The organism is Amycolatopsis panacis (assembly GCF_003600245.1).
Classification (GTDB): domain Bacteria; phylum Actinomycetota; class Actinomycetes; order Mycobacteriales; family Pseudonocardiaceae; genus Amycolatopsis; species Amycolatopsis sulphurea.
This window is the reverse complement of record NZ_QZFV01000120.1, coordinates 1-56,924: the sequence shown is the minus strand read 5'-3', so window position 1 is coordinate 56,924 and position 56,924 is coordinate 1. Positions and strand designations below refer to the sequence as shown.

Below are 56,924 nucleotides of genomic sequence, written 5' to 3'. Positions count from 1 at the left end.
CAGCAGCTTGAGGTGCTTCATCACGCCGAACCGCGTCATGTCCACTTCGGACTCCAGCTCGGTGAGCGTGCGGCCGTCGCGGGCGAAGAGCAGATCGAGCAGGAACCGGCGGGTCGGATCCGCCAGTGCCTTGAACACCGGATCGTCGTCGGGCACCCGCCGAGAATAGGTGACCAAAAGGTCACCTGTCAATGAGCCGCCGTCCTCCGCCTATGGCCGGCTCCCGCTCCGCCGTGAAGGGCACCTTCACGGCGTCTGAGTCCGTGAAGGTGCCCTTCACGGCGCGCTCGCAACCCGATCAGCGCGGCCATCAAAGAGCGGTCAGCGCGGCGGCCACCAGGTCGGCGGGGCGCCGCGCGAGGTCGAAGGCCCGGCCCGGTTCGTCCGGCTGCAGGGGTTCGAGATCGGCGAGCTGCGAGTCGAGCAGGGACACCGGCATGAAGTGCCCGCTGCGCGTCTTCATCCGCTCGGCGAGCAGTTCGCGGGCGCCGTGCAGGTGCAGAAACCACACGGGACCGCCGCTGCGCAGCACGTCGCGATAGGACCGCTTGAGCGCCGACGAGCTGACCACGCCGCCGGTCTCGGCGTGCTCGGCGATCCACTTCGCGATCGCGGCCAGCCAAGGTGCGCGATCGGCGTCGGTCAGTGGGTGTCCGGCGGTCATCTTCGCGATGTTGGCGGGGGGATGGAAGGTGTCCGCCTCGGCGTAGTCGACCCCGAGCCGCCCGGCGACCGCGGTGCCGATCGTCGTCTTGCCCGCGCCCGATACGCCCATCACCACGATGACCGTCATCAGTACCTCCCACGTCCTTGTGCTCCGGAGAGTCCACCCCAAAGTACTACTTAATCAAGAAGAAGTAGTACTTAATCGAATCAGCGAACTAGGGTGACCCGGTGGGCAGTGATCGGCACGAGCAGATGCTCGGCGAACTCGGCGCCGCCATCGCGAACGGCGAGCTGGCGCCGGGCGAGGTGCTGCGGTCGGACGAGTTGCAGCAGCGCTACGGCACCTCGCGCACGGTGGCGCGCGAGGTCGTCCGGGTGCTGGAGACGATGGGGCTGACCAGCAGCCGCCGCCGGGTCGGCGTCACGGTGCGCGAGCCGCACGAGTGGAACCACTACGACCCGCGGCTGCTTCGCTGGCAGCTCGACGGGGCGAACCGGGAGTTCGCGCTGCGGACGCTGACCGAGCTGCGCTCCGCTGTCGAGCCCTGTGCCGCCCGGTTCGCCGCGGTGCGGGCCACGCCCGAGGAGCGGGGCCGCATCCGCGCGCTGGCCGTGCATTTGCAGACGGCGGCGCGGGCGCGGGATCTGGAAACATTCCTGGGGCACGACGTCGCATTCCACGACCTTTTGCTGTCTGCGTCGCGAAATCCGATGTTCGCCCAGTTGTCCTCGGTGGTCGCGGAGGTGCTCGCCGGGCGGACCGGTCACGGTCTGATGCCCGCCGAACCGCAGCCCGAAGCAGTGCGCTGGCACCTCGAAGTGGCCGAGGCGATCGACGGTGGCGAAGCCGACCGCGCGGAGCGGGCAATGCGGGACATTGTGGAACAGGCACGCGACGAAATCGCCGTCGCGGTATCGAGTAATCTCAGCGGCTGAAATCTTTCCCCGTTCCCGGAGGGCTTACTGGTGAGCGCGGCACGCGCAATCGGCCTGGTGCTCGGCTTGGCCGCCGAAGGGGCATTTGGTGACCCGCGGCGCCGGTCGCCGGTCACCGCGTTCCGGCGGATCGCGTCCGGTCCGGCGGGGCTCGGCGTCGCCGGTGCGGCGGTCGCCGCCGGCGTACTGACCGAGCGGGCGGCCCGCGGGCGCCCGGTCCTGCAGGCGGCCACGACCGCCGCCGTCACCTGGGTGGTGGTCGGCGCGACCGGGCTGGTCGGCCAGGGCACCGAGCTGGCCCGCGACCTCGAAGAGGGCCTGCTGGCCCCGGCTCGCGGCACACTGTCCGAACTGGACCCCCGGGTGTCCGACGGGCTGGGCATGGTCGGGCTTTCCCGTGCGTCTGTGGAAACTCTGGCGGAGAACACGTCCGAAGTGGTCGTCGCGCCGTTGCTGTGGGGCGCGCTCGCCGGCGCACCCGGGCTGCTCGCTTCACGCGCGCTCGGCGTGCTCCGCCGGGCGGCCCCTGGCAACTGGGCGGTGGCCCGGCTCGACGAACTCGTCCACCTGCTCCCCACGCGCGCCGCCGCCGCGTTGACCGTGGTGGCGGCCCCGGTGGTCGGCGGCTCCGCCGGCGGCGCATGGCGGGCCTGGCGGCGGGACACGATCGCACACCCGAGCCCCAACGCGGGCCGGGTGGAGGCGGCGTTCGCCGGCGCACTGGAGATCCGCGTCGGCGGCCGGACGGAGTACCCGGAGGGCGTCGTGGAGCTGCCGGTCCTGGGCGTCGGGCGCAATCCCGACGCCGGACACGTGACGCGGGCGGTCGAGCTGTCACGCGTCGTCGGATGGCTGGCCGCCGGGACGTCGGTGGTGCTCGCCTTCGCCGCCGGGCTACGCCGCCGCTGAGGCGCGGATGTCTGTGAAGGGACCCTTCACAGCCTCAGAGTCCGTGAAGGGTCCCTTCACTTCGCGTCATGAGCGGTCCTTTCGCTGCGCGAACCTGGCACGAAAGTCACTCTCGCTCCGCGGGGCAGAGGCGAAAGTCACTCTCGCTCCGTGGGGTGGAGCGAAAGTCGCTCTCGCTACGCGAACCTGACGCGAAAGTCGCTCTCACCCCGCGGGTGGGGCGAAAGTCGTTCTCGCTCCGCGGAGACGGGGGCGAAAGTGACTTTCGCTCCGCGGGGGCGGGGCGAGAGTCGTTCTCGCTCCACGGCGACGGGGGCGAAAGTGACTTTCGCTACGCGAATCTGGCGCGAGAGTCGCACTCGCCCCGCGGGTGGGGGGCGAAAGTCGCCCTCGCTCCGGGCGTGGAGCGAAAGTCGCCCTCGCTCCGGGCGTGGAGCGAAAGTCGCCCTCGCTCCGGGGCGGGGCGAGAGTCACTCTCGCTCAGCGGGTCGGGCGTGAAGTTCCCGTTCATGACGAGGGATGCAATGAAGGTCCCCTTCACCACGCACTTCGCGTAGTGAAGGTGCCCTTCACGGACTCAGGGGCCGTGAAGGGCACCTTCACGGACTTTCCCGGCGGCGATCCGCCGGCGCTCCGGCGGCGCTCCGGCGGCTATGGGGCAGTCGGGGTGTACTCGTCCTCATCTTCGGCGAGCATCTCCGCCACGGACTTGCGCCGCGTGCGATCCGGGCGCTCGGTGGTCAGTGCGCCGCCCGGGCGCAGCTCGCGGATGGTGAAGTACAGCCAGCCCAGCAACGCCATGGACCCGAAGGCCAGCCATTGCAGCGCGTACGAGAAGTACGGTCCGGAGTCCAGCTGTGGGAGCGGCAGCGCGCCGAGCACGCCCGGCTGCTTCTGGTCGAGCTGGAAGTAGCCCGGACGGATGGTCAGGCCGGACGACTTCGCCACCACCCGGGAGTCGACGGTGTAGCTCTGGAGCTTGCCGTTCGTGGAGGCGTCCGAGAACGCGTCACGGTGCTTCGGGTCGTTCTCGTCGCTGCGTACGCGGGCCACGAGGGAGACCTGTCCGCCAGGCGCCGCTGCGTACGGCAGCACGCCGGACTTGTCGTCGAGGCGTACGTAGCCGCGGTCGATCAGATACACCGTGCCGTCAGTGGCGCGAAGCGGGGTGAGGACCTCGTACGCGCCTTCGCCCTGAACCGTGCGCAACCGTGCGACAACCTCTGCCGAAGGCAGGTACGTCCCGGTGATCGACACGAGGTGCCACTCGGTGTTCTGGTCCGGAGCTGCGTGCTGTGGCAGCAGCTCCGCCGCCGACTTCGGCTTCGCCGTGAACGACGTGGTCAAGGCGTTGTTCTGCGCGACCTGTTCCCCGTCGCGACGGAACTGCCACGGCGACAGCAGCGTGTAGCAGCAGACGGCGAAGGTGAACACCACCACCGTCAACGCCAGCCACCCGGGCCGGAGCAGAAACCGCAAGCGCACGCCTCCACGGTAAGCCGTCACCGTCCGAGACCGCGCGGCGACCTCAGCAGGAGTGACGCAGGTCTGGACATACCGGCGTCAACACATACCGGCGTCAACCGTGCGTGCGTACCCAGTCCAGCAAGCCCGGCATCGCACGCTCGACCATGGCTAGCACGTCCTCGAATCCGTCGTCGCCGCCGTAGTACGGGTCCGGTACCTCGGCGCCTTCCGGAGCAGACGGATCGAACTCGCGAAGCAGCCGTACGCGGGACGGATCGTCGACGCGGGAGCGCAGGAACGTCAGGTGTCCTTCGGAAGCCGCCAGCAAGAGGTCGGCCCGCAGATGCTCCCCGTCGACCTCGGCCGCGACGTGGTCGGTCGGGTAGCCGTGCGCCTTCAGTGTGGCGCGCGCTCGCTGGTCGGCGGGCTCCCCCACGTGCCACGGCCCGGTCCCGGCACTGGCGACGGTCACCGTCTCGGCCAGCCCCGCTTCGGCCAGCTTCGCCCGGAAGACGAGCGCGGCCATCGGTGATCGGCAGATGTTCCCGGAGCACACGAAGACGACATAGGTCACTGCATCGAGTCTGCCAAAGGCTCGTGGGAAGATCGTCCGGTGCCCGCTTTAGCCGAGATCCTCGCCGTACTCGAACACAGCTACCCCTCCGCGCTCGCGGAGAGCTGGGATGCGGTCGGGCTCGTCTGCGGGGATCCGGCGGAGGAGGTCCGGCGGGTGCTGTTCTGCGTGGACACGGTCGAAGAGACGATCGCAGAGGCTGAAGAGATCAGCGCCCAGCTCATCGTCGCGCACCATCCACTGTTGCTCCGCGGCGTACACGGCGTGCCCGCCGACACCGCGAAAGGCGCTCTCGTACACCGCATGATCCGTGGTGGCACCGCGCTCTACTGTGCGCACACGAACGCAGACTCGGCCCTGCCCGGAGTCTCCGACGCGCTCGCGGCGGCCATCGGGCTCGAAGTAGACCGTCCGCTCGACCCGCACGAACCTGGCGCGCGTACCGGGATCGGCCGGATCGGGCACCTGTCGGCGGCGGAGCCGTTCGAGGCCTTCGTACGTCGCGTCGCCGCCGCATTGCCGGCCACTGTGCCCGGGGTACTCGGCGCGGGCGATCCACAGCGGCCGATCCGCACCGTCGCGGTCGCTGGCGGGGCCGGTGACTCCTACCTGGCGAAGGCGGCTGCTGAGGGCGTCGACGCGTACGTGACCGCGGACCTGCGTCACCACCCGGCCGGCGAGCACCTCGCGAACACCAGGACCGTCCCCGCACTGGTCGGGCTCACCCACTGGGCCAGCGAATGGCCCTGGTGCGGGCAGGCCTCGGCCCTTGTCGACGCGGCCTTTGGGGGTACCGTCGACACCCACGTCTCCACGCGGTGTACCGACCCGTGGACCGTGCGCGCAACCCGTCCCGCAGCAGTGAACCAGGGAGCACAGTGAAGGCCGACCCCGCCGTACAGCGTCAGCTGCTCGAACTCGCGAAGGTGGACGCCGAGCTTTCGCGCGTCGCGCACCGCCGCCGTACCTTGCCCGAGATCGCCGAGATCGACGCAGGGGAGAAGACCGTCCGCGAGAAGCGTGACGCGCTCGTGTCCGTGGAGACTGCCGCCTCCGATCTCGACCGGGAGATCGCGCGGCAGGAGAAGGAGATCGAGTCGGTACGGGCGCGTGAGGACCGCGACCGCAAGCTGCTGGAGTCCGGTTCGGTGGGCGCCAAGCAGATGACCGACATCGAGCACGAGCTGCAGACGCTCGCCCGGCGGCGGACCGCGCTCGAAGACGATCTGCTCGAACTGATGGAACGGCGCGAGGCGCTCGATCTCGACGCACAGCGCACCGGGGCCGAGGTGGACAAGGCCACCGCCGAGGTGGCCGCCGCGACCGGCCGCCGCGACGAAGCGGTCAAAGACCTCGACACCACGCAAGCCCGCCGTGACGAGGACCGCGGGAAGCTGGTCCCACGTTTTCCCGAGCCGCTGCTCAAGCTCTACACCCGCACGCTGGAGCACAAGGGCATCGGCGCCGCGCTGCTGCGTGCCCGCCGCTGCGGGGCCTGCCAGCTGGAACTCGACCGCAACACGATCGCCGAGATCAAGGCCCAGCCCGCGGACGAGGTCGTGCAGTGCGAGAATTGCGGGGCGATCCTGGTCCGCACGCTGGAGTCCGGCCTGTGACCGACCGGGTGGTCGTGGAGGCCGACGGCGGTTCGCGGGGCAACCCCGGACCGGCCGGGTACGGCGCGGTGGTGAAGGACGCCGAGACCGGTGCGGTGCTCGCCGAACGGCACGAGTACCTCGGCGTGGCGACCAACAACGTCGCCGAGTACTCCGGGCTGCTCGCCGGGCTCACCGCGGCCGCCGGGCTTGGTGCGTCCACTGTGGACGTACGGATGGACTCGAAGCTCGTGGTGGAGCAGATGTCCGGGCGGTGGAAGATCAAGCACGCGGCGCTGCGACCGCTCGCCGCGCAGGCCGCCGACCTGGCCGGGCGGTTCGACCGCGTCGGCTACGGCTGGATTCCGCGGGCACAGAACTCGCACGCCGACCGGCTGGCCAACCTGGCCATGGACGAGGGCACCGGCAAGGTCGGGCCCGCACCCGCCCCGGAGACGATCGCCGTCGATCGCAGTTCCCCGGCCCGCTGGACCGGCGCCCGCGGCACGCCCACCAAGCTGTTCCTGCTGCGGCACGGCCAGACCGGGATGTCGGTGGACCGCCGCTACTCCGGCCGCGGCGACGTCCCGCTCACCGAGCACGGCCGGGGCCAGGCCGCCGCGGCGGCGAAGCGGCTGGCCGGGATGCCCGGCCTGATCGGCGAGGACGGCACACCGCCACCGATCGTCTCCTCGCCGCTGACCCGCGCCATGCAGACCGCGCAAGCGGTCGCGGACGCGACCGGCGGCCGGGTGGAGACCCACCCCGGCCTGATCGAGACCGACTTCGGCGAGTGGGAGGGAATGACCTTCGCCGAGGCCGCGCAGCGCGATCCGGACCTGCACCGCCGCTGGCTGGGCGATCCGTCGTCCGCACCGCCCGGCGGGGAGAGTTTCGACGTGGTCTACCGGCGCGTCGAAGCGGCCCTGCACGAGCTGCTCGAACAGTACGCCGGACGCACCTTGGTGCTGGTCAGCCACGTGACGCCGATCAAGACGCTGCTGCGGATCGGCCTCGACGCCGGGCCGTCGCTGCTGTTCCGGCTGCACCTTGATCTCGCCTCGCTCTCGATCGCCGAGTTCTACCCGGACGGCAACGCCTCGGTCCGGCTGGTGAACGATCTCTCGCACCTGTCCTGACCAGCCTGGATGTGCGGCGGATCACGCTCGGGTACGGGGCCCGGCGCGGTATTGGCTAGAGTGCGATGTCGACCGCGGCGCCGCGGCGCGGGTCCCGGCGGGACCGATATCAGAGGGGCGCAGGCCCGTGCGTTTCTCGGCAAGTACCGCGAGCGAAATACAGTGACGAGGACATGACGGCTAGCGCACCGACCGCAGTAACCGAACCGGACCTGCCCGGCGAGGCCGCCCCGGAGGCGCCCCGCCGCCTGCGGTACGGCTGGCTGGCCGCGGCGCTGGCGGTGCTGGCCGGAGTCGCCGCCGTCGCCTGGCACGCGACCCGCTACGGGCACTGGATCGTGGACGACGCGGCCATCACCTTCTCCTACGCGCGCAGCGTCGCCGACGGGCTGGGCCCGGTGCTGCAGCCCGGTGCGCCGCCGGTCGAAGGTTTCTCCAACCCGACCTGGATGATCCTGCTCGTGGTCGGCAAGCTGACCGGGCTGTTCGACCACGGCACGCTCTTCGGCCTCCCGGATTATGTGCTGTTCCCGAAGCTGCTCGGCCTGGCGTGCACCGCGGGTGTCCTGGTGCTGGTGCATTTCGTGGCGCGCCAGGTGTTCCACCGGCACGCCTGGGCGATCACCCTGGCCACCGGCCTCACCCTGGCGGCGATTCCGTCGTACGTGATCTGGGTCGTCTCCGGCCTGGAGAACTCGCTGCTGGCGCTGCTCGTGATGGGGCTCGCGGCACTGCTGTTCATCTCGGTGCACCGGGAACGGGCGCTCACGCCCAAGGTGGCCATCAGCGCGGGCGTACTGGTCGCGCTGATCGCGCTGACCAGGCCGGAGGGCCTGATCTATGCCGGTGCTTATCCGATCGTGCTGCTGTTCGTGCGGCGGGAGGGCTTCTGGCGCAGCTTCCGGTTCGCGCTGCTGTCCGTCGTGTCCTTCGGCGTGCTGTTCGGCGGCTACGTGCTCTGGCGTTACAGCGAGTTCCACCGGCTGCTGGCCAACCCGTCGGTGGCGAAGAAGCAAGGGCTGCCGGATCTGGAGTCGGTCCTCCGGCCCAGGGAACTCGTGGAGTACGCCGGGGTCGCGGCCGTCGTGGTACTCGCGGCAGTGGTGATCTGGGCGCTGGTGAAGGCGCCGTGGCGGCAGTCGCTGGTCACGCTGGTGGTGCCGTTCGCGCTCGGCGTGATCGCCTACGGCGTGCTCGTGCCGGACTGGATGGCCCAGTTCCGCTTCGCCACGCCGATCTGGGTGCTCGGCGCCCTGGCCGGCACGCTGGCCTTCGCCGAGCTGCTGCGTACGGTGCGGATCCGCTGGCGCGCGGTGGCGACCGTCGTGGTGGTGGCCGCGGCGATCCCGTCGCTGGTCGGTTTCACCCAGCACGACGAGGAGTTCGTCAAGCACCCGACCATCCCGGCCTGCCTGGTCGGCGAGCGGTTCGGCCGCGGGTTCAACACCTACGCGGACATGCTGGGCCTCCAGCAGGCCTCGTTGCTGCTGCCCGACCTCGGCGGGTCCTCGATGACCAGCAGGCTGGACCTGGTGGACATGGCCGGCCTCGTGAACGCCCCGATCGCGGACCTGATCCACGACGACGACAACATGCCCGGCCTGCGCGACTACGTGTTCGACCAGGTGAAGCCGACCTTCATCCACTCCTGGGGTCCGTGGGCGGCCGGCAACGGGATCTCGCTCGACCCGCGTCTCGACCGCGACTACTACCCGATCCTGGTCTACCCGGAAGGCCCGCGGCAGGGCGACTTCGTACGCAAGGACGCGGTGCACGACCCGGCGAAGCTCAAGGCGGTCCAGCGCTACGCGGAGACCACCATGATGAGCGTCGAGGCGCAGCGTTTCGGCGACGGACTGGCCGATTGCGGTCCGACGCTGGCGCGGGGCGGCACCGTCCTGCCGCGCGGCTAGAGCACCAGCCACAGGGTGCAGGTCGCGGCCACCAGCGAAAGAGGCGTGGTCAGGGCACCGAGCCGGAGGAACTCGGCTGCGTCGGGCCGCTCGTCGTGGCGGGACAGCACCCGTCGCCACAGCAGCGTGGCCAGCGAGCCGAGGTAGGTCGCGTTCGGGCCGATGTTCACGCCGAGCAGGACGGCCAGCAGTACGCCTGGCGCGGGGTGCGGACCCAGCGCGGAGAGCAGGATCAACGTCGCGGGCAGGTTGTTCACCAGGTTGGCCAGCAATGCCGCGACCCCTGCGGCGAGCAGCAGCTGTGGCAGTCCTGCGGTGGCGGGAAGGATCGTGCGCAACAGGCTGCCCAGCACGTGCTCGTCGACGGCCTCGACGACCACCGCGAGAGCCAGCACGAACAGGATCAGCAGCGGCGAAGCCTCGGTGACCACCTGCCACGGCCGGATCTCGCGCCGGGCGAGCGCCCGGGCGGCCAGCACAAGCGCGGCCAGGGCAGCCACCCACACCGGCTCCACGTGCACCAGCTGCCCGGTGACGAAACCGGCCAGCATCACCGTGAGCACGATCAACGGGAACCGCGGCGCCTGCCGATGTTCGGTCGTCGGCCGGGTGGCGGGCTGCCGTAGCTCCGTGCGGAAGAACCAGGCGAACGCGCCGAACTCGATCGCGATCGTGACCAGCCACGGCAACGCCATCAGCGCCGTGAAACCGGCGAAGCTGAGCCCGGACGCGGCGAAAGCCAGCAGGTTCGTCAGGTTGGAGACCGGGAACAGGGTCGACGCCGAGTTCGCCAGATGCGCGCAGGCGTAGACGTGCGGACGGGCGGCGAGCCGCAGCCGTTCCGACGTGGCGAGCACGACCGGGGTCAGCAGCACCACCGTGGCGTCGAGGCTGAGCACGGCGGTGACTCCCGCCGCGGCCGCGAAGGTGAGCACCAGGAGGCGGCGGGGCCGTCCGTGGCAGATCTCGGCCAGTTCACCACCCAGCCAGCTGAACACGCCCTCCGCCGCGGCGAGATGGCCGACCAGCAGGATCGCGGCGAGGAATCCCATCGTCGGCAGGATCTCGGTCACCCGGCGGCCCGCCTCGGCGGGTGAGGTCAGCCCGAGCGCCAGCACCAGCCCGGCGGCCGGCACGGCGACCACGGCCTCCGGCAGGCCCCGCGGCCGCACCATGGCGAACCACAGCGTGCCGCCCATCAGAACCAGACTGCACGCCGCCGCCAAAGGACCGTTCACGCCCGAACGCTAGCCGAGGGGCAAGGGCTGTGAAGGGTCCCTTCACGGACGCAGAGGCTGTGAAGGGTCCCTTCACAGCCTTCATGCGAGGGCGTGCGGGGCGGAGCGGGCAGGCCGGTAAGATGGTCCGGCGGACGAGCTGGCAGGACGGTCGCGGCCCGGGTTTCCCGGTCCGAGGAAAGTCCGGACTCCGCAGGGCAGGGTGGTTGCTAACGGCAACCCGGGGTGACCCGCGGGACAGTGCCACAGAGAACAGACCGCCTTCGCCGGATCTCGATCCGGTGGAGGTAAGGGTGAAACGGCGGTGTAAGAGACCACCAGCATCCCGGGTGACCGGGATGGCTCGGTAAACCCCACCCGGAGCAAGGCCAAGAGGGAGCGCCCGGCGCTCCTGCGCAGGCGATCGAGGGCGGCCCGCCCGAGCCTGCGGGTAGGCCGCTGGAGCCTGCCGGCGACGGCAGGCCGAGATGGATGACCGTCGCCCGGACGGCCGCGAGGCCGGCCGGGAACAGGATCCGGCTTACATGCCAGCTCGTCCGCCATTTTTCCCTCGGATCCCCGCTATGATCGCCGATATGGGTGAAGCCGCCGCTGTCGCAGTCGCATTCGGGACCACCTTCGATTTCCTCCACGCAGTCGTGTACTTCGCGCCCGAAGCTCGGCAGCGGTTCGCTGCCGCCGGTCTCGAGGACGGTTCGACCGCCTATTTCGCGAGTCGTTCCGCGGCGATGGGGCCGGTCGGCGCAGGTGTGGTCACCGCTTCGTTCTTCAATTTCCACCCTGGGAAGGTCGCCCGATCCCTCCCGCACGCCTGGAGCATCGCCACTCCCGAAGCCGTGCTCGAAGCCCGTTTCGCCGCTGTCGACGACATCTACCGCCGTCTGTTCGGCGAAGAGCTGCTCGCCTCCGCCGAGGTCGCCGAAGCCGCCGCGCTCGCCCGCGAAGCGACCGAGGGCTGTCGTCCGGATGGACGCCCGCTCTATGCCGCCCACGCGAGCCTGCCGTGGCCCGAACAGCCGCATCTCGCGCTGTGGCACGCGATTACCCTCCTTCGCGAGCACCGCGGCGACGCCCACATCGCAGCCTTGCTGGTGAACGGTCTGTCCGGCCTTACCGCCTTGGTCACGCACGTCGCGACCGGCGCCGGATTCACTCCCTCCGCGGCGAAACGGACTCGCGGGTGGAGCGATGCGGAGTGGGACGCCGTCGTGGCCGAGCTGACTGTCAAGGGGATTCTCGACGCGGACGGCGCCCTCACCGACCGTGGGCGGGATCTCCGCGAGCGCGTCGAGGCCGCGACCAACGCGGCGTCGCTGGGACCGTGGCAGCACCTCGGCGACGAGAAGACGGCACGGCTGTGGGAGCTGTGCCGTCCGCTCGCCAACCGGGTGGTCGAAGCCGGCGCGATTCCGGGCCGGCGAATTCCCGACTGAACCCTCTGATTCACCCTTTGTGGTGAACAAAAAAGGACACATCGGGCGGAATCGTGATCGGTGTCGCACCGCTGTGTGATCGTTTTCGCGCGGTCCGCGGAGCACCTTCGTCACTCACCGGACTCGCGCGGGACGGCCGAACGGGGCATGCCACACTTGTCGCGGCCCGACAGGTCGGCAGGCGGCGCACCCAGAGTGAACGATGAGTTCTCCGCAGGGTGACTTCGTCGGAGCACTGCGAAATCCGGGTGGCCGGGGTTAATCCGAAGCACCCTTGCCACGATGATGGAGGGTGAGGAATTCTCTCCAGACAAGCCGGAGCCACCGCAACCCCGTCCACAAGTCGACATCTACCCAGCGCGCTTTGACCATTACCCCTTGTGACGCCATGATGTTGTTCGAAGCTTCGCCGAAGCCGGAACCGCGCGGCCCCCGCCACGCACCAGGAGTATCGCGATGACGAGCATGACCACCCTCGAGACGCTGGCGGCCGGCGGCAGCCTCGGCACCGGCAACGTCCGCAACTGGCTGCTCGACAACATCATTCCCCTGGTGTTGCTCGCCGTGGCGCTGCTGCTGCTCTGGCTGGGCGGCGGCAAGGGCGACAACGCCGGCGTGATGCGCAGGCTCGCCGGCGTGGTCATCGCCCTCGCGATCATCGGGCTCGCGGTCAGCGGCGCCGGCGTGAACGTGGGTCAGTGGATCGCCGGCTTGTTCACCGGCTGAGGCGGGCCCGGCGTGCGGATCAGAACCGATGACGAGGTCTACCGGGTCGATGCCGTCTGGCTCGGCCCGCCGAAGGCGACTTTCCCCTGGCGGGCCCGCTACGTGGCGTGGCTGGTCGGTATCCCGGTCTTCCTGGTCGTGCTCGCGATCGAGCGCTGGGCCGGGTGGAGCTTCGGATTCTTCTCCACGGCCTGGGCATTCGTGCTCACCATCGTGATCACCCGGCTGATCACCGCCAAGATCAGCCACGAGCGCCCGCTCGGCACGGTGCTCGGGATGGCCGGGCAGGAGCTGCGCACGCCCCGGGAACGGACCTCGGGCACGGGCGGCGCGGTGAGCGCCAGCCGGATCCGGGTCCGCACCCAGCGGCCGTTGCCGAAGCACAAAAGAAGAAGGCGGCAGTATCAGCGTGGTCGCGGCAGCGCCGGGACCAGGACCGGTTCACAGGGAGCATCACGAGCGCGCCGGAGCCGCCCCGCGGCTCGGGCCGGGAGGTAGTCGTTGTTCGGTCGCGGCGGAAGCCGGGGAAAGCGGGAGCGGGACGTACCGGTGGGTGCTTGGCAGACACCCGACCAGGTCCGGCCCCCGTCGGCCAGTGGCAAGAACGGTGCCGCGGGCGGCAAAGGCCGCCGGCTGCCCGGTGAGCAGGCGATACCGGCGTACACGCCGTCGATCGCCGCGCGCAGCATCGACGGGCACCTGCTGCGCACCGGATACGAGGTCTACGCCTGGTACCGGCTCGCGCCGCAGCGCTGGTCGTTTCGCTCCGATTCGCAGCGCCGCGACCTGATCGCGGCGATCGCCGGGCAGTATGCCGAACTGCAGGGCCGCTGGCTGCATCTGCGGGTGACCAACCGGCCGTACCCGATCCGGATGTGGGCCGAGGCGCACGTGCACAACGCGGTCGGCCGTCCGGGCGACGTGCCCGGCGCGCTGTCCTTCGACGACTACCTGATCGGCGAGCAGCAGCAGCTGATGGGCCGGTCGATGGCGGAGAAGGAGGTCTATCTCGGCGTCCAGGTGCAGACCCGGCGGATGGTGGACCGCGCCGTTGAGCGTGCCGCGCCGGTGCTGCGCAAGATCCTCCCGGAGGCGGTGGACGCCGAGCTGAGCGCGCTGGACTCCGAGGTCGAGCATCTGGACCAGGTGATCGGCAGTGCCGGGCTGGAAGGCCGCCCGGTGCACGCCGAGGAGATGTCCTGGCTGATGCACCGCTCGTGCTCGCTCGGGCTGCCCGCCCCGCGCAACATGCCCGCGGTGCCCGGCGCGGCCTGGGAACCGGAAGACCTGGCCAGCTTCACCGATGCGGCGGACTTCCACGCCGACCCGTACGCGCCGACGGTCACCGTCCGTGGCCGCACCGGGTCCAACGCCGGCGTGTCCCGGCACCTCGCGGTGCTCACCGTCGGCCAGATGCACGGGCTGCAGATCCCCGAGGTCGACGACCCGTGGGTGCAGCACGCGGACCGGCTGCCCGCGGCGGTCGAGGTGTCCGCGCGGATCTACGTGCGCCGCCCGGAGGAGGTGTCCGGGGAGCTGCAGCGGCAGATGAACAAGGTCCGCTCGCAGGTCAAGCACTACACCGACGAGCACGATCTGGAACCGCCGCAGTCGCTGGCCCGCCAGGCCGGGCGGGTGCTGGAGATCGACGACGAGATGACCTCCGGTTTCACCGCGCTGGCCACCCGGGTGCGCTCGTGGTGGCGGCTGGCGGTGTCCGGCCCGACCGAGCGGGACGCGCTGCGGCTGGCCCAGCAGCTGCTCGACCTGTACAAGCCGAAGATCGCCATCGAGCATCCCGAGGCGCAGTACGCGATGGCGCGCGAGTTCATCCCCGGGGAGCCGCTGGCGTCCGCCGCCTACATGCGCCGCGGTTCGGTGGTGTGGACCGCCTCCGCGGTGCCCACCGCGACCGCCGAGGTCGGCGACCGGCGCGGCATCCTGCTCGGCGAGACGGTCACCGCGACCCGGCGCCCGGTGGCCTGGGACCCGTGGATGGCGCAGGAGATCCGGGACGGTTCCGGCCTGACCGCCATGGTGGCCGGCTTGGGGGGTGGCAAATCGTTCCTCGGCGGTGGCATCGTCTACAAGACGTTGCGGGCCGGGGCGCATTGGACGCTGCTCGACCCGTCCGGCCCGCTGTCGCGGCTGTGCGAGCTGCCCGAGATCCGCCCGTACGCCCGGCCGATCAACCTGCTCAACGCGCAGCCGGGCATCCTCAACCCGTACCGCGTGGTCGCCGACCCGCAGCTGGAGCACTTCCTGGACGAGGACGACCCCGAGAGGGCCTGGCGCCGGGAGAAGGCGCTGGCCGGGGCGACCCGGCGGCGGCTGGTGCTAGACGTGCTCACCGGCGTGCTGCCGTACGAGGTGTCGAGGATGGCGCAGACCCGGATCGTGCTGCTGCGTGCGGTACGCGCGGTCGGCGGCCGGTTCGACGCCGACCCGGGCCAGGTGATCGACGCGCTGCGGCGGGATTCCAGCGAGCACCACGAGCACGCGGTCGTGGTCGCCGACTTCCTGGACGAGATGCGCGAGCGGATGGCGCTGCTGATCCCGGAGAACGACGCGGACCCCTACGCCGAGACCCGCGACGACCGGATGACCGTGCTGACCATGGCCGGGCTGACCCTGCCCAAGGACGGCGTCCCGCGCGAGTACTGGACCGACGCGGAGTCGCTCGGCGTCGAGATGCTGAACCTGGCCGCCTGGCTGACGCAGCGCTCGGTGTATGAGAAGCCGAAGGAACTGCGCAAGGGCGTCTGGATCGACGAGGCGTTCTTCCTGTCCGAGGTGCCGACCGGGCGGGTGCTGATGAACCGGTTCGCCCGGGACTCGCGCAAGTGGAACGTCCGGGTGCTGCTGTCCTCGCAGATCCCGGCGGACTTCCTGAAGATCCAGGGCTTCGTGGCACTGCTGGACTCGGTGTTCGTCGGCCGGCTGGACGACGACGACGCCCAAGCCGACGCGCTGCGGCTGCTGAAGGTACCGGTCGGCGTCGGGTACGAGCAGGTCGTCGCGGCGCTGGGCCGGCGCCCCGGCACGGCGCAGCGCGGCCTGGAACGCGACATGGAGCCCCGCCAGTTCATCTTCGGCGACGGCGCGGGCGGCGTGGAGCGCATCCGTGTCGACTTCTCCGGCCCGCACCTGAACCACCTGCGCTCGGCCATGGACACCACTCCGGGCTCGCCGGACGCACCGCACCGGCCGGGCACCGAACTCGCCGCCCCGCGCGCGGAACCCCAGTACGTCCCCACCCCACCGGAAGACGACGAGCTCCAGCAGGATTTCGAGCTCCAGGCGGAACTCGAGGTCGGGCTCGCGGACGAGCAGCTGCTCGGTTCGCCGGACCCGCTCGCGTCGGAAACCGGCGAGGTGGAGGGTGCAGTGCACAACGGCAGCGGCAGTGCCACCGGTAACGGGACCCCGCAGGACCGGCATGCCCGGGCCGGCGGCAAGGGCGGTACCGGCAGGGATGCCGCGTGAACACGCTGGGCACGCTGGCGTTCGTCCTCGCGTTCGCCGCCGGCTGGCACAAGCTGCGCAGACGGCTCAAGGAGGGCGGCAAACCCGGCCGCCCGCCGAGCCGCCGCGCGGCACTGCTCGCGGTGGTGGCGATCATCGGCATGCAGACGGTGCTGTTCGCCCCGTCCGCGAACGCCGCCGCCTGCGGTGAATCCCCGAACCCGGAACGGCCGGGGGCCGGCATGGTCGGCGCGCTCGACCCGGCCGAAGGGCACGGGGAAGCGGGCAGTCCCTACATCGATTACAGCTACGCCGGGTTCGTGTGGAGCACCTACCAGACCAACTGCTCACCGCTTTCCGCCATCGCCTCGCCCAGCTCGACCATCGACACCTGGGCGGGCAACCAGCTGTTCAACCTCGGTAAGAACATCGTCGGGGCGACCAACTCGCTGCACTACACGGTGCTCGAGGGAGGGCTGCTGAACCCGATCTACAACGCGGTGAAGTCCGGCGCGGAAAAGGTCTACGGCAACATCTACGCGCAATTGTTCGGGCTGGTCGCGCTGGTGCTGTCGATCATCATGTTCCGCAACATCTGGCGGGGCGATCTGGCCGGGGTCAGCAAGCGCTCGCTCTACGCGCTGGCCGGGGTCTGGCTGGCAGCCTCCTCTTTGGCGATGTTGCGGTACTTCGATCCGATCGACAAAGCGATCGTGCAGACGACGACGAACATCCAGGCCGGGTTCGTCGACGAATCGACGAACCGGGTCGTCCGCCACATCCTGCCGACCGAGCTGCACAACGAGATCGTCTACAAGAACTGGCTCCGCGGCGAGTTCGGTTCGCCGGATGCGCCACAGGCCGGGCAGTTCGGCCGCCCGCTGCTGGACGCGCAGGCCTTCACCTGGGACCAGCTGCGCAGCGGGGACGACGGCAAGCAGAACGTGGTGGACGCGAAGAAGGCCGCGTTCAAGGACATCTCCACCAAGCTCGGCCCGGCCACCGGGTACTTCACCGGGGAGTCCGGCGGCCGTACCGGGGCCGGGTTCCTCTCGCTCGGGCAGAGCCTGGTCTACTCGCTGTTCCAGCTGCTCGCGAAGGCCTCGGTGCTGCTCGCGCAGGTGCTGATCCGGCTGTTCGCGCTGACCGCGCCGCTGATCGGGCTGGTCGCGCTGCTGCACCCGGACATCCTGCGGCGGGTGCTCAAGGTGGCCGGAGGGATCGCGTTCAACCTGGTCGTGCTGTCCGTGCTGGCCGGGGTGCACGCGCTGCTGCTGCAGGCGATCTTCGGTGCGGGCAACTCGCTCAACCTGCTCACCCAGATGGTCTTGGCCGGGCTCATCACGGTGCTGCTGTTCCTGGTCGGCCGCCCGGTGCGGAGGCTGTGGCAGATGGTGGAGATGTCGGTCGGCATGGTCGGTGCCGGGGTGCCCTCGCCCGGCGGGCTGTTCTCCCGGTTCCGCAAGAAGTCCGGGCCGAGCCCGCAGGACGAGTTCTGGCAGAACGTCCGCGACACCGACGACGTGGTGGACGGCGACCTGCGCGGGCCGATCGGCGCGACCGTCGGCGGCGGCCGGTTCCGGCCCGAGGCGGCGGTGTTCGCCAGTGCGCAGCGGCTTGACAACGGGTCGCGGGCAGCGCGGCCCGCCGCGGCCTGGTCCGGTGCGCCGTGGCCCGGGGCGATCGGCACGGCCGCGTCCGCGGCCGGCGCGCTGCCCGCCGGCGGTGGCGGGCCGGCGATGTTCAGCCAGTACCACCCGGTGACCGGTGAGCCGGTCGATTACGTGACGACCGGGGCCCGGGTGCCGATGCAGGAGAGCCGCCGGGTGGACACCTCGCCGGTGGCCGACCGGCGGTGGGGCGAGGAACCCGAACCGGTCGTGGTGCCTTCGCAGATGAGCTCGCCCGACCGCGGTTACTCGACCCCGGCGCCGGACCAGGCCGGGTTCACCCCGCCCGGGGCACGGGCCCGGCCTCGCCGGGTGGATCCCGAGGTGGTCGCGGGCAAGCCGGTCTTCGTGCTGTACCGGCCCTCGCGCGGTATCGAGGTACGGGACACCGACCAAGCCGTGGGGCGGTGATCCGTGCCGATTCGCACGCATCGCGGCCGGGCCGCGGTCTATCGGCGGCTGTGGGGGTTCCCGCTCCGCTCGCCCCGGCACCTCGTCGGCACGCTGGTGTTCCTGGTCGCGCTGCTGGTCGCGCTCGGCATCGTGGTGCCGCGGCTGACCGGTTCGGCCGGTGAGGCCGCGCCGCCCGCGCCGCCGAGCGAGTCGTCCCGTCCGGGCGTCGCCGCCCAGGTGCCGGACACCGCGACGTTGCCCACCCGGCTGTCCGCTCCGCTGACCACGCCGAGTTCGGCCCCGCCGAGCCCGGAGGCGCTCACCGTCGCCAAGCAGTGGGCGACCGCCTGGGCGCACCATCCGCCCGGTATCACCAACGCCGACTGGCTGAACGGGATGCGGGCGCTGACCACCGCGGAGTACCTCCCGGTGATGTCCACTGTGGATCCTTCGAACATTCCGGCCGGCAAGGTGACCGGTGACCCTTCGGTTGTCTCCTCCTACGGCAGTTCGGTACACGTCGTCGTCCCCACCGACGGTCCCAAGCTCAGCATCACCGTGGTCAAGACCGACGCGGGGTGGCGAGTGGCGGACTACGACCAGGCGACCTGACCGTGCGGCTCGCCATCCTGATCGGGGTGCTGGTCGCCGCGGTGTTCGCCGCGGTGCTCACCGCCACCGCGGTGACCAAGGTGGTGACCGACCAGCAGCAGGCCGCGGCGGGCGGGATCACGAACACCTCCTGCGACGCGGCGATCGGCCCGACCCAGCCGGGCCAGCCGGAACAGGGCAGCGCGCAGGCCGCCAAGCTCGACGACGAGCAGCGCGGCACGGTCGCGCTGATCATCTCGGTCGGCAAGCAGCGCAGCCTGGCCCCGCGGGCCTGGCAGGTGGCGATCCAGGCCGGGATGACCGAATCCGGCCTGCACAACCTGACCTACGGCGACCGCGACTCGCTGGGCATCTTCCAGATGCGCCCGTCCATGAACTGGGGCAGCGTCGCCCAGGTCACCGACCCGAACTACGCGGTCAACAAGTTCTTCGACGTGCTGCTCGCCGTGCCGGACTGGGAGAACCGGCGGCCGGGCGACGCGGCGCAGGCGGTCGAGCGCTCCGGGTTCCCGGACCGCTATCACCGGTGGGAGGCGATGGCGGCCACGCTGGTGGAGAACCTCGGCCAGGTGGCCGACGCGGTCGGCTGCGGGCAGGGCACCGGCGCCGCGCTGCCGCCGAGCCAGGCGGCCGCGCAGGCGATCAAGTTTGCCTTGGGCGAGCAGGGCAAGCCGTATGTGTGGGGCGCGACCGGGCCGAATTCCTACGACTGCTCGGGCCTGATGCTGCGGGCCTACGAGTCGGCGGGCGTGACCCTGCCGCGCGTGTCCCGGGACCAGTACAAGGCGGGCGCCATGCTGCCGGTCCGCGAGGCACAGCCCGGTGACCTGGTCTTTCTGGCCAACGACCCGGCCGACCCGGCGACCATCCACCACGTCGCGATGTACCTCGGCGACGGCAAGATCGTCGAGGCGCAGACGACCGGTGTGCCGGTGCACATCCGGCCGTTCTCGTTCGACGAGGCCGAAGTCGTCCCGCAGGCGGTGCGTCCCGGCGTTTAGCATGGACCGCGGGAGGCACCGGCTCCGGCCTCGCGCACACCCCGCGCGCGAGGCAGGATTCACCCGAAGTCGCGGCCTGTCCACGAGCAGGTGGCCGCGCGCTGGCAGAGGATGACACACGTGGCACGGAAATTCGGCAAACGAGGCAAACCCGGCCAGGGCGAGTCCCCGGACCCGGCGGCGCTGTTCGGCGCACCCCAGCCGCAGCGCCAGTCCGCACACCCGGCGTCCAGCACACCGCTGTCCGATTTGCTCGGCCACGGCTGGCCCGGCGTGGACGAGGGGTACGTGGTGCTGCCGCGCTCGCTGGCCCAGCGCATGTCGCTGCCCTGGCAGCAGCAGATGGCCGCGCTGCTCGCGCAATTCCACGCCGAGAACGCCGGCCTCGCCTGGCCGGTCTACCGGGTCGTGCCGTCCCGCTACGAGCGCCTGGAGGACCTGGACGAGGAACAGCTGGCCGAGGCGGGCTACCTGGTGGAGATGGACGCCGAAGGCGGCATGGTCTACCGCGAACGCAGCGGCCGGAAGGTCCAGGACCCGCACAACACGTCGGTCCTGGTGTCCTGCCTCGACCCGATCCGCCGTCCCGATGCCCATGCGTCCGCCCCGCATCCCGCGCCCGGCCCGCTCGTCGCTCCCGCACCGATGAACATCGGCCCGGCGCCCGTGTGGCGAACGGGACCGCACGGGCCGGGCGAGGCCGGGCCACCGCCTGGCCCCGGTAGCGGCCCGCCTCGGGACGGGGGGCCGATGTCCGGTGCCGGGCGTGGTCCGGGGGGCGGGTCCGGGGGTGGCGTTGCGTCTGGTGGTGCCGGGTCTGGCCGTGTGTCCGGTGGTGGGCCGGTTGCCGGTGGTGGCGGTGCTGGTGGAGGTGGGCCGGTCGCTGGCGGTGGCGCTGGTGGTGCGCCGGTCGCCGGTGCCGGTGCCGGTGCCGGTGCCGGTGATGGTGGTGGCGGTGGCGGAGGTGGGCCGGTTGTCGGTGCCGGTGGTGGCGCTGCTGGTGGTGGACCGGTCGTTGGTGGCGGTGGAGTCGGGTCGGCCGTTGGTGCCGCCGGTAGCGGCGCCGTGCCTGGTATGGCGCCTGAGCCGGGCCAGGCGTGGGGTGCTGGTGCCGGTCAAGGTCGTGATGCCGGTGTGGTGCCGGATCCGGGTATCGGTCGTGATGCCGCGCCTGAGCCGGGGCAGGCTTGGGGCGTTGGTGCCGGGCAACGTCCTGACGCCGCGGTGATGCCGGAATCCGTTCGTGGCCATGATCCCGCTGCTGTGCCCGAGCCGGTTCGCGGTCACGATGCTGCGGCGACGCCGGAGCGCGCTCGGGGTCCTGCTGCCTCTGCTGTGCCCGAAGCTGTTCATGGTCGTGATGCCGCGGTCGTGCCCGAGCCTGCCGGTGACCCCGCGGTGAGGCCTGATCGGGGTCGGGAACCCGTCGTCACACCCGACCCGATCGCGCCCGGCCACGAGCGGACGGCCGAGCCGAGGCACGGTCAGCATCCTCTCGCGGAGGCCGGATCTCCTCTCCCGGCGTGGACGCCCGTCCCGGCGAACCCCTTGCCCGCACCGGAATCCGTAGCCGAACACGTGCTCGGCGAAACATCATCGCCCGTAGCCGGTCCCGGTGTTGCGGCCACTCCCAAGGAAGACGAACAACGTCGCGCCCGGCAGTCCTGGCAGCCGGAGCCGTACGTGCACGAGCCTCATCCGCCGAATCCGGACACCGGCCTGCCGTCCTGGGGCTCCGGCGGGAGTTCGGCGCCGGAGCGTGCGGCCAGGCCGGTCGATCTCTCCGCACCAGTACCGCCGGAAGTGGGCACGCAGACGCCGGAATCCCAGGCGCCGCCAGAGACTCCTCCTCAACCGGCCGCGGTAACACAGCCGCCATCGGCACCCGTGGCGTCGCCGCCGGGCGGGGCGAGGTTGCCGCCGCAACCGCAGGCTCCGCAGTCGTTCGTGGTTGAGGCGTCATCACAGCCGGACGTATTGTCTTCGCCGCACGTTGAGCCGCCGGTCCCGTCTGCGCAGGGTGGGGCGGGGGAGCCACTGCCGGTGTTCGGTGAGGCCGCGTCGTCGCGGGCGGATGTGGTGCCGGCGCCGCAGGATGGCGCGGTGCAGCCGCCGCCGGTGTTCGGTGAGGCCGTGCTGTCGCGGCCGGATGTGGTGCCATTGCCGCACGGCGGGGCGGATCAGCCACCGCCGGCGCCGGGTGAGGCAGTGCCGTCGCAGGTGAATACGGTCCCGTCTCCGCAGGGTGGGGCCGAGTTGCCGGTGCATCTGCAGTCCCCGATTCCGTCGCAGGCGGAGGCGTCTCAGCCGCTGCAGGCCGAGGGGGGATTGTCTCCGCAGCCGCAGGGTTCCCCATCGTCGGTGGCTGGGGTGCCCGTGCCGTCGCAGCCGCGGTTGCCGCTGGATGGAGAGTCTGTGGCGTCGCAGCCCGGTGTCGTGGAGTCGTCGCAGTCGCAGGTTCCGCAATCGTTCGTGGCGGATGTGTCCGTCGCGTCGCAGCCGGACGTGCTCCCTTCGCCCCAGGTTGCGCAGCCGCCGGTGGTTGAGGCGCCGGTGTCGTCACGGTCGGATGTGGTGGAGTCTCGGCAGGGTGGGGCGGAGTGGCCGGTGCAACAGCAGCCGCCGGTGCCGTCGCAGTCGGAAGTGCCTCCGCTGCCGCAAGTTCAGCCGGAGTCGCAGGTGCCGCGATCGCCAGTGGTTGAAGTGCCCGTGCCGCCGCAGCAGGTGTCCGGGAGGCAGCCGGCGGGTGGGGCGCCGGATTTGGGTGGGGGAGTCGTGCCGCAGCCGGGATATCCGGCGGACGTGGGGGCGCCCCGTTTCGAGTTGCCGCAGCCGGGGGGTGGGCGGCGTGCGGACGAAGGGTCTGATGGCCGGTCACTGCCGGTGTTCCCCGGGCAGGAGACCGAGCCGGTCGCGCCGCCTCCGCCGATGCGGGGTTACCGAGGGGAACCGCCGGTGTTCCCCGGGCGGGAGCCGGTCGTGCCGCCGGTGCCGGATGCCACGCCGGGACCGCGTTCCGCTCCCCTGGACGAGGCCGACACTCCGCCGCGGGGGACGCCGCTGCCCTCGTCGCGAGGGTGGTTCGACCAGCACCCCGATCAGCATCCCGGCCGGCAGGACGGCGCGGAGTTCGGACCGACCGGCGATCCCACCGAAATCCCGTTCCGCTGGCGAAAATGACGAGCCGGATGCGAGGCTGAAACCATGTCTGACGACCCGAACCCGGACCACGGCTGGTACTACAACACCCGCACGCACGAGGTGGAGCACCGCAACCGCGGTCGCAGCATCGACCTGCTCGGCCCCTACCCGGACGAGGCCACGGCCCGCCGCGCACTGGACATCGCCCGGGAACGCAACCGCCAGGCCGACGCGGCCGACCGCGAATGGAACGGCGACTGACCCGACCGTCCGCCCGAAGTCACCCGAAGTCACCCGAAGTCCGTGAAGGGCACCTTCACGGACTCTGCGGCCAGGGTTCCGGCAAAGTCGGTGTAGAGGTCCGTGAAGGGTCCCTTCACGGACTCTGAGTCTGTGAAGGGTCCCTTCACAGACCCGAAACCGGTCCGGCGCACGCTACGAGGTGGTCGCACACACCTCCGCATCGCCCACTGCCGGGTCCCCGACCAACTTTGCCGACACCCTGGACTATGCGGCTGTGAAGGTGCCCTTCACAGCTTTCCCTCCCGCACCGAGCGAACCGAGCGAACCGAGCGAATGGGGCGAACGGGAGCGGAAGGACCGGGCTCAGGAAGCCGCGGCCACCGAAGGGTCCAGCACGAAGTCCGGGTCCACCTGGGCAGCGAGGTCGCCGCCGGTGCGGTCGTTGCCCCAGGCATGGGCATTGCGGAGGTGGAATTCCACGCCCTGGCGCTGGTACCGGGCCCAGTCCCGCGTGGAAGCGTCCACAGTGGACAGCATGTCGGCCAGGGTGTCCAGGTTCGGCTGCTCCAGTTCGCCGATCGGGCGGGTGCGGCCGCGTTCGGCGGCGCGGACGTGGCCGGAGGTGGTCAGCCAGCCGAGCAGGGCGTCGCCGAGGTTTTCGGTCAGGAACTCGACGTCGTCGGTGTCGGTCACCTTGTTGCCGACGGCGACCAGGCGGACGCCGAAGTCACGGGCGTGGTCGGCGTACTGGCGGTACACGCCTACGCTGCGCAAGGTGGGCTCGCAGACCAGGAAAGTCACGTCGAAACGGGTGAACAGGCCGGAGGCGAACGCGTCCGCGCCCGCGGTCATGTCCATCACCACGTACTCGCCCGGGCCGTCGACCAGATGGTTCAGCAGCAGCTCCGCGGCGCCGACCTTCGAGTGGTAGCAGGCCACCCCCAGATCGTCCTCGTCGAACCGGCCGGTCACGCCCAGCCGCACCCCGCCGAGCGGGCGGAAGCAGGCGTCGAACACCGGGTTGTCCTCGAACGGCCGCACCAGCCGGGAACCGCGGCCGGGCGGGGTCGTCTTGATCATCGCGTCCGCGGACGCGATGCGCGGGTTGTCGCCCCGCAGGTAGTCCTTGATCATCGGCATGTGCTCGCCCAGCGTCGGCCAGGCCAGTGCCTGCTCCTCGGTGGCCCCGAGCGCGACCGCGAGGTGCTGGTTGATGTCGGCGTCGATGGCCAGCACCGGTTTGCCCGCGCCGGCCAGGTAGGACACGAACAACGACGAGAGGGTGGTCTTCCCGCTGCCGCCCTTGCCGACGAACGCGATCTTCACGGCGAACCCTTTCCCGAAATGAAGACGGTTTTCATTGCCGTACGTTACACCCGTCCGGCTCGCACCCGAACGGGCGATCACGGCCGTTCGGGCGGATACTGTGTGGTGGTGCCCCCACTCGTGATCCGGACCCACGCGTCGGGAGGGGACTTCGGTCGTCTCCGGGCGGAATTCGCGCTGCCGGAGTCCTTCGGGCCGGATGTGCTCGCCGAGGCCGAGGCGGCGGTGCTCGATCCGCTGGCCGCCACGGGTGAACGCGAGGACGCCACCGGGCTGCCGTTCGTCACGATCGACCCGCCCGGGTCAAAGGACCTCGATCAGGCGATGCTGCTGGAACGCACGGTGCACGGCTTCCGGGTGCACTACGCGATCGCCGACCTCGCCGTGTTCGTCCCGCCCGGCGGGGCGCTCGACCGCGAGGCACGCCGTCGCGGGCAGACGCTCTACCTGCCCGACGGCAATGTCCCGCTGCATCCGCCGGTGCTCTCCGAGGGGGCGGCGAGCCTGCTGCCCGGCGAGGTGCGCCCGGCCGTGCTGTGGACGATCGACGTCGGCGAGGACGGCGCGCTCGCCGGCACGCGCGTCCGACGGGCGCTGGTCCGCTCCACCGAGCAGTTCGACTACGAAGGGGTGCAGGCCGCGCTCGACGCCGGGTGTCCGCATCCGTCCGTGGCCGCGCTGCCGGAGCTGGGCCGGTTGCGCCGGGAGCGGGCGGTTCGCCGGGGCGCGCTGGAGCTGCAGTTGCCGGAGCAGGAGATCACCGGCGACGTGGACGGCGGCTGGGTGCTCGCCCGCCGGCCGCGCACCGCGGTGGACGCCTGGAACGCGGAACTCTCCCTGCTCACCGGGATGGCCGCGGCGCAGATCATGATCGAGGCGGGCATCGGCGTGCTGCGCACGTTGCCGCCTGCCGATCCGGATTCGGTGGGGTGGCTGCGCCGTTCCGCCGCGGCGGGCGGGCTGAGCTGGCCGCCGGAGACCACGGTCTCCGAGTTTCTGTCCACTTTGGATCCTGAGCGGCCGGCGTCGATGGCGCTGTACGCCGACACCACGCGGTTGCTGCGCGGCGCCGGGTACACCGCGTTCGACGGCGCGTTACCGGAAGTCGTTACGCACGCCGGGATCGGCGGTCCGTATGCGCACGTCACCGCGCCGATCCGGCGGCTCGTCGACCGTTTCGCCACGGAGGTCTGTCTCGCGGTGACGGCGGGGCGCGAGGTGCCGTCGTGGGTCCGGGAGGCGCTTGCCGACGTGCCGGCGCAGATGTCCGCGTCGGACGGTCTGGCCGCGCGGGTGGAGCGGGCGTGCATCGATCAGGTCGAGGCGTGGGTGCTGGCCGAGCGCGTCGGGCAGGAGTTCGCGGCGGTGGTGCTGCGGGCCGAGGAGACGAGGGCGGAGATCCTGCTGGAGGATCCGCCGGTGATGGCCAAATGCGCCGGGACGCGGTTTCCGGAAGGGGAGCGCATCATGGTGCGGCTGTCCGAAGTGGACGTCGAGCATCGAAGGGTGTCGTTCGAACGGGTATGAGAAACGCGGAGCTGATCGACGACCTGGGCGAACCGGTGCCGGTCACCGGCGAGCCGCGGCGGGTGGTGTCGCTGGTGCCGTCGCTGACCGAGGCGGTGGAGGTGAGCGTGCCCGGCCGGATCGTGGCGGCCACCGGCTACTGCACGCATCCGTCCACTTTGGAGGTGCCGAGGGTCGGCGGGTCGAAGTACCCGAAGCTGGACCTGGTGCGCGCGCAGCGGCCGGATCTGGTCCTGGCCAACTCCGAGGAGAACCGGCCGGAGGACGTGGCGGAGCTGCGGGCCGACGGGATCCCGGTGTTCGTGATGGCCGCCGCCGGATCCGTGCCCGCCGCGCTGGGCTCGTTGCGGCGGATTCTCACCCAGGCTTTCGGTATCGACGAGCCCGGGTGGCTGGTCACCGCGGAGGATCTCTGGCGGGAGGTCGAGCCGGTCCGGCACCGCGCGGTGATCCCGGTGTGGCGCAAGCCGTGGGTCGTCCTCGGCCGCGACACCTTCGCCGGGGACGTGTTGCGCAGGCTCGGCGTGGAGAACGTCTACTCCGGACACTCGGAGCGCTATCCCCGGCCGTCGCTGGAAGAACTCACCGAGACCGGGGCCGACCTGGTCGTACTGCCCGATGAGCCGTACGTGTTCACCCAGGACGACGGCCCCGGCTTCTTCCCGCGAATGCGCACGGTCCTGCTGTCCGGCCGCTACCTCAGCTGGTACGGTCCGTCTCTTGTGGACGCGTACGCCGCGCTCAGAGCGTCAGTCCGGTGAGCACGGTGACGCGTTCCTCGGGCGGGAAGGCCTGGCCCGGCGGACCGTGCCGACTCTGCCCGCGCCGCCGTACCGTGCTCGCCGCGACCGGCAGCCACGCCGCACGGAACGCCCTGTACGAGCGGCTGGAATCTGTTGCCGGGCCGGTGTTCTTCGCCATCGTGACCGGCGGCTGATCATCTTCGGCACACTCTGCGTGACCAAGGCCGCCGAACTGCTCGGCCGGGACCTGGACGCGCCGGGGGTGCGCGCCGAACTCTGGTTCGCGCTCCGGATCACGTCGTGACGAGCAGCGCGATCGGCGAATCCCCGCACCGCCGCAGGGTCGCGCCGCTGGGGGCGGTGTAAGGCTCGGCACCTGAGGTCCACCAGGCCGGCACGTCGACGTCCCGCACCAGTGAACCGGTCGCCTGCCGCACGGTGTTGGACACGATCACGCGCCCTTGTGCGTTCAGCAGCGCGGCTTTTCGCCCCAGAGAACGCAACCGGCGGCTCACCGTGCGCTCGAATTCGCGCACGTACACGTCCGCACCGACGACCCCGGCAAACCTGCCTTCGCAGGCGACCGGCACGGTGAACGTCAGCGTGTACTCGTCTGTGCAGAGGTAGTCCACGTACGGCCCGTTGATGTGCCGCCGGCCGCTGTCGCGCGGCACCGTGAACCAGGATTGCCGGGTGTAGTCCAGGAACTGGGCGCTCTCCGGATCCAGGCTGATGAACAGCTGTTCCGGTTCGGATTCCTCATCGCGAAGCCGGGTCCACCACTCGAATCCGAATTCCTGATCGGTGAGCACCTGCGGTGCGCTCACGAACCCGGCACCGATCACCAGCCCGCCCAGCGCGTCGACGACCTGCGGGCGGATCCCGTGCAACGCCTGTGTGGTACGGCTTTCCGGCTCGGCGAGCACGGTCTCGGCGGCGGCCAGCACCGGCTTCAGCCGCGCGAAGATCTCCTCGACGAGGGTGGACACCTGGGTCACGACCTCTTCGCCGGGTGGCGTTCGGGTGTCGGTCACGATGCTCACCTCGTCCGGCAGGGTCCGCGGAGTTTACGGCGTTTCCAGGGACAGATGCAGATCCGCGAGCCGATCGAGCGCGCTCAGCACGTGGTCCTCGGTCAGCCTGCGCGCCAGATCGCCGTCGGTTGCGGCGATCGCGGCGACGATGGCCTGATGCTCAGCGTAGGCCGCGCGGCATTGCTCGCCGCCACCGAGGGGTACCCACAGCAGCCAACCGTGCTCGCCCTGGAGCTGTACCTCCTGGTTGGTCAGCCGCGGGGACTGCGCGGCGGCCGCGATCTCCAGGTGGAACTGCCGTTCGGCCCGGATCGCCTCCGGCCCGGACGCCTCGCGCAGATCCTCGGCGTTCAGCCGCAGCCGGTCGAGGTCCTCGGGGGTGCTGCGCTCGGCGGCCAGCTTCGCCGCCGCACCGGCCACTGCGAGGTAGTGGTCGCCGAGATCGCGCAGGTCCGCCAGGGACAGCAGGCTCAGCCTGCTCGCCCAGGAACTCGGCGAGGGCCACGCCGGGGTGCGCACGAAGCTGCCGCCGCCCCGGCCGCGACGGGTCTCCACCAGCCCCTGCTGGCGCAACACGGCGAGGGCCTCCCGCACGGTCACGGTGGCGACCCGGAACTGCGCGGCCAGCTCCACCTCGCTCGGCAGCTGCTCGGCGTCGTCGAGCAGGCCGAGTGTGATGGCGTCGAGCAGCCGGGCCGCGACCGCGTCGGCACGGCCGAGCTGGTCGAGCGGAGCGAACATCGCCAGGCGCGCGCTGTTCGACATCTCCTTGCGCATCGTGGGTTCGCCCCTCTCGTGCATTGGGGTCAATCCTGCCCGAGGACCTTGTTCTATGAAATATGGAGTTATAGGTTTCCGGCTGCCACGGAGAGTCAGGAGACGCACGCGTGCAGGAACTGAAGCATTTCGTCGGCGGCGAGTACCTCGGCTCGCTGTCCGGGAAGGTCGCGGAAATCGTCGACCCGGTGACCGGCCGCCCGTACTGCACCGCGCCGGTGGCCGGGGCGGAGGACGTCGACCGTGCGCTGAAGACCGCCGCGGAAGCCTTCGAGATCTGGCGGGAGACCACGCCGTCCCAGCGTCAGCTCGCGCTGCTGAAACTCGCAGACGCGGTGGAAGCGCGTGGCGAGGAGATCGTCGGTGTGGAGTCGCGTGACACCGGTAAGCCGCTTTCGCTGACGATGTCGGAAGAACTGCCGATGATCCTCGACCAGCTGCGCTTCTTCGCCGGGGCCGCCCGCGTGCTCGAAGGCCGGTCGGCGGGCGAGTACCTGGAGGGTCACACCTCGTTCCTGCGGCGCGAGCCGATCGGCGTCTGCGCGCAGGTGACCCCGTGGAACTACCCGCTGCTGATGGCGATCTGGAAGGTCGCTCCCGCACTCGCGGCGGGCAACACCGTCGTGCTCAAGCCCTCCGACACCACGCCTGCCGCCACCCTGCTGCTCGCCGAGATCGCCGCGGAGTTCCTGCCCGCGGGCGTGTTCAACGTGCTGTGCGGCGACCGTGACACCGGCCGGGCGCTGGTCGCGCACGAGATCCCGGCGATGGTCTCGATCACCGGCTCCGTGCGTGCCGGGATCGAAGTCGCCGGCTCCGCGGCTCGCGACCTCAAGCGGGTGCACCTGGAGCTGGGCGGCAAAGCGCCGGTGCTCGTGTTCGAGGACGCGGACGTGGAGGCAGCTGCCGAGACCATCGCGATGGCCGGGTACTTCAACGCGGGCCAGGATTGCACCGCGGCCACCCGGGTGCTGGTCGCCGACGACGTGCACGACACCTTCGTCGCCGCGCTCGCGCGGCAGGCCGTGGCGACCAAGACCGGCCGGCCGGACGACGAGACGGTCGCCTACGGCCCGCTCAACAACGCCGGTCAGCTCGCCAGGGTCGCCGGGTTCATCGACCGGCTGCCCGGCCACGCGACTGTCCACTGTGGAGGACACCTGGCCGGCGACGAGGGCTACTTCTACGAGGCCACCGTGGTTTCCGGCGTCCGGCAGGACGATGAGATCACCCAGAACGAAGTGTTCGGACCGGTGATCACCGTGCAGCGCTTCTCCGGTGAGGAAGACGCGGTGCGCGCGGCGAACGGAGTGCCCTACGGGCTCGCCTCCTCGGTCTGGACGAAGGACCACCAGCGCGCCATGCGGGTTTCGGCGAAGCTCGACTTCGGCTGCGTCTGGATCAACACGCACATCCCGCTGGTGGCCGAGATGCCGCACGGCGGATTCAAGAAATCCGGCTATGGCAAGGATCTCTCGCTTTACGGCCTGGAGGACTACACCCGCGTCAAGCACGTGATGAGCGCGCTGTAGCCGCAGTGACGACCAGATTCACCGGGAGGTCCGTCATGCCCCACCAAGCCCCCGCCGAGACCCGGCGCCCGGACCGGCCGCCGCCGGACGGGCAGCCGGCGATCCGGCTCACCGGACTGCGGAAGCACTTCGACAAGGTGCGCGCGGTCGACGGGGTCGATCTCGACATCCCGCCCGGCGAGTTCTTCGCGATGCTCGGCCCTTCCGGCTCCGGCAAGACCACCGTGCTGCGGATGATCGCCGGATTCGAACTGCCCACTGCGGGCACCATCGAACTCGACGGCGAGGACGTCAGCCGGCTCGCCCCATTCGAACGGGACGTGAACACCGTCTTTCAGGACTACGCGCTCTTCCCGCACATGTCCGTGCGGCAGAACGTGGAGTACGGCTTGAAAGTCCGCCGGGTCGCGAAAGCCGAACGGCGGGAGCGCGCCGCGGAAGCATTGCGCACCGTGCGGCTCGGCGACTACGGCGACCGCAGGCCCGCACAGCTTTCCGGCGGTCAGCGTCAGCGCGTCGCCCTCGCCAGGGCGCTGGTGAACCGGCCGAAGGTGCTGCTGCTGGACGAACCCCTCGGCGCGCTGGATCTCAAGCTGCGACAGGCGATGCAGGTCGAGCTGAAGCAGATCCAGCGCGAGGTCGGCATCACTTTCCTTTTCGTGACCCACGATCAGGACGAGGCACTGACCATGAGCGACCGGATCGCGGTGTTCAACGCGGGCCGGATCGAACAGGTCGGTACGCCGATGGAGGTCTACGAACGGCCGGCGAGTGCGTTCGTCGCCGGTTTCGTCGGCACCTCCAACCTGCTGAGCGGGAGCGGCGCGGAAGCGGTGCTAGGCCGTCCGGGTATTTTCAGCATCCGCCCGGAGAAGATCCGCATCGACGATGACCTGGCTTTTCCCGCCGGTTCCGGGGAAATCTCCGCAACCGGGGCGGTTACCGATGTCGTATACGCCGGATCCACCGTGCGTTACGCTGTCGCGCTCGACGCCGGGGGTCAGTTGTCCGTGGTCCGCCAGAACGCCGGTGAACCGGTCCGGTTCGCCGACGGGCGGGTCCGCTTGAGCTGGCGGCGTGAACACAGTTTCCAGGTCCCCGAAGCCGGCTAGTTCTCACGGGAAGGTTGTTCTCCAGATGAAGAACAGGAAGACGCTGTTCGCAGGATTGTGCGGCGTGAGCCTGCTGCTCGCGGCCTGCGGCACGTCGGGTTCCGGCTCCGCCGGGTCGGCCCCGGGCGCGCAGGGCTTCACCCCGCCCAAGCTCGCCGCGCTCACCCAGCTCGGCCAGCCGGAAGGGCAGCTGAACGTGCTCGCCTGGCCGGGCTACGCGGAAAACGGCTCGAACGACCCGAAGGTCAACTGGGTCACGCCGTTCGAACAGCAGACCGGCTGCAAGGTGAACGTCAAGCCGTTCGGCACCTCGGACGAAGCGGTGACGCTGATGAAGACCGGGCAGTACGACGTCGTCTCCGCCTCCGGCGACGCGTCGCTGCGGCTGGTCGCCTCGGGCGACGTCGAGCCGGTGAACACCGCGCTCGTGCCGAATTACAACGACGTTTACCCGTTCCTCAAGAACAAGTCGTGGAACAGCGTGAACAACGTGGCCTACGGAATCCCGCACGGCTGGGGCGCGAACGTGCTCACCTGGCGTACCGACAAGGTGAGCCCGGAACCGAAGTCGTGGTCGCCGATGTTCGAGCCCAACTCGCCGTTCAAGGGCAAGATCATCGCCTACGACTCGCCGATCTACATAGCCGACGCCGCGGTGTATCTGATGGCGCACCAGCCGGATCTGGGCATCAAGAACCCGTATGCGCTCGACGACAAGCAGTTCGCCGCCGCGGTCGACCTGCTCAAGAAGCAGCGCCCGCAGGTCGAGGAGTACTGGTCGGACTACCTCAAGGAAGCCCAGTCGCTCAAGAGCGCTGACGGGACGATCGGCACCGCCTGGCAGGTGACCGTGAACCTGGCCAAGAGCCAGGGCGTGCCGCTCGCGGCCACGGTGCCGAGCGAGGGTGCCACCGGCTGGTCGGACACCTGGATGGTGGCGGCCAAGTCGCAGCACAAGACCTGTGCCTACAAGTGGATGGACTACGTCGTCAGCCCGAAGGTGAACGCTCAGGTCGCCGAATACTTCGGGGAGGCGCCGGCGAATTCCAAGGCCTGCGCGGAGTTCACGGACAAGAGCCTCTGCGGCACCTACCACGCCAACGATGCCGCGTACGCGGCCAAGATCCAGTACTGGACCACGCCGATCCCGCAGTGCCTCGACGGCCGTACGGACCTCGAGTGCAAGGACTACGGCGCCTGGACCCGCGCCTGGACCGAGATCAAGGGCTGACGCCTCTTCCGGCTCCGTGCCCCGGGAAGACCGTGAAGGGTCCCTTCACGGACTCAGAGTCCGTGAAGGGACCCTTCACAGCCCACGCCCTTCTTCGAAAGCGCAGGCAGATGACCGCCGTGAGCACGCCGAGCGACCGCGTTTCGGCCTACTTCCACCGCAAGCCCCGGCTGCGTCTCGGCTTCCTGCTCGGCGCCCCGATGCTGTGGCTGGGGCTGGCCTACCTCGTCGCGCTCGGCGCGCTGTTCGTCACGGCCTTCTGGTCCACCGATGTGTTCACCGGCAAAGTGGTCACCGACTGGTCGCTGGACAACTTCGTCACGCTGTTCAGCGATTCGGTCTACCGCACGATCACCCTGCGCACGGTCGGGATTGCCTTGCTGGTCACGGTGATCGACGCGGTGATCGCGTTCCCGATGGCCTTCGCCATGGCCAAGCTCGCCTCGCCGCGGGCGCAGCGGATCCTGGTGATCGCGGCGATGACCCCGCTGTGGGCCAGCTACTTGGTGAAGGCCTACGCGTGGCGAACCCTGTTGTCCGGCAACGGAGTGCTCAACTGGCTGCTCTCGCCGTTCGGTGGCACCGGCCCCGGCTACGGGGTCACCGCCACGGTGATCACCTTGTGCTACTTGTGGTTGCCGTACATGATCCTGCCGATCTACGCCGGGCTCGAACGGCTGCCGGACTCCCTTGTGGACGCTTCCGGCGACCTCGGCGCGCGCTCGTTTCGGACCTTCCGTTCGGTGATTCTGCCGCTGACCTTCCCGGCCATTGTGGCCGGTTCGATCTTCACGTTCTCGTTGTCGCTCGGCGACTACATCGCGGTGAAGATCGTCGGCGGCACTTCGCAGATGCTCGGCAACGTGGTCTACGACAACATCGGCGCGGCCAACAACCTGCCTTTCGCCGCGACCGTGGGCATCGTGCCCGTCGTGATCATGCTCGTCTATCTGGCCGCGGTGCGCCGTACCGGCGCGCTGAACAACCTCTAGGAGACCCGCCGTGCGGATGTCGAAGACCGCCTGGGTGCTGCTGTGGACCGCGCTCGGCGCCGGGTTCGCGGTGCTCTACTTCCCGCTGCTGGTGGTCCTGCTGAACTCGGTCAACGCGGACACCACGTTCGGCTGGCCGCCGAAGAGCTTCACCCTGGAATGGTGGGGCCGCGCGGTGACCAGCGAGGGCGCGCTGCACGCGTTGTGGACGAGCGTCCTGGTCGGTCTCGCGGCCACCGCGATCGCGCTCCTGCTCGGCACGATGGCCGCGTTCGCCCTGCAGCGGTACCGGTTCTTCGGGCGGAACTCGGTGTCGCTGCTGATCGTGCTGCCGATCGCGCTGCCCGGCATCGTCACGGGGATCGCCCTGAACAACGCGTTCCGCACGATTCTCGGCGTGGATCTTGGTGTGGCTACGGTGATCATCGCGCACGCGACGTTCTGCATCGTGGTGGTGTTCAACAACGTGGTGGCCCGGCTTCGCCGGCTGGGCGGCAATCTGGAAGAGGCCTCGATGGATCTCGGGGCGAACGGCCTCACGACGTTCCGCCTGGTGACCTTCCCGATGCTGCGGTCGGCCGTGGCGGCGGGTGGGCTGCTGGCGTTCGCGCTGTCCTTCGACGAGATCATCGTGACCACGTTCACCCTCGGCAGCGGGATGGAGACCCTGCCGATCTGGATCTACAACAACCTGTTCCGGCCCAACCAGGCGCCGGTGGTCAACGTGGTGGCCGCGGTGCTGATCGTGGTGTCGACCGTGCCGGTTTACCTGGCCCAGCGCCTGTCCGGTGGAGAAAGCGCCAGCGGCGGGCGGATCTGAGCGTTCCTCCCGGCGGCGGGGGCTGTGAAGGGACCCTTCACGGCTTCAGAGTCCGTGAAGGGTCCCTTCACGGACTTCACCGGAAGCCGTCGGTGGCTTCCCGGAGGGCGGCGAGGATTCCGGGATCGCCGACCGCGTGCCCGGCGCCTTCGACGAGCCGCAGGACCGAGCCCGGCCACGCATGATGCAGCTGGTAGGCGGTGATCGGCGGGCACACCGCGTCATACCGCCCCTGCACCAGCACCCCGGGAATCCCGGCCAGCCGTCCGGCGTCGCGAATCAGCTGTCCCTCCTCCAGCCACGCACCATTCCGGAAGTAGTGCACGGCCAGCCGTGCGAACGGCAACGCGAAGGACGGCTTCGAGTACTGATCCACGAACGCGGGCTGCGGCAGCAGCGCCACGGTCGCGCCTTCCCAGGTGCTCCAGGCGATCGCGGCACGCTCGGCCACCGCGCGGTCGGGGGAGTGGAGCAACTCCGCATACCCCTCGATCGGATCCACGCGCTGCCGTTCGTCGAGCGGAGCCACGAAAGCGTCCCATTCGGCGGGGAACAGATGGGCCGCCCCACCCCGGTAGAGCCAGTCGAGTTCACACCGCCGCACGGTGAAGACCCCGCGCAGGACGAGTTCGGTCACCCGGTCCGGATGGGCCTGCGCGTAGGCCAGCGCGAGCGTGGACCCCCAGGACCCGCCGAAGCACTGCCACCGCTGGATGCGCAGCCGTTCGCGCAGCAGTTCCAGGTCGGAAACCAAGTGCCACAATGTATTCGTGGCCAGATCCGAGGCGGGGTCGCCGGCGCTGGGCGTGCTGCGCCCGGCCCCGCGCTGGTCGAACAGCACGATCCGGTAGACGGCCGGGTCGAAGTGCTGCCGGGCGGCCGCGGAGATCCCGCTGCCCGGCCCGCCGTGCAGGACCACCACCGGCTTGCCGTCCGGGTTCCCGGCCTCCTGGCAGTAGAGCCGGTGCCCGTCGCCGACCTCAAGCAGCCCGTCGGCACGCACCGGCGTCGCGGGGTAAAGCTCCTCCATACCGGGCATTTTCCCCGATTCGCTCGCCGGGGCATGCACCGGGCCGCAGTGCCCGGACCTGGACGAGTGACGTGCGGAACCGCACTTCCCGCCGTCGCCTTGCCGATGGTTAACCTGCCGCTGGGTAGTTTTCGCAGGAATCTTGAACCCGACGCGTCGAAAGGCCTCGCGAATGTCCGCGGTCAGCTACGTCGAGTCCATTGTGGTGGGCGCCCTGCAAGGGGTGTCGGAATTGTTTCCGGTGTCCAGTCTCGGGCACAGCGTGCTGCTGCCCGCGCTCGTCGGCGGGCGCTGGGCGCAGGACCTGAGCCTCGGCAAGGACTCGCCCTACCTCGCGGTGCTGGTGGCCATGCACGTGGCCACCGCGCTCGCGCTCGTGCTGTTCTTCCGCCGCGACTGGGTGCGCATCATCGGGGGGCTGTGGACCTCCGTGCGCCGCCGCGAGGTGCGCACCGCCGATCAGCGGCTGGCCTGGCTGCTGGTGCTGGCCACGATCCCGGTCGGGATCGCCGGCCTGCTGCTGGAGAGCCTGCTGCGGGACGTGCTCGGCAAACCGGTGCCGGTGGCGATCTTCCTTGCCCTCAACGGCGGGGTGCTCTACGCCGCGGAGCGGTTCTCCCGGGTCCGGCCGGCGGCCGCGAAACCCGCGCGGGACGAGGAGACCGTGGACTTCAGTGCCGAAGAGACGCTGGTGATGCGGGCGGTCACGGTGGAGGAGGCGACCGACGCGCGGCTGTCGAAGCTGAGCGTGAAGGAGGCCGTACTCATCGGCTCGGCGCAGATCCTGGCGCTGCTGCCGGGCATCAGCCGGTCCGGGATCACCATGGTCGCCGGGCTCCGGCGCGGGCTGGGGCACGAGGACGCGGCCCGGTTCGCCTGGCTGCTGGCCACCCCGGTGATCCTCGCCGCGGGTGTGCTCAAGATGCCCTCGCTGTTCGCCCCGGAGAACAGTTCCTCGCTCGGCCCGGCGCTGGCCGGCAGCGTGGTCGCTTTCATCGCGTCCTATTTTTCTGTCCGTTTTCTGACGAAATACTTCGAAACGCGCACGTTGACCCCTTTCGCCGTCTACTGCGGCGTCGCCGGAATCGGCAGCTTGCTCGTCTTCACGTTGTGAGGGCTGGCTTCGCGCGCAATTCCCGCGGGTGCACACTGAAACCGTGCCGACGCCCCCGCCACTGAGCGGATCGAGCTTCTTCACGGCCTGGACCCTCGACGTCCCGGCCGTGCTGGTGGTTCTCGTGCTCGGTGCCGGTTACCTGCGCGCGGCGCGGCGTCAGGCGTCCTGGCCGCCCGGCCGGACCACGGCGTTCCTCGGCGGGCTGGCGACCCTTCTCGTGGTCACCTGCTCGTTCATCGGGGTGTACGACAGCACGCTGTTCTGGGTCCGCGCGACGCAGAACACCGTGCTGCTGATGGTCATCCCGCTGCTGCTCGCCCTCGGTGCGCCGGTGACGTTGCTGATGCGCGTCGCCCCGCCGGGCCTCGCCGGAAAACTGTGCCGGTACGGCCGTGGACCGCTCGCACGGTTCGTGACGTTCCCCCTGATCGTCACCGTGGTGCTGATCGCCCCGTTTCTCGTTCTCTATCTCACGCCGCTGTACGCGCTGACCCTCGATTCCACCGCTGTGGGCGGACTTGTACGGGTGGCCCTCGTGCTCGCGGGGTTCCTCTACTTCTACAGCCGGATACAGCTCGACCCCACGCCACGCGCCGGGGCGCATCTGGTGTCGGTGTGGATCTCGCTCACCGAAGTGATCTTCGACGGTGCGCTCGGCCTGGTGCTGTGGCTCGGCCCGTTGCTCGCGCCCGCGCACTACGACGCGGCGCACCGCGGCTGGGGGCCGGATCCGCGTACCGATCAGATCATCGGTGCCGGCGTGCTGTGGATCGGCGGCGACGTGGCCGGGTTGCCGTTCGTTGGCGCGTTGTTCATCCGCTGGGCACGCGACGACGAGAAACGCGCGAAGCAGCTCGACCGGCGGCTCGACGAGGAGGCCGAAGCCGGCGAGGCTCCGGCGAGCGGCTTGTGGTGGGAGAACGACCCGGAGCTGGCGGCGCGGTTCCGCCGCCGATGAGCCCCGGGCCGTTCATAGGAGCGCACTCAGGTGGAAGGCTCAGTGGAACGCGTGCTCGGGCGCGGGGAATTCGCCCCGCCGGACGTCTTCGGCGAACGCCGTGGCCGCGCCCTGCAGTACGCCCGCGAGATCGGCGTAGCGCTTGACGAACCGCGGCGCCTTGCCGCGCCGCAGCCCGGCCATGTCCTGCCAGACCAGCACCTGGGCGTCGCAGTCCGGGCCGGCGCCGATACCGACGGTGGGGATCTTCAGCTCGTGCGTCACGCGCTTGGCGGCCTCGGCCGGCACCATCTCCATCACCACCGCGAACGCCCCGGCCTCCTGCAGGGCCAGCGCGTCGGCGAGCAGCACTTCGGCCGCTTCGCCGCGCCCCTGCACCCGGTAGCCACCGAGATTGTGCTCACTCTGTGGGGTGAATCCAATGTGGCCCATCACCGGTATGCCCGCCGAGGTGAGTGCTTCGACGTGCGCGGCGAACCGGCGTCCGCCCTCCAGCTTCACCGCGTGCGCGCGGCCTTCCTTCATGAACCGCACCGACGTGGCCAGCGCCTGTTCCGGCGAGAGCTGGTAGGAGCCGAACGGCAGGTCGGCCACGACGAGCGCGCGCTTGACCGAGCGGGTGACCGCGCGGACGAGCGGCAGCAGTTCGTCCACAGTGACCGGCAGCGAGGTGTCGTAGCCGAACACGTTGTTCGCCGCGGAATCGCCGACCAGCAGCACGGGGATGCCCGCCTCGTCGAAGAGTTCGGCGGTATACATGTCGTAGGCAGTGAGCATCGGCCACGGTTCCCCGCGTTCCTTCAGCTCCCGCAGGTGATGGATGCGGACCTTGCGGCCGGTGGCGGGCGCGGCGGCCGGCCCGGTGCCGTACGGAGCGGCGAGTTCGCCGGGGCCACCAGCAGAGGAGAGAGCAGACATCTTTGTCGACCGTCCTTCCCTCGAGGCCTCGATGAGGTCCCCGGGTCGTGGAATCAGTACCGGTTTCAGCCTGACACGGGCGGCAGCGGCACCCAAGGTCGTGCGACCAGCTTCACACGCCGGATGATCGGCAACCCGAGGCCGGGTTCCGGCGTCCTTGAGAACGGCGGGCGCACCGACGTCCGCGATGTGGAAGGCGCACCCGTTCCCGAGGTGGATCGGCTGCGCCGCAGAGAAAGGTCTCCATGGGAACCCCAGTGAGTGCTCGTGCGCACATCCCGGCCTGGAAAGCCAAGGCGGGGGGCGTCACGGCCACGATCGTGCAGCTCGCGGCGCTCTACTCGATCGTGCTGCTGCTGGCCGGCGGCAGCCGCGGGCATCTGCTCGGCCTGATCGACGCGATGTTCTCCGCGCTGAGCCTACCGACCAGCGCGAGCCTGGTGATCGTGTTGCTGCTGGTGGTGCTCGGCGCGGCCCTGCGCCGTCGCAAGCGGGCGGCGCTCTACACCCTGCTGCTGTTCCAGTTCGCCGGGTTGCTGCTCACACTCAGCATCCAGGCGACGCTGCTGTGGGCGCCGGACCTGCTCTCGATGAACGCCCGGCAGATCCGGCACATCCCCACCCAGCTCACCGTGCTCACCGTGGCCGACGTGGTGACGGTGGTGCTGATCGTTCTCCTGTGGACGCTCCGTCCGGCCTTCCCCGCACGGCTGGCGCCCGGGGCGTGGTGGAACGGGCTGGCGACCTTGTTCGGCGGGCTGCTTCTGGTGATTCTCGTCGGCTGGGGGCTGGTCGAGCTTTTCCCGCGCACGCTCGGCGACAGCTGGGAAGGGTTCGCCTGGGTGGTCAACCACGCCACCGGGGAGAACCTGCCGCTGCGCCGGATCGGCGTCGGCGAAGGGCCGGGCTGGGTCGACGCGCTGCTGGACCTCGGTTCGACGTTCGTCGCCACGGCCGCGTTGTACACGCTGTTCCGTGGAGAGCGCAGCCGTCGGCTTCGGACGGACGACGAAGAGCTGCGGCTGCGCCGGCTGCTCGCCGAGTACGGCGAGGACGATTCTCTCGGCTACTTCTCGACGCGGCGGGACAAGAGCGTCGTCTTCGCGCCCAACGGCCGCGCCGCGGTGACGTACCGGGTGCTCGGTGGCACCAGCGTGGCGAGCGCGGACCCGATCGGCGACCCCGATGCGTGGGCCGACGCGGTACGGGTGTGGCTCGGCGAGGCGTACATGTATGGCTGGACGCCGGGCGTACTCGGCGCGAGCGAGAGTGGCGCGAAGGTCTATACCGCGGCAGGGTTGCGTGCGCTCGAAATCGGCGACGAAGCAGTTCTCGAAGTCCGCGAGTTCTCGCTCACCGGGCCGGAACGGAAGTCCGTGCGGCAGGCGGTGAAGCGGATCGAGCGGGCCGGCTACACCGCTCAGGTGCGCCGGCACGGGGAGATTCCGCAGGAAGAATTGGTGCAACTGCTCGCGCACGCCCAGCAGTGGCGCGGCGAGGAGACCGAGCGCGGCTTCTCGATGGCGCTGGGCCGGCTCGGTGATCCGAGCGACGGCCGTAGCGTCATGGTCGAGGCCTACGACGCGGAAGGACGGCTGCGCGGGCTGCTTTCCTTTGTGCCGTGGGGCAGGCGTGGGCTCTCGCTGGACCTCATGCGGCGCGACCGGGACGCGGAGAACGGTCTCAACGAGTACCTCGTCGCGCAGGTGGTCGCGGCCGCCCCGCAGCTCGGTGCGCAGCGGATCTCGCTGAACTTCGCGATGTTCCGCGCGGTCTTCTCCGAAGGAGAGCGGATCGGCGCGGGTCCGGTGCTGCGCGCGTGGCGCGGGATTCTGGGTGTGTTCTCGCGGTTCTTCCAGCTGGAATCGCTGTACCGCTCCAACGCCAAGTACGGCCCGGCCTGGGAACCGCGGTTCCTGTGCTACTCCTCGGCGCGCCGCTTGCCGCGGGTCGGCATCGTCGCGGGCGCGCTGGAAGGCTTCCTGCCCACCGGCCGGAGCCGCGCGCTGCGGCTGGAGAACGTGGGCGAGGAATTCGTCGCCGAGGTTCGGAAGATCGACGAAGAAGCAGCGGCGCGCGTGGTGCCGCGGATGAAGCGCCGTCCGGAGCAGGTACGCGTACGCGTCGCGAAGCTCGACAAGCTGCGAGAGCTCGGCGTGGACCCGTACCCGGTCGGCTTCCGCCGCGAAGACCTGCTGGGCGATCTCACGGACGAGTTCTCCGACCTGGAGCCGGACGCGCGGACCGGGCGCCGGGTCCGGGTGGCCGGCCGGGTGCTCGCGCTCCGTACGCTCGGTGGCCTGTGCTTCGCCCGGATCAAGGACTTTTCCGGCGAACTGCAGCTGATGCTGGACGCGAAGGTGCTCGATTTGTCCGGCTGGCGCAAGGGCGTGGACCTTGGCGACCACGTGGGCGTACGCGGCGAAATCATCACCTCGCGCCGAGGCGAGCTGTCCGTCCTGGTGCAGGAGTGGACAGTCACCGCGAAGTGCCTGCATCCGTTGCCGGACAAGCGGAGGGGCCTGATCGACCCGGAGACCCGGGTCCGGCAGCGCTACCTCGACCTGGCCGTGAACCCGGAGTCCGCGCAGATGCTGCGGCTGCGCTCCACTGTGGTCCGCGCGGTGCGGGAGCACCTGCACCAGGGCGACTACCTCGAAGTCGAGACGCCGATGCTGCAGACCGTGCACGGCGGGGCGAACGCGCGTCCGTTCATCACCCACATCAATGCCTACGACATGCGGATGTACCTGCGGATCGCGCCGGAGCTGTACCTGAAGCGACTGTGCGTGGCAGGGGTCGAGCGGGTCTTCGAGCTGAACCGGAACTTCCGCAACGAAGGCGTGGACGCCACCCACAACCCCGAGTTCACCATGCTGGAGGCGTACCAGGCGTACGCGGACTACAACTCGATGCGCAACCTCACCCGCGAGCTGGTGCAGCACGCGGCCGAGGCGGCGTTCGGGGCGCAGATCGTGCGCAGGGTGGACGCCGAGGGCCGGATGGCCGAGCACGACATCTCCGGGGACTGGCCGGTGATCCCGGTGCACGAGGCGGTCTCGCTGGCGCTGGGGGAGGAGATCGACTCGGAGACCCCGGTGCCGGTGCTGCGGCGGCTGTGCACCGCGGCGGGGATCACCGTGCCGGAGGAGGCCGGGCACGGCGACCTCGTGCTGAAGGCGCATGAGCACCTCGTGGAAGGCTCGACGGTGTTGCCGACGTTCTACACCGACTACCCGACCGACGTGTCGCCGTTGACGCGGCAGCACCGGGCCGACCCGCGGCTGGCCGAGCGCTGGGACCTGATCGCGTTCGGCTCCGAGGTGGGCACCGCCTACACCGAGCTGACCGACCCGATCGAGCAGCGGCGGCGGCTGGAGGCCCAGTCGCTGCGCGCGGCGAGCGGGGACGTCGAGGCGATGGAGCTGGACGAGGACTTCCTGCTGGCGCTCGAACACGGGATGCCGCCGACCGGCGGGCTGGGGCTGGGCATCGACCGGCTGCTGATGCTGCTCAGCGGTGCCTCGATCCGGCAGACGGTGCTCTTCCCGTTCGTTCGCCCGCAGGGATGAGGCTCCGGCTGCGCTCGGTGACCGCCCGAGCACAATACACAGGAAAGGTGTCGGTCCGGTCTCGGCTGTGACACCGCCACGAGCAACGGCGCGGCCGGTCGCCTAGGGTGTGCGGGTGCGTGCTGCGCGACTCGCTGCGATCGTCCTCATGGGACTCGGGGTGCTGGCGTATTCCGCGTGGCTGCTGGAGTTTCTGGTGCCCACCGGGGTGTCGCCGGTCACCCAGCCGACCGCGGATCTGCTGCTCGCGAACCCGCTGTTCCAGGTCACGACCGGGATCGCCGGGCTGTCCTTCGCGGCCGCCGGGCCTCCGTTGATGCGGCTGGTCCCGGTGCGCTGGACGGGGCGGCTGAGCGCGCTCACCCTGGCCGGCTTCGGCCTGCTGCTCGTGATCGGCACGGCCGCGCCCGAGTCGGCGCCGATCCGGGTCCTGATGAACCTGGTGTTCGCGGTGGGCACGGTGAGCCTGGTGATGTGGTGGCCGCCGGGCTGGCGGGCGTGGGCGCTCGGCGGGCTGACGCTGGTGCTGGTCGCCGGGATGCTGGTGGCGCTCGGCCCGGCGGGCTGGCGGGGGGTGTTCAGCCGGGCGCAGCATGTCGCCCACACGGTGGTGATTCTCATCGGCGGGGCCTATGTGCTCCGGACGCCGCTGGCGAAGACGCGAAAATCGTCGGTGGCGGATGCGATGCTGGATCGCACGAGACCACCGAATCCGAACTGAGGTCACCATGTCCGCGAACGCCCTTCCCGCCGCTGACGAGCGCACCGGTCTGCTCGAAATCCTGGCTCAGCAGCGCACCGCACTGAAGGCGGCCGCCCACGGCCTGACCGACGAGCAGGCCCGCGCCGTACCCAGCGCCAGCGCCCTGAGCGTCGGCGGCCTGGTGAAACACGTCGCGGCCACCGAGAACAACTGGATCGACATGGTGCTGCGGGTCCCGCAGAAGCCGTTCGCGGAAGCCCTCCCCGGGATGATCGACAGTCACACCTTCGGCCCGGCGGAAACCCTGGAAGCCACCCTGGCCGAGTACGCCCGCACTGCCGCCCGCACCGAGCAGGCCATCGCCGGGATCACGGACCTGACCACCCCGGTCCCCGTCCCGAAGGACGTCCCGTGGTACCCCGCCGACCTGGACGCCTGGACGGTCCGCTGGGTCCTGCTGCACCTCATCGAGGAAACCGCCCGCCACGCGGGCCACGCCGACATCATCCGCGAATCCCTCGACGGCGCGACCGCCCTGCCCCTGCAAGCGGCCATGGAGGGCTGGCCGGCCACGGAGTGGATCAAGCCCTGGACTCCCGCTTCCTGACCGGCGGGGCCGTTCTTAGCCGATTTCGGTCGCGGTGGGTTTGGGGTGCCCGTGCTGCCCGGCCGGGCCGGTGATCGGTTGCGGGTTGGGTGGTGATGCTCTTCGGGCTGGTGACTGGTTGTGGGTTGGGCGGTGGTGTCCTTCGGGCAGGTGACCGGCATCCCCGATGTGGGTGACCACACAGGCCGGATCGGTGTCTGGTCGCTTCGTCCCCAGCGTCCCAGGCTCCCCCAGCGTCCCCGGCAGGTTCGGCATCGCGGCCGCGAATGCGGATCTTGTCAGGGCCTCCGTGCCCACGACCAGCACAGCCCCGCCCGGTCGGACCCCGGAACGCCTGCCCGGAACGCCTGCCCGGACCGGACCGGACCGGACCGTGCCCGCCCGGACCGCGCTCGGCTGGCCTGAACGCCTGGACCGACCCCCACTGCCGGCCCGAACGCCGCCCAGCCAGCCTCCGGACACATAAACCACGACCGGCCACTCCCTAAGCGCCAGAACCCCGACTGGCCACCCCGACCGGCCACCCCGACCGGCAGAACCTCGACCAGTAGAACCCCGACCGGCTACCCCGCGAACGGCAGAACCCCGAACGTCCGAAACCCCGAACTCCAGAACCTCGAACGGCAGAACCCCTCCCCGCCGCCCCACCCCACCGCTCCGGCACACCGCCGTCAGAAAAGCGTCGGTTCTTCCGGCAATGCCCCCTCGATCACCAGCATCCGCCGCTTCGTCTCGACCCCGCCGGGTGCGGAGAACCCGCCGGGCTTGTTGCCCGCCGCCAGCACCCGGTGACACGGCACGACGATCGGGAACGGGTTGTGCCCCATCGCCTGCCCGACCGCCTGCGCGGATCCCGGCATACCCAGTTCGTGCGCGATATCCCCGTAAGTACACGTCTTGCCCGGCGGAATCCCGCGGGCCACGTCATAGGCCCGGCGGTGGAAATCCGGCACATCCCGGAAATCCAGCGGCACCGCGCGCAGATCCGTCCGGGCGCCGGAAAGCAGTGCGACGATCCCGTCCACGGTCTCCCGCAGCACGTCCGGCACCGGAGCCTCGGCCGCATCCGGAAAACGTGCGACCAGATGCGCCCGGGTGCGCGCTGCCGAACTGCCCGGCAGCGCGGTGCCGACCACGGCACCGTCTCGCCAGGCGAGCCCGCACGCTCCGATCGGTGTATCGAACACCGTGAATTCGACCGTCATACCGACAGCCTACGAGCCACCTCCGACCGAAACCGGCGGAAATCCGACACCACCCCGTTCGCGGCTTCAGCGAACCGCGCCGCGGATACCGGTCCGCGCGGATCGTCGAACCACGCTCGGAAGAACCCGCTCAGATCCCGCCCGTGGGCCGTCTGCGCTTCCACTTGAACGGGGGCCGCGGCGATCCTCGAATCGGTGTGACCCGGCCGGATAGCCGTTACGCGCAAGGGCGAAAGGCGCATGGAACCCGGGCCTGCGGATAACGGCAAGTGTCCACATCGGACGGTCAGCAGTTCTCGCCGCGCACGGTCTCGTCGACCGGGGCGGTGTCCCGGTTCCCGCGGATCGCCACGCCGGGAAAGCGGCTCAGGACTTGTGTTCCCGCCAGCCGTTGGTCATCGGCAGCCGCCGGTCGCGGCCGAAGGCCTTGAAGGTGATCTTCGTGCCCGGCGGGTACTGCCGCCGCTTGTACTCGGCCCGGTCGACCATCCGCACGACCCGGTCGATGGTCTCCGGGTCGAACCCGGCTTCGAGCAGTTCGTAGTAGCCGCGGTCTCCCTCGACGTAGTCGTCCAGGATGTCGTCGAGCAGCGCGTAGTCCGGCAGCGAGTCGGTGTCCTTCTGGTCCGGGCGCAGTTCCGCCGACGGTGGCTTGGTGATCGAGTTCTCCGGGATCGGCGGCGTCTCGCCGCGCTTGACCGCCTCCGCGTTGCGCCAGCTCGCCAGCTGCCACACGTGCGTCTTGAACAGGTCCTTGATCGGCGCGAACGCGCCCACGGCGTCGCCGTAGATGGTGGAGTAGCCCACGGCCAGCTCGGTCTTGTTGCCGGTCGCCAGCACGAGGTGACCGTCCTGATTGGACAGTGCCATGAGCAGCATGCCGCGTACGCGCGCCTGGATGTTCTCCTCGGCCAGCCCGGTCAGCTTCAGCTGATCCACGTACACCCGCACCATGTCCTCGATCGGCTCGACGCGGTAGTGCGCACCGATCCGCCGGGCAAGGTCTGCGGCGTCGTCCTTCGAGTGTCCCGAAGAGTACTTCGACGGCATCGAAACGCCGTACACGTTGTCTCCGCCCAACGCGTCGGCCGCCAGCGACGCGCACACCGCGGAGTCGATGCCGCCCGAGAAGCCGAACATGACCGTCGTGAAGCCGTTCTTGTGCACGTAGTCGCGCAACCCCACGACGAGCGCCGACCACACCTCGGCCTCGTCCGAAAGGGGTTCACTGATCACCGGGTCGTTCGACGCCGCGTACGCGGGCAGGGGCGCGTCGCTCAGTACCCGGCGGTGTACGCGAAGGCCGTCGAACTCGCCCTCGGACCCTGACGCGCCGGACAGCTCCATGTCGCGTACCAGCAGGTGCTCCACGAACTGTGGCGCTCGCGCGAGCAGCTCACCATCCGCGCCGACCACCAGCGAGTCGCCGTCGAACACGAGGTCGTCCTGGCCGCCGACCTGGTTCGTGTACACGAGCGGGGCGCCCGCCTCCGCGGCACGGCGGGCCACCAGCGGCAGCCGCTGCTCGTCTTTGGACCGTTCGTACGGCGACGCGTTCGGCGCGACCACCAGGCCCACGCCGGCTTTTCCGAGTGCCGAGATGGGGCCGCCGTCCTGCCAGACGTCCTCGCAGATCACCATGCCGATGTCGACGCCGTGCAGCCGCAGGATTTCCAGCTCGGTGCCGGGCTTGAAGTAGCGGTGCTCGTCGAAGACGCCGTAGTTCGGCAAGTGGTGCTTGAACTGCCGCGCGACGACTTCGCCGCCGTACAGCGCTGCCGCCGCGTCGCGCGGACCGACCTCGTCGTGATCGAGGTAGCCGACGTACGTGAGTACGTGACCGCAGCCTGCTTCGTCGAGCCTGCGGGCCAGCTCCGTCACTGAGCGCACAGACGCGTCGGCGAACGTACGGCGCAGCGTGAGGTCTTCGACCGGGTACCCGGTCTGGGACATCTCGGGGAAGACGACGACGTGTGCACCGGCCTCGGCGGCCTTCCGCGTCCATTCGACGGTGAGCGCCGTGTTCCCGTCGAGGTCGCCGACGGTGGTGTTGACCTGGGCCAGTGCGATGCGCAGTTGCGGCATGCCGCCATTCTGGCCCACCCCGCCGGTCGCAGCGAAGCGTATGTGAGCCAGCAAGCTGTGAAGGGTCCCTTCACGGACTCAGCGTCCGTAAAGGGACCCTTCACAGCCTTCGTCACGTCATGGGACGGGGTCAGGACTTCTTGAGCTTCATCATGCTGCGGACGCGTTTGATCGTCTGCTCGAAGTCCGAGTCGAACGGGTTGTCGTGCACCAGATACGTCCACGTCGTGTTGGCCCGCCGCACCCCGGCCTCGGCCAGATCGAGGCCGTCCTCGGTGATCGCGGCCTCCTCGAACGTCTTGGCCGCCCGCGTCGCCGACTCCGGGATGATTTTGTGGAACTCCGGAATCGCCGCGCGGTGGAACTCGTCGAGCGGGGTCTCCCTGGCCAACGCGCGCAGGTGGATGCTCTCCCGCACGTCGGTGAGGTAGGCCAGGTGATCCGACCACAGCTGGTCGAGGTGGAACAGCAGCACCTCACGGCACACCTGCTCGAGCCGCTCGGTGTCGTCCAGCTTCTCCTTCAGCTCGGCGAACTTCTCCGCCTGCGCCTTCTCCAGCTCCTCGGCGGCCAGCCCGGTGCGCAGCACCTTGCCGCGGTGTTCCAGCAGCTCGGCGCGCTGCCGTTCGATCAGCCGGGTGTAGCGCCAGGTGTTGCGGTGGATTTCCAGGTCGACGCCCTCGGCCACGCGCTGGGCGTGGTTGATCTGCCGGTGCGCGGCCGGGTCGGTGATCTCGCCGGTCTCGCTGTCGGAGTCGATGCCCTCGGGCAGGTCCGGTGCGTTGGACAGCACCAGGTCGTCGTTCAGGCTGGCGAAGAAGATCGCGCTGCCCGGGTCGCCCTGCCGCCCGGAGCGGCCACGCAGCTGCCCGTCGAGCCTGCTCGACGGGTACCGCGCGGTGCCGATCACGTGCAGGCCGCCCAGCTCGGCGACCTCCTCGCGGGTTGTGCCGTCGGTGCCGCCGAGGCGGATGTCGGTACCGCGGCCCGCCATCTGGGTGGACACCGTGACCGCGCTCTTCTTGCCCGCTTCGGCGATGATCGCCGCTTCTTCCGCGTCGTTGCGCGCGTTGAGCACGACGCACGGCAGGTCGGCCTTCGCCAGCTTCTCGGCCAGCTCCTCGGACTCGGCCACGTCCTGGGTGCCGACCAGGATCGGCCGCCCGGTCTCGTGCACCGTGCGGATCTCCTCCTCGATCGCGCGCAGCTTCTGCGACGGCGAGGCGAAGATCCGGTCCTGCTGGTCGGTCCGGACGTTCGGCGTGTTCGGCGGGATCACCGCGACCTCGAGCCGGTAGAACTCGCGCAGCTGCTCGGCCACCGCGACCGCGGTCCCGGTCATGCCCGCCACCTCGGGGTAGCGCGCGAGCAGCGCCTGCACCGTGATCGAGTCGAGGATCTCGCCCCGGTCGGTGGCGGTGACCTGCTCCTTCGCTTCGACGGCGGCCTGCAGGCCGTCCGGCCAGCGCTGCAGCTCGGCGACCCGGCCGCGCGCGGCGTTGATGAGCTGGACCTTGCCGTCGCGGACCAGGTAGTCCACGTCGCGGGTGAGCAGCGCGTGCGCGTGCAGTGCGACGTTCACCGCGGCCAGCCGCTCCGAACCGGACTCGCCGTACAGGTCGATGCCGCCGAGCGACTTCTCCACGACCGAGGCGCCCGCGCTGGTCAGCCAGGCGTTGCGGCCGTCGGTGTCGGTCTCGTAGTGCAGGCCGAGCCGCAGCCGCCGGACGACCTTGGCGACCTCCTCGTCGGCGTCGTTGTGGTCGATCGAACCGGCCATCACCAGGGGTACGCGGGCCTCGTCGACCAGCACCGAGTCGGCCTCGTCGACGATCGCCACCTCCGGCGCCGGCTGCACCAGGTCGTCCACCGTGGTCACCAGGCGGTCGCGAAGCACGTCGAAGCCGATCTCGGCGACAGCGCCATAGGTGACCTGCCGGTCGTAGGCGTCCTTGCGCTCGTCCTTCGTGTGCGACGGCTCGACCCAGCCCACAGTGACGCCGAGAAGCGCGTACAGCGGCCCCATCCACTCCGCGTCGCGTCGGGCGAGGTAGTCGTTCACCGTGACGACGTGTACGCGGCGGCCGCGCATCGCGTGCCCGGCGGCGGCGAGCGCACCGGCGAGCGTCTTGCCTTCACCGGTCTCCATCTGCACGACGTGTCCGGTGAGCAGGCCCATCGTCCCGAGCAGCTGTACGTCGAACGCGCGCTCGTCGAGTGCCCGCCTGGCCGCTTCGCGGCCGAGCGCGCAGATCTCCACCAGCTGGTCGTCGGTGTAGGTCGATGCGCCGCCGAGGGTACCGGCCAGCTTCTCCGCGCGCTCGGTCAGCTCGGCGTCGGCCAGCTTCTCCACCTCGGGTTCGAGCTTCTCGACCGCGGGCAGCAGCCCCTCGTAACGGGTCAGCTCGACGCTGCCCGGCCGCTGGATGATCCGGCGAAGCCGCTTGCTCACCCGGCTGATCAGTGCCACCCCTGGTCTCCTCATCTCGCTGTGTCCGCCGCCGGCCCCGCATGCTCAACGTGCCGGTGGTGTGCCGGAGTTCCGCGGCCGGATGGCACGATCAAACCGTGCTCCAGCATCTCCGCGCCAGTTCTCACGCCCACCGAATCGTCGCGCTCGCGGTGTCCGGCCTGCTCGCCGGCACGCTCGCGGCGTGCTCGTCTAACTCCGGCCAGACCGGGCCAGAGCCGTCCGTGGAATCGCACCCCCCGGTCGGGCCGGTCCCCGCCGGGCTGGCGCGCTTCTACGGCCAGAGCCTGACCTGGGCCGCGTGTGCACCCTACGCGACCTCGGATGACGCGCAGTCCGCCTTCCGGGCCAACGGTATTCAGTGCGCCCGGCTCACGGTCCCGCTGGACTATGACAAACCGGACGGCCCGGCCATCACCCTCGGCCTGCTGCGGCATCGGGCGAGCGATCCGGGCGACAGGATCGGCTCGCTCGTGCTGAATCCGGGCGGGCCCGGCGCCTCCGGCATGGTCGCCGCGGCCGGCATGGTCGACCAGGTGGCCAAGAACGACCTGGGCAAACGCTTCGACCTGGTCGGTTTCGACCCGCGGGGGATCGGCGCGAGCGAACCTCAGATCCGCTGTTACACCGATCAGGAGCGCGACGCGGAGCGTGCCGACGACAGTGAGACCGACGGGTCGCCGGCAGGTGTCGTGAAGCAGGAGAAGCAGCAGAAGGACTTCGCCGCGAAGTGCGCACAGCGGACGAAGTACGGCGACGACATGCTTGCGCACGTGGGCACGCGCGACGTCGTCAAGGACATGGACGTGCTTCGCAGCGTCCTTGGGGACGAGAAGCTGACGTACCTCGGCTACTCGTACGGCACGCGCCTCGGGTCGACGTACGCGGAGACTTTCCCGAAGAACGTGCGCGCGCTCGTACTCGACGGCGCGGTGGACCCGGACCAGACGCCTGGCCAAGCGCTGGTCGCACAGGGGCAGGGTTTCGGCACTGCGTTCGGTGAGTTCGCGAAGTGGTGTGCGGCTCGACAGGACTGCGCGCTCGGCCCTGACCCGGCCGCGGCGACGAAGGGGTTTCAGGACCTCACGCGGCGGCTTATCGACTTCCCGGTGCCCGTCGGTGACGGCCGCAAGCTGTCCTACGAAGACGCGACCACGGGTGCCATCCAGTCGCTGTACCAGCAGAATCTGTGGGAGTACCTGAACACCGGGCTGAACGAGCTGAAGCAGCAGCGCGGCGCCACGCTGGAGAAGCTCGCGGACATCTACAACGAGCGTGGTCCCGAGGGCCGCTACGGGACCACTCAGGACGCCTTCACCGCGATCCGCTGCGTCGATGACCCACGCGTCACCGATCCGAAGCAGATCCTCGAATCGCAGGAGAGGTACGTACAGGTCGCGCCGTTCCTCGATGACGGCCGGCAGGCCAGCTCAGCGCGTGACTCGTGCGCTTTCTGGCCGGTGCCGAACACCTCGCAGCCGCACGAGCCGAACGTGCCCGGCCTGCCGAAGACGCTCACCATCTCGACCACGAACGACCCCGCGACGCCGTACCAGGCCGGCGTGAACCTGGCCAAGGCACTGGGTGGCTCGCTGCTCACCTTCGAAGGCACCCAGCACACGGCGTTCCTGCAGGGCAACGACTGTGTGGACAAGGTCGGCATCGCGTACCTGATCGACGGCACCACGCCGAGCGAAGGCACTCGCTGCCAGGGGAGCTGAACGCGGGCGGTTGCCTTATGACTGGCTTACTTCGGCCGTGACGAGTGCGTGGGACGGCAAGCGAGGAATGATCCAGCGGAACGCGACAGCGCCGGCGAGTGCGAGCGAAGCGACCAACAACCAAGGCAGCCAGCGGCCACAGAAAACAGCCCGGTGACGTCTGGCGCGACGACTCCCGCGATGGTGAACGCGTACTGAAACGCCGCGAGGTAGCGGCCTCGCGCGCGTGGTGCCGCAGCATCGGCGAGGGCGTTGGCTCGCCCGCTGGAAACCAGATTGGCCGTCGCAATCAGCAACGTGCACGCGAGGAGGTACGGCGGGCGCGGTGCGGTGGGCAGCAGCATCGTCGCGGCGCAGGCCGCACACCAGACTGCGACGATGACAGCTGCGAGCCGCATCGCCGCGTGACGGGAGAGCCCGACGCGCAGGACCAATGTGCCCAACGAAGCGCCGAGAACGGTCAGCAAGGCGAGGACCGCGCCGGGCAGCCCAATGCTCCCGCCGCCTGCAGCAACTGGGCCACGATCACCGTCGCCCGAGCCCCCACCCGCTCGACGAGGCGCCCCGCGAGGGGCGGAACAAGGAGACCGCTCAGTGTGCCGACAGTGACTGCAGCGCTGGCTGTCGTCAGCGAAAGCCCCACGACTTGGGTGAGGTAGACCAACGTCAGCGGAAGAAACAACCCTGCGCCGAAATTGTCGATGCCGAGCGCTATCAGCAGCGCCGACTAGCTCTTGTTCACCCTAGGGAACCTGCTGTGTCAGCAGGACTTCGAACATCACCGGGCTGTCCTGGATCGTCTCGGGAGGCACTTGCAGCCACAGCCGTGCGAAGCGGTGTGGCTGCGCGACCGTGACCCACACCTTCACGTTCACGTCGGTATGGATCTGCGGCACCAATCGCGCGGCGACAGCTTGCGGCAAGGTCCCGCCGACGCGGTAGCCATCGACGCCCTGGACCGTCTCGCGGATCTCCGTCGTCGGGTTGCGAAGGGCGCTCAGCAGAGCGACGAAGCCACCGTCCGGATCGACGAACCGGTGCACGGTGAAGGTCGTCGGACCGTGCTGCGTCTGGCCCTTCGCGTCCTTCGTGGACGCTGCATCGCCGTCGACGGTGAAGGAGAAGTCCCGTTTGCCGCTGCTGTTCGCGAGTTCCGCAGTGCCGGTCGCGTGTCCGCCGTTCTCGACGCTCGCTTCTCCGTCGAGCTTGCTCAGCGGCAGCGCGCGCAGTACGCCGTTCACACGGACAGAGAAATGCAGGCTTCGCACCGCGGCAAAGGTCGTTGTGGCAGAACTCAGCAACTCGCTGCCGCGGGGGAGTGGGGATGACGCTGCGCAACCGCCGACCAGACCGACAAGCAGCAGCGCCGGCAGGAGGCGTCGGCTGAGCATGCCCGGGAGCGTACTCGGCTGGCCGGATTCTTTCGGATAGTGGCCTCCAGGCCACTTCCGGCGGTCGCCGCAGTGCCGAAGACTCACCAACCGTGACCGTCGAGACCCGTCCCGCCCCTCGTCTCCACCGCGCATGGCTCGTCGCCGCGGCTGCGTTCGTCGCGCTGCTCGCCGCTGCCGGCTTCCGTGCCGCGCCCAGCGTTCTGATCGACCCACTGCACGAAGAGTTCGGATGGTCCCGCGCGACCATCGGTGCCGCTGTTTCGGTCAACCTGGTGCTGTACGGCCTCTTCGCGCCCTTCGCAGCAGCGCTAATGGAGAAGTTCGGTATCCGCCGGGTGTCTGCGACAGCACTGTTCGTCGTCGCCCTAGGAGCCGGCGGCACAGTCTTCATGAGTTCCAGCTGGCAGCTGATCCTCTGCTGGGGCGTACTCGTCGGTGTCGGCACCGGGTCGATGGCGATGAGCTTCGCAGCCACAGTGACCACTCGCTGGTTCGTACGTCACCGCGGTGCCGTTACGGGCGTCCTTACGGCCGCAGGCTCTACAGGACAGCTGGTCTTTCTCCCTGTGGTCGCGACGCTCGCTACGCACGACGGCTGGCGTACTGCGTCGCTCGTCATCGCTATTTCCGCACTCGCTGTGGTCCCCGTCGTGCTCCTGGCGGTGCGTGACCACCCCGCCGACATCGGCACTGTCGCGTACGGCGCTCCTGAGGGCACTGCGGTCGTTCGCCCTGCTCCGAAGACTGGCTCCGCCCTGCGTGCTCTGACAGTGCTGTGGCAAGCCGCGCGTACGCGGTCGTTCTGGCTCCTCGCAGTCGGCTTCGCGATCTGTGGCGCGACGACGAACGGTCTCGTCGGTACCCACTTCGTACCGGCCGCACACGACCACGGCATGCCGCAGACCACAGCCGCGAGCCTGCTCGCGCTGGTCGGGATCTTCGACGTGGTTGGGACCGTCGCGTCCGGTTGGCTGACCGACCGTGTCGATCCTCGCATCCTGCTCGGCGTCTACTACGCGTTGAGGGGACTTTCTCTCGCCCTATTGCCCCAGCTGTTCACAAATTCGGTTCAGCCGAGTATGTGGGCGTTTATCCTGTTTTACGGTCTCGACTGGGTCGCCACCGTGCCGCCGACCGTCGCACTGTGCCTGCGCGCTTTCGGCGAAGCCGGTCCGATCGCCTTCGGCTGGGTGTTCGCCTGCCATCAGCTGGGGGCCGCCTTCGCCGCGTCGGCGGCCGGCGTTGTCCGAGATCAGCTCGGTGACTACACACTCGCCTGGTACGTCGCCGCGGGCCTGGCCGTGATCGCTTCGATCGCGTCGGTGGCCATCACCCGATCAGGGAACACCCAGCCCGCCACAGTGCCGTGACCGGCCGCACGTTCGGTGGGCACCGTCTCGGCGACCCGTGAAACATCCCGTTAACACGTCCTCGTTAGGGTGCGGCCATGGATCGCCAGCAGGAATTCGTGCTCCGCACTCTGGAAGAGCGCGACATCCGTTTCGTTCGCCTGTGGTTCACCGACGTGCTGGGGTTCCTCAAGTCGGTCGCGGTCGCGCCCGCCGAACTGGAGGGTGCCTTCAGCGAAGGCATCGGCTTCGACGGTTCGGCCATCGAGGGCTTCGCACGGGTGTACGAGTCCGACATGGTCGCGAAGCCGGACCCGTCCACCTTCCAGGTGCTCCCATGGGAGACGCCGGACGGAGGTCCGTACTCGGCGCGCATGTTCTGCGACATCGCGATGCCCGACGGCTCGCCGTCCTGGGCCGACCCGCGCCACGTACTGCGCCGACAGCTGTCGAAGGCCGGCGAAGCGGGCTTCACCTGCTACGTGCACCCCGAGATCGAGTTCTTCCTCCTCTCCAGCCTCCCCGACGACGGGACCGAGCCCGAGCCTGCCGACAACGGCGGCTACTTCGACCAGGCCAGTCACGCCACCGCGACGCACTTCCGGCGGCACGCCATCGAGACCCTCGAAGCGATGGGCATCTCGGTCGAGTTCAGCCATCACGAAGGGGCTCCGGGGCAGCAGGAGATCGACCTTCGCTACGCCGACGCGCTCACCATGGCCGACAACGTGATGACGTTCCGCTACGTCGTCAAGGAGGTCGCGCTGACCCAGGGCGTACGCGCGACGTTCATGCCCAAGCCCTTCACCCACCAACCCGGGTCGGGCATGCACACCCACGTCAGCCTGTTCGAAGGTGACCGCAACGCGTTCTACGACGCGGAAGACCCGCACGAGCTGTCCGAGACCGGCAAAGCGTTCGTCGCCGGGGTGCTGCAGCACGCCAAGGAGATCTCCGCGGTCACCAACCAGTGGGTGAACTCCTACAAGCGGCTGATCAGCGGCAGCGAGGCACCGACCACGGTGTCCTGGGGCCGCGCGAACCGGTCCGCGCTGGTCCGGGTGCCGATGTACTCACCCGGAAAGGCGTCCTCCCGCCGGGTGGAGATCCGTACCCTCGACTCCGCGTGCAACCCGTACCTGGCGTACTCGGTCATCCTCGCGGCCGGCCTGAAGGGCATCGAGAAGGGCTACGAGCTGCCGCCACCTGCCGAGGACAACATCTGGCAGCTGTCGGACTCCGAGCGCCGCGCAGCGGGGTACGCCCAGCTGCCGCAGAACCTCGGCGAAGCGCTGGCAGAGATGGAGCGGTCGGAGCTGTTGCCGGAAGCGCTCGGTGAGCACGTGTACGACTTCTTCTTGCGCAACAAGCGCGTGGAGTGGGACAACTACCGAAGCGCGGTCACTCCCTACGAGCTCCGCACGCTGTTGCCCATGCTCTGACCCCTCCAACCGGGAGGCGCCATCCATGCCCAGCTTCCGCACGGTCCTGACCACTGCGTTCGCCGCAACTCTGGCCGTGGGGCTGGCGCCTGGTGTGGCCACTGCCGACTCCTTCGATCTCGACAGTGCCGACATTCCGGTGTTACAGGCTCGTATGGCGTCCGGCCGGCTCACCGCAGTCGCCCTCACCACCGCGTACCTGTCTCGAATCCGCGCGATTGACCCACAGGTCAATGCAGTGCTCGCGGTCAACCCGCGCGCGCTCGCGCAAGCCGCAGCCAGCGACGTACGGCGCGACGCCGGCCGCGTCCGTGGCCCACTCGACGGCATCCCCGTGCTCGTGAAGGACAACGTCGACACCCGTGACCAGCAGACGACCGCAGGTTCCCGCGCGCTCCGCAGCCGTCCCGCGGAAGACGCCACGCTGATCACCCGGCTGCGAAACGCCGGCGCGGTGATCCTCGGCAAAGCGAACCTCTCGGAATGGGCGAACTTCCGCGCGAAGAAGCCGACGTCCGGCTGGTCCGGTGTCGGCGGCCAGACCCACAACCCATACGTCCTGGACCACAACCCGTGCGGGTCGTCCGCCGGTTCCGCCGCGGGCGTCGCTGCGTCGCTGTCACAGGTCGCGATCGGCAGCGAGACCGACGGCTCGATTGTGTGCACGGCCGGCATGACCGGGACGGTCGGGCACAAACCAAGCCTCGGCCTGGTCAGCCGTACCGGCGTCGTGCCCATCTCCGCGGAACAGGACACCGCAGGCCCGATCGCGCGCAACGTCGTCGACGCCGCGCTGACCCTGTCGGTACTGCAGGGCCGCGACCCGTCGGACCCCGCCACCGCGCGCTACCCCGACGACCAGCCCACGGACTACGCCGCGCTGCTGCACCCCGGCGCCCTTCGCGGGGCTCGCGTCGGGCTGTGGCGCCTGCCTGTCCTCGGTCCCGACACCGACGCCGTGGTCACCCACGTGAAGGAATCTCTGCAGCGAGCCGGCGCCACCGTCGTCGAGGTCACGCCGCCGTACCAGGACCGCCTGGCCGAACTCGAGTTCCCGGCCCTGCTCACGGAGTTCCACCGCGACATCGATGCCTACCTCGCGACCCGCCCGACCGGCCCGCGCACCCTCGCGGACCTCATCGCGTACAACCGCCGTGACCCGCGCGAACGCACCTGCTTCGCCGGTCAGGAACTTTTCGAACAAGCGCTGGTCGCGCCCGGCCCGCGTGACCCCGGCTACCTGATCAACCGAGCAGAACTGTCGGACCTGGCCCGCCGCTCCCTCGACGAAACCCTGGCGAAGCACCACCTGGACGCCATCGCCTCTCCCACGAACCCACCCGCCTGGCGGACCGACTGCACCACCGGAGACGACGACGTGATCCCGTCGTCCACCCCGGCCGCAGTCGCCGGATACCCGGACGTGACAGTGCCCGCCGGCGCAGTCGGCCCGCTTCCGGTAGGCATCTCGTTCATGGGGAAGCAGTGGACGGACGCCCGCCTGCTCGCGCTGGCCGCGGACTACACGCGCGTCGCTCCGGCTCGCTTCCCACCTCGATTCCTGCCCACACTCCCCGGCACCGTGGCCGGGTAGCCGAGCCGCTGGCCTTGCCCCGCTCGCCGCACAGCCTCTGACCAGCTTCGATCCCGTTAAGTGACCCCCCTGTTTTCGGGCAGTTGCAGGGCATGTAATCTTCTCTTCGTCGCCAGGAACACCGGGCCGGCGGGGCCGAAAGCCTCCCGGGCCAGGCGCCAGGGCCGAGCGGTTGACACCGCGAAACGGACCAGGTAAAGTTCAGCGTCGGCCCACGAGCGGCCGTCGAATCCCTACGACTAACCTCGCAGGTATCGGCATGCTCGACCAATAGCTTGAAACAACGCTGATGATCGGCTCGCTTGCGGGTTGGTTGTGGGTGTGTTGCTTGAGAACTCAACAGTGTGCTAGTGAACTAAGCCAGTAGAGCTTTGTATTTTGAAACCCCTCGTCGGGGTTTCCTTTGAGATTGTATTTTGTAGTCTGGATTGACTCATTCATTGTTGGAGAGTTTGATCCTGGCTCAGGACGAACGCTGGCGGCGTGCTTAACACATGCAAGTCGAACGCTGAAGCATCTTCGGGTGTGGATGAGTGGCGAACGG

The 56,924-nt window shown here is 69.8% G+C and carries 52 protein-coding genes, 1 rRNA gene and 1 other RNA gene (1 of these 54 running past the window's edge); 38 read left to right on the top strand and 16 right to left on the bottom strand.

Features of this window, described 5'->3' with window-relative positions:
* On the bottom strand, positions 1-156 hold the 5' end (the start) of the coding sequence (locus D5S19_RS25790; protein WP_120025973.1) for an ArsR/SmtB family transcription factor. 174 nt of this gene lie to the left of the window's left edge; the window shows 156 of its 330 coding nt (coding positions 1-156); the start codon lies at positions 154-156; the stop codon falls past the left edge of the window.
* A 154-nt stretch (positions 157-310) separates the two neighbouring features.
* Positions 311-793, bottom strand: a complete 483-nt coding sequence (locus tag D5S19_RS25785; RefSeq protein ID WP_120025972.1) for a gluconokinase — start codon at positions 791-793, stop codon at positions 311-313.
* A gap of 125 nt (positions 794-918) precedes the next feature.
* Here D5S19_RS25785 and D5S19_RS25780 point away from each other — a divergent pair, with 125 nt between their 5' ends.
* Both D5S19_RS25780 and D5S19_RS25775 read left to right on the top strand, forming a co-directional pair.
* Positions 919-1,602: a FadR/GntR family transcriptional regulator gene (locus D5S19_RS25780; RefSeq protein ID WP_120026067.1), complete on the top strand. Its 684-nt coding sequence runs from the start codon at positions 919-921 to the stop codon at positions 1,600-1,602.
* Between the two features lie 30 nt (positions 1,603-1,632).
* Entirely contained in the window at positions 1,633-2,511 is an 879-nt protein-coding gene (locus D5S19_RS25775; protein ID WP_120025971.1) for a cobalamin biosynthesis protein CobD/CbiB, read from the top strand.
* A 651-nt stretch (positions 2,512-3,162) separates the two neighbouring features.
* On the opposite strand, the gene D5S19_RS25770 is transcribed toward D5S19_RS25775, so the two are convergent.
* Both D5S19_RS25770 and D5S19_RS25765 read right to left on the bottom strand, forming a co-directional pair.
* On the bottom strand, positions 3,163-3,996 hold the full coding sequence (locus D5S19_RS25770) for an SURF1 family cytochrome oxidase biogenesis protein (RefSeq protein WP_120025970.1): 834 nt from the start codon (positions 3,994-3,996) through the stop codon (positions 3,163-3,165).
* Between the two features lie 94 nt (positions 3,997-4,090).
* Complete coding sequence (locus D5S19_RS25765) at positions 4,091-4,552, bottom strand: low molecular weight protein-tyrosine-phosphatase (RefSeq protein WP_120025969.1); 462 nt, start codon at positions 4,550-4,552, stop codon at positions 4,091-4,093.
* A gap of 39 nt (positions 4,553-4,591) precedes the next feature.
* Here D5S19_RS25765 and D5S19_RS25760 point away from each other — a divergent pair, with 39 nt between their 5' ends.
* The 4 genes from D5S19_RS25760 (at position 4,592) to D5S19_RS25745 (ending at position 9,199) form a co-directional block, all read left to right on the top strand.
* Positions 4,592-5,434 carry a Nif3-like dinuclear metal center hexameric protein gene (locus D5S19_RS25760; protein ID WP_120025968.1) on the top strand — a complete coding sequence of 281 codons (843 nt, stop codon included), beginning with the start codon at positions 4,592-4,594 and terminating at the stop codon, positions 5,432-5,434.
* Positions 5,431-6,168 (top strand): zinc ribbon domain-containing protein, encoded by a 738-nt coding sequence (locus D5S19_RS25755; protein WP_120025967.1) that lies wholly within the window; start codon positions 5,431-5,433, stop codon positions 6,166-6,168. The genes D5S19_RS25760 and D5S19_RS25755 overlap by 4 nt, the downstream gene beginning before the upstream one ends.
* On the top strand, positions 6,165-7,286 hold the full coding sequence (locus D5S19_RS25750; RefSeq protein ID WP_233574163.1) for a bifunctional RNase H/acid phosphatase: 1,122 nt from the start codon (positions 6,165-6,167) through the stop codon (positions 7,284-7,286). Before D5S19_RS25755 ends, D5S19_RS25750 begins: the two co-directional genes overlap by 4 nt.
* Before the next feature lie 173 nt (positions 7,287-7,459).
* Positions 7,460-9,199: a glycosyltransferase family protein gene (locus D5S19_RS25745; RefSeq protein WP_120025966.1), complete on the top strand. Its 1,740-nt coding sequence runs from the start codon at positions 7,460-7,462 to the stop codon at positions 9,197-9,199.
* Here the strand turns inward: D5S19_RS25745 and D5S19_RS25740 are convergent.
* Positions 9,196-10,398: an SLC13 family permease gene (locus D5S19_RS25740; RefSeq protein WP_120025965.1), complete on the bottom strand. Its 1,203-nt coding sequence runs from the start codon at positions 10,396-10,398 to the stop codon at positions 9,196-9,198. The two genes, D5S19_RS25745 and D5S19_RS25740, sit on opposite strands and share 4 nt — an antisense overlap.
* Positions 10,399-10,572: 174 nt before the next feature.
* On the opposite strand from D5S19_RS25740, the gene rnpB reads away from it, so the two are divergent.
* The 10 genes from rnpB to D5S19_RS32140 all read left to right on the top strand — a co-directional run bounded on the left by rnpB (position 10,573) and on the right by D5S19_RS32140 (position 21,139).
* Positions 10,573-10,976, top strand: an RNA gene (gene rnpB / locus D5S19_RS25735) — RNase P RNA component class A.
* 36 nt (positions 10,977-11,012) lie between these two features.
* Entirely contained in the window at positions 11,013-11,870 is an 858-nt protein-coding gene (locus D5S19_RS25730; RefSeq protein ID WP_120026065.1) for an SCO6745 family protein, read from the top strand.
* A gap of 456 nt (positions 11,871-12,326) precedes the next feature.
* Complete coding sequence (locus D5S19_RS25725) at positions 12,327-12,596, top strand: hypothetical protein (protein ID WP_098511177.1); 270 nt, start codon at positions 12,327-12,329, stop codon at positions 12,594-12,596.
* 12 nt (positions 12,597-12,608) lie between these two features.
* Positions 12,609-13,094, top strand: coding sequence for a hypothetical protein (locus D5S19_RS25720; RefSeq protein ID WP_120025964.1), 486 nt, complete (start codon positions 12,609-12,611; stop codon positions 13,092-13,094).
* A gap of 3 nt (positions 13,095-13,097) precedes the next feature.
* Complete coding sequence (locus D5S19_RS25715; protein WP_120025963.1) at positions 13,098-16,082, top strand: ATP-binding protein; 2,985 nt, start codon at positions 13,098-13,100, stop codon at positions 16,080-16,082.
* Positions 16,079-18,142, top strand: coding sequence for a magnesium transporter (locus D5S19_RS25710; RefSeq protein WP_120025962.1), 2,064 nt, complete (start codon positions 16,079-16,081; stop codon positions 18,140-18,142). The genes D5S19_RS25715 and D5S19_RS25710 overlap by 4 nt, the downstream gene beginning before the upstream one ends.
* Positions 18,143-18,145: 3 nt before the next feature.
* The gene (locus D5S19_RS25705) at positions 18,146-18,736 is read left to right on the top strand and encodes a hypothetical protein (RefSeq protein WP_120025961.1); all 591 of its coding nucleotides are present in this window, start codon (positions 18,146-18,148) and stop codon (positions 18,734-18,736) included.
* 2 nt (positions 18,737-18,738) lie between these two features.
* Positions 18,739-19,737 carry a C40 family peptidase gene (locus D5S19_RS25700; RefSeq protein ID WP_120025960.1) on the top strand — a complete coding sequence of 333 codons (999 nt, stop codon included), beginning with the start codon at positions 18,739-18,741 and terminating at the stop codon, positions 19,735-19,737.
* A gap of 790 nt (positions 19,738-20,527) precedes the next feature.
* Complete coding sequence (locus tag D5S19_RS32145) at positions 20,528-20,965, top strand: hypothetical protein (RefSeq protein ID WP_158605643.1); 438 nt, start codon at positions 20,528-20,530, stop codon at positions 20,963-20,965.
* 21 nt (positions 20,966-20,986) lie between these two features.
* The gene (locus D5S19_RS32140; RefSeq protein ID WP_158605642.1) at positions 20,987-21,139 is read left to right on the top strand and encodes a hypothetical protein; all 153 of its coding nucleotides are present in this window, start codon (positions 20,987-20,989) and stop codon (positions 21,137-21,139) included.
* Positions 21,140-21,699: 560 nt separating this feature from the next.
* Here D5S19_RS32140 and D5S19_RS32135 read toward each other — a convergent pair.
* Positions 21,700-22,005, bottom strand: a complete 306-nt coding sequence (locus D5S19_RS32135) for a hypothetical protein (RefSeq protein ID WP_158605641.1) — start codon at positions 22,003-22,005, stop codon at positions 21,700-21,702.
* Positions 22,006-22,431: 426 nt separating this feature from the next.
* On the opposite strand from D5S19_RS32135, the gene D5S19_RS32130 reads away from it, so the two are divergent.
* Positions 22,432-22,917: a hypothetical protein gene (locus tag D5S19_RS32130; protein WP_158605640.1), complete on the top strand. Its 486-nt coding sequence runs from the start codon at positions 22,432-22,434 to the stop codon at positions 22,915-22,917.
* 24 nt (positions 22,918-22,941) lie between these two features.
* Complete coding sequence (locus tag D5S19_RS25690) at positions 22,942-23,139, top strand: hypothetical protein (RefSeq protein ID WP_120025959.1); 198 nt, start codon at positions 22,942-22,944, stop codon at positions 23,137-23,139.
* A gap of 345 nt (positions 23,140-23,484) precedes the next feature.
* Here D5S19_RS25690 and D5S19_RS25685 read toward each other — a convergent pair whose 3' ends face one another.
* Positions 23,485-24,447, bottom strand: coding sequence for an ATP-binding protein (locus D5S19_RS25685; protein ID WP_120025958.1), 963 nt, complete (start codon positions 24,445-24,447; stop codon positions 23,485-23,487).
* Between the two features lie 120 nt (positions 24,448-24,567).
* Between D5S19_RS25685 and D5S19_RS25680 the strand changes: the two genes are divergently transcribed.
* Genes D5S19_RS25680 through D5S19_RS33335 form a run of 4 tightly spaced genes read left to right on the top strand, consistent with a single transcriptional unit; the run spans position 24,568 to position 27,021 of the window.
* A complete protein-coding gene (locus tag D5S19_RS25680) occupies positions 24,568-25,974 on the top strand; it encodes an RNB domain-containing ribonuclease (RefSeq protein WP_120026064.1) in 1,407 nt (468 codons plus the stop codon).
* The gene (locus tag D5S19_RS25675) at positions 25,971-26,735 is read left to right on the top strand and encodes a helical backbone metal receptor (RefSeq protein WP_120025957.1); all 765 of its coding nucleotides are present in this window, start codon (positions 25,971-25,973) and stop codon (positions 26,733-26,735) included. Before D5S19_RS25680 ends, D5S19_RS25675 begins: the two co-directional genes overlap by 4 nt.
* On the top strand, positions 26,732-26,911 hold the full coding sequence (locus D5S19_RS31825) for a hypothetical protein (RefSeq protein WP_147397512.1): 180 nt from the start codon (positions 26,732-26,734) through the stop codon (positions 26,909-26,911). The genes D5S19_RS25675 and D5S19_RS31825 overlap by 4 nt, the downstream gene beginning before the upstream one ends.
* A 20-nt stretch (positions 26,912-26,931) precedes the next feature.
* Positions 26,932-27,021, top strand: a complete 90-nt coding sequence (locus D5S19_RS33335; RefSeq protein WP_233574162.1) for a helix-turn-helix domain-containing protein — start codon at positions 26,932-26,934, stop codon at positions 27,019-27,021.
* Here D5S19_RS33335 and D5S19_RS25670 read toward each other — a convergent pair.
* Complete coding sequence (locus tag D5S19_RS25670) at positions 27,011-27,751, bottom strand: cache domain-containing protein (RefSeq protein ID WP_120026063.1); 741 nt, start codon at positions 27,749-27,751, stop codon at positions 27,011-27,013. The genes D5S19_RS33335 and D5S19_RS25670 overlap by 11 nt on opposite strands.
* A gap of 33 nt (positions 27,752-27,784) precedes the next feature.
* On the bottom strand, positions 27,785-28,528 hold the full coding sequence (locus tag D5S19_RS25665) for a FadR/GntR family transcriptional regulator (RefSeq protein WP_120026062.1): 744 nt from the start codon (positions 28,526-28,528) through the stop codon (positions 27,785-27,787).
* Between the two features lie 110 nt (positions 28,529-28,638).
* Here D5S19_RS25665 and D5S19_RS25660 point away from each other — a divergent pair, with 110 nt between their 5' ends.
* The 5 genes from D5S19_RS25660 to D5S19_RS25640 all read left to right on the top strand — a co-directional run bounded on the left by D5S19_RS25660 (position 28,639) and on the right by D5S19_RS25640 (position 34,215).
* A complete protein-coding gene (locus D5S19_RS25660) occupies positions 28,639-30,060 on the top strand; it encodes a gamma-aminobutyraldehyde dehydrogenase (RefSeq protein WP_120025956.1) in 1,422 nt (473 codons plus the stop codon).
* 35 nt (positions 30,061-30,095) lie between these two features.
* Complete coding sequence (locus D5S19_RS25655) at positions 30,096-31,172, top strand: ABC transporter ATP-binding protein (RefSeq protein ID WP_120025955.1); 1,077 nt, start codon at positions 30,096-30,098, stop codon at positions 31,170-31,172.
* A gap of 25 nt (positions 31,173-31,197) precedes the next feature.
* Positions 31,198-32,403: an ABC transporter substrate-binding protein gene (locus D5S19_RS25650; RefSeq protein WP_120025954.1), complete on the top strand. Its 1,206-nt coding sequence runs from the start codon at positions 31,198-31,200 to the stop codon at positions 32,401-32,403.
* 110 nt (positions 32,404-32,513) lie between these two features.
* Positions 32,514-33,395: an ABC transporter permease gene (locus D5S19_RS25645; RefSeq protein ID WP_120025953.1), complete on the top strand. Its 882-nt coding sequence runs from the start codon at positions 32,514-32,516 to the stop codon at positions 33,393-33,395.
* Positions 33,396-33,411: 16 nt separating this feature from the next.
* Entirely contained in the window at positions 33,412-34,215 is an 804-nt protein-coding gene (locus tag D5S19_RS25640; RefSeq protein ID WP_407641793.1) for an ABC transporter permease, read from the top strand.
* A 76-nt stretch (positions 34,216-34,291) separates the two neighbouring features.
* On the opposite strand, the gene pip is transcribed toward D5S19_RS25640, so the two are convergent.
* Entirely contained in the window at positions 34,292-35,245 is a 954-nt protein-coding gene (gene pip / locus D5S19_RS25635) for a prolyl aminopeptidase (RefSeq protein WP_120025952.1), read from the bottom strand.
* A gap of 172 nt (positions 35,246-35,417) precedes the next feature.
* Here pip and D5S19_RS25630 point away from each other — a divergent pair, with 172 nt between their 5' ends.
* The gene (locus D5S19_RS25630; RefSeq protein WP_120025951.1) at positions 35,418-36,359 is read left to right on the top strand and encodes an undecaprenyl-diphosphate phosphatase; all 942 of its coding nucleotides are present in this window, start codon (positions 35,418-35,420) and stop codon (positions 36,357-36,359) included.
* A 43-nt stretch (positions 36,360-36,402) separates the two neighbouring features.
* The gene (locus D5S19_RS25625; RefSeq protein ID WP_233574161.1) at positions 36,403-37,320 is read left to right on the top strand and encodes a cytochrome c oxidase assembly protein; all 918 of its coding nucleotides are present in this window, start codon (positions 36,403-36,405) and stop codon (positions 37,318-37,320) included.
* Between the two features lie 39 nt (positions 37,321-37,359).
* Here D5S19_RS25625 and panB read toward each other — a convergent pair whose 3' ends face one another.
* Positions 37,360-38,238 (bottom strand): 3-methyl-2-oxobutanoate hydroxymethyltransferase, encoded by an 879-nt coding sequence (panB, locus tag D5S19_RS25620; RefSeq protein ID WP_120025949.1) that lies wholly within the window; start codon positions 38,236-38,238, stop codon positions 37,360-37,362.
* 245 nt (positions 38,239-38,483) lie between these two features.
* Here panB and lysX point away from each other — a divergent pair, with 245 nt between their 5' ends.
* The 3 genes from lysX to D5S19_RS25605 all read left to right on the top strand — a co-directional run bounded on the left by lysX (position 38,484) and on the right by D5S19_RS25605 (position 43,120).
* Entirely contained in the window at positions 38,484-41,810 is a 3,327-nt protein-coding gene (lysX, locus tag D5S19_RS25615) for a bifunctional lysylphosphatidylglycerol synthetase/lysine--tRNA ligase LysX (RefSeq protein WP_120025948.1), read from the top strand.
* Between the two features lie 115 nt (positions 41,811-41,925).
* A complete protein-coding gene (locus tag D5S19_RS25610; RefSeq protein ID WP_233574160.1) occupies positions 41,926-42,531 on the top strand; it encodes a hypothetical protein in 606 nt (201 codons plus the stop codon).
* A gap of 7 nt (positions 42,532-42,538) precedes the next feature.
* Complete coding sequence (locus D5S19_RS25605; protein ID WP_098511157.1) at positions 42,539-43,120, top strand: DinB family protein; 582 nt, start codon at positions 42,539-42,541, stop codon at positions 43,118-43,120.
* 671 nt (positions 43,121-43,791) lie between these two features.
* On the opposite strand, the gene D5S19_RS25600 is transcribed toward D5S19_RS25605, so the two are convergent.
* From D5S19_RS25600 to secA2, 3 genes are all read right to left on the bottom strand, one after another.
* Entirely contained in the window at positions 43,792-44,325 is a 534-nt protein-coding gene (locus D5S19_RS25600; RefSeq protein WP_098511155.1) for a methylated-DNA--[protein]-cysteine S-methyltransferase, read from the bottom strand.
* A 366-nt stretch (positions 44,326-44,691) separates the two neighbouring features.
* Positions 44,692-46,410, bottom strand: a complete 1,719-nt coding sequence (locus D5S19_RS25595) for an NAD+ synthase (protein ID WP_120025947.1) — start codon at positions 46,408-46,410, stop codon at positions 44,692-44,694.
* A gap of 130 nt (positions 46,411-46,540) precedes the next feature.
* The gene (secA2, locus tag D5S19_RS25590) at positions 46,541-48,895 is read right to left on the bottom strand and encodes an accessory Sec system translocase SecA2 (protein WP_120025946.1); all 2,355 of its coding nucleotides are present in this window, start codon (positions 48,893-48,895) and stop codon (positions 46,541-46,543) included.
* 83 nt (positions 48,896-48,978) lie between these two features.
* On the opposite strand from secA2, the gene D5S19_RS25585 reads away from it, so the two are divergent.
* Positions 48,979-50,601, top strand: coding sequence for an alpha/beta hydrolase (locus D5S19_RS25585; RefSeq protein ID WP_233574159.1), 1,623 nt, complete (start codon positions 48,979-48,981; stop codon positions 50,599-50,601).
* 276 nt (positions 50,602-50,877) lie between these two features.
* Positions 50,878-51,009, top strand: a complete 132-nt coding sequence (locus D5S19_RS33620; RefSeq protein ID WP_267901156.1) for a hypothetical protein — start codon at positions 50,878-50,880, stop codon at positions 51,007-51,009.
* Positions 51,010-51,061: 52 nt separating this feature from the next.
* Here D5S19_RS33620 and D5S19_RS33330 read toward each other — a convergent pair whose 3' ends face one another.
* Both D5S19_RS33330 and D5S19_RS25575 read right to left on the bottom strand, forming a co-directional pair.
* Entirely contained in the window at positions 51,062-51,265 is a 204-nt protein-coding gene (locus D5S19_RS33330) for a hypothetical protein (RefSeq protein ID WP_325050320.1), read from the bottom strand.
* Positions 51,266-51,344: 79 nt separating this feature from the next.
* Positions 51,345-51,992, bottom strand: coding sequence for an LppX_LprAFG lipoprotein (locus tag D5S19_RS25575; RefSeq protein WP_120025944.1), 648 nt, complete (start codon positions 51,990-51,992; stop codon positions 51,345-51,347).
* Between the two features lie 92 nt (positions 51,993-52,084).
* Here D5S19_RS25575 and D5S19_RS25570 point away from each other — a divergent pair, with 92 nt between their 5' ends.
* From D5S19_RS25570 to D5S19_RS25555, 4 genes are all read left to right on the top strand, one after another.
* Positions 52,085-53,365, top strand: a complete 1,281-nt coding sequence (locus D5S19_RS25570; protein ID WP_120025943.1) for an MFS transporter — start codon at positions 52,085-52,087, stop codon at positions 53,363-53,365.
* A 77-nt stretch (positions 53,366-53,442) separates the two neighbouring features.
* Entirely contained in the window at positions 53,443-54,786 is a 1,344-nt protein-coding gene (gene glnA, locus D5S19_RS25565) for a type I glutamate--ammonia ligase (RefSeq protein WP_120025942.1), read from the top strand.
* Positions 54,787-54,811: 25 nt separating this feature from the next.
* Positions 54,812-56,380, top strand: coding sequence for an amidase (locus tag D5S19_RS25560; RefSeq protein ID WP_120025941.1), 1,569 nt, complete (start codon positions 54,812-54,814; stop codon positions 56,378-56,380).
* Positions 56,381-56,820: 440 nt separating this feature from the next.
* Positions 56,821-56,924: ribosomal RNA gene (locus tag D5S19_RS25555) — 16S ribosomal RNA — on the top strand; the annotation flags it as partial.

Excerpts from the sequence above, each read along its gene's own strand:
- D5S19_RS25785 (WP_120025972.1), bottom strand. The coding sequence starts at position 793 with ATGACGGTCATCGTGGTGATGGGCGTATCGGGCGCGGGCAAGACGACG.
- D5S19_RS25780 (WP_120026067.1), top strand. The coding sequence starts at position 919 with ATGCTCGGCGAACTCGGCGCCGCCATCGCGAACGGCGAGCTGGCGCCG.
- D5S19_RS25745 (WP_120025966.1), top strand. The coding sequence starts at position 7,460 with ATGACGGCTAGCGCACCGACCGCAGTAACCGAACCGGACCTGCCCGGC.
- D5S19_RS25740 (WP_120025965.1), bottom strand. The coding sequence starts at position 10,398 with ATGGGCGGCACGCTGTGGTTCGCCATGGTGCGGCCGCGGGGCCTGCCG.
- D5S19_RS25730 (WP_120026065.1), top strand. The coding sequence starts at position 11,013 with ATGGGTGAAGCCGCCGCTGTCGCAGTCGCATTCGGGACCACCTTCGAT.
- D5S19_RS25725 (WP_098511177.1), top strand. The coding sequence starts at position 12,327 with ATGACGAGCATGACCACCCTCGAGACGCTGGCGGCCGGCGGCAGCCTC.
- D5S19_RS32140 (WP_158605642.1), top strand. The coding sequence starts at position 20,987 with ATGATCCCGCTGCTGTGCCCGAGCCGGTTCGCGGTCACGATGCTGCGG.
- D5S19_RS32135 (WP_158605641.1), bottom strand. The coding sequence starts at position 22,005 with ATGCACCGGCAACTCGGCCCCACCCTGCGGAGACGGGACCGTATTCAC.
- D5S19_RS25690 (WP_120025959.1), top strand. The coding sequence starts at position 22,942 with ATGTCTGACGACCCGAACCCGGACCACGGCTGGTACTACAACACCCGC.
- D5S19_RS25675 (WP_120025957.1), top strand. The coding sequence starts at position 25,971 with ATGAGAAACGCGGAGCTGATCGACGACCTGGGCGAACCGGTGCCGGTC.
- D5S19_RS25665 (WP_120026062.1), bottom strand. The coding sequence starts at position 28,528 with ATGCGCAAGGAGATGTCGAACAGCGCGCGCCTGGCGATGTTCGCTCCG.
- D5S19_RS25655 (WP_120025955.1), top strand. The coding sequence starts at position 30,096 with ATGCCCCACCAAGCCCCCGCCGAGACCCGGCGCCCGGACCGGCCGCCG.
- D5S19_RS25650 (WP_120025954.1), top strand. The coding sequence starts at position 31,198 with ATGAAGAACAGGAAGACGCTGTTCGCAGGATTGTGCGGCGTGAGCCTG.
- D5S19_RS25645 (WP_120025953.1), top strand. The coding sequence starts at position 32,514 with ATGACCGCCGTGAGCACGCCGAGCGACCGCGTTTCGGCCTACTTCCAC.
- D5S19_RS25640 (WP_407641793.1), top strand. The coding sequence starts at position 33,412 with ATGTCGAAGACCGCCTGGGTGCTGCTGTGGACCGCGCTCGGCGCCGGG.
- pip (WP_120025952.1), bottom strand. The coding sequence starts at position 35,245 with ATGGAGGAGCTTTACCCCGCGACGCCGGTGCGTGCCGACGGGCTGCTT.
- D5S19_RS25630 (WP_120025951.1), top strand. The coding sequence starts at position 35,418 with ATGTCCGCGGTCAGCTACGTCGAGTCCATTGTGGTGGGCGCCCTGCAA.
- panB (WP_120025949.1), bottom strand. The coding sequence starts at position 38,238 with ATGTCTGCTCTCTCCTCTGCTGGTGGCCCCGGCGAACTCGCCGCTCCG.
- lysX (WP_120025948.1), top strand. The coding sequence starts at position 38,484 with ATGGGAACCCCAGTGAGTGCTCGTGCGCACATCCCGGCCTGGAAAGCC.
- D5S19_RS25605 (WP_098511157.1), top strand. The coding sequence starts at position 42,539 with ATGTCCGCGAACGCCCTTCCCGCCGCTGACGAGCGCACCGGTCTGCTC.
- D5S19_RS25600 (WP_098511155.1), bottom strand. The coding sequence starts at position 44,325 with ATGACGGTCGAATTCACGGTGTTCGATACACCGATCGGAGCGTGCGGG.
- D5S19_RS25595 (WP_120025947.1), bottom strand. The coding sequence starts at position 46,410 with ATGCCGCAACTGCGCATCGCACTGGCCCAGGTCAACACCACCGTCGGC.
- secA2 (WP_120025946.1), bottom strand. The coding sequence starts at position 48,895 with ATGAGGAGACCAGGGGTGGCACTGATCAGCCGGGTGAGCAAGCGGCTT.
- D5S19_RS25575 (WP_120025944.1), bottom strand. The coding sequence starts at position 51,992 with ATGCTCAGCCGACGCCTCCTGCCGGCGCTGCTGCTTGTCGGTCTGGTC.
- glnA (WP_120025942.1), top strand. The coding sequence starts at position 53,443 with ATGGATCGCCAGCAGGAATTCGTGCTCCGCACTCTGGAAGAGCGCGAC.
- D5S19_RS25560 (WP_120025941.1), top strand. The coding sequence starts at position 54,812 with ATGCCCAGCTTCCGCACGGTCCTGACCACTGCGTTCGCCGCAACTCTG.